The sequence below is a fragment of the Pseudonocardia kujensis genome (genome assembly GCF_021283305.1).
Classification (GTDB): domain Bacteria; phylum Actinomycetota; class Actinomycetes; order Mycobacteriales; family Pseudonocardiaceae; genus Pseudonocardia; species Pseudonocardia kujensis.
Genome location: NZ_JAJSOK010000013.1, coordinates 57,165 through 113,857 on the forward strand (window position 1 = coordinate 57,165; position 56,693 = coordinate 113,857).

Annotated in this window: 50 protein-coding genes (2 of these 50 cut by a window edge); 28 read left to right on the forward strand and 22 right to left on the reverse strand. The window is 75.1% G+C overall.

Going from position 1 to position 56,693, the window contains the following annotated elements; all coding sequences use genetic code 11:
• Positions 1-1,454 carry the 3' portion of a hypothetical protein gene (locus LWC35_RS11970; protein ID WP_232870143.1) on the forward strand. 37 nt of this gene lie to the left of the window's left edge, so the window shows 1,454 of its 1,491 coding nt (coding positions 38-1,491); its start codon lies off the left edge, out of view; the stop codon is at positions 1,452-1,454.
• A 10-nt stretch (positions 1,455-1,464) separates the two neighbouring features.
• On the opposite strand, the gene LWC35_RS11975 is transcribed toward LWC35_RS11970, so the two are convergent.
• On the reverse strand, positions 1,465-3,897 hold the full coding sequence (locus tag LWC35_RS11975; protein ID WP_232870144.1) for an HAD-IC family P-type ATPase: 2,433 nt from the start codon (positions 3,895-3,897) through the stop codon (positions 1,465-1,467).
• A 123-nt stretch (positions 3,898-4,020) separates the two neighbouring features.
• Between LWC35_RS11975 and LWC35_RS11980 the strand changes: the two genes are divergently transcribed.
• Complete coding sequence (locus tag LWC35_RS11980) at positions 4,021-5,367, forward strand: PQQ-dependent sugar dehydrogenase (protein ID WP_232870145.1); 1,347 nt, start codon at positions 4,021-4,023, stop codon at positions 5,365-5,367.
• 95 nt (positions 5,368-5,462) lie between these two features.
• Positions 5,463-6,464, forward strand: coding sequence for a zinc-dependent alcohol dehydrogenase family protein (locus LWC35_RS11985; RefSeq protein ID WP_232870146.1), 1,002 nt, complete (start codon positions 5,463-5,465; stop codon positions 6,462-6,464).
• Between the two features lie 65 nt (positions 6,465-6,529).
• Here LWC35_RS11985 and LWC35_RS11990 read toward each other — a convergent pair whose 3' ends face one another.
• Both LWC35_RS11990 and LWC35_RS11995 read right to left on the reverse strand, forming a co-directional pair.
• Entirely contained in the window at positions 6,530-6,730 is a 201-nt protein-coding gene (locus LWC35_RS11990; RefSeq protein ID WP_232870147.1) for a hypothetical protein, read from the reverse strand.
• Between the two features lie 98 nt (positions 6,731-6,828).
• Positions 6,829-7,572: a GAF and ANTAR domain-containing protein gene (locus tag LWC35_RS11995; protein WP_232870148.1), complete on the reverse strand. Its 744-nt coding sequence runs from the start codon at positions 7,570-7,572 to the stop codon at positions 6,829-6,831.
• A gap of 369 nt (positions 7,573-7,941) precedes the next feature.
• Between LWC35_RS11995 and LWC35_RS12000 the strand changes: the two genes are divergently transcribed.
• From LWC35_RS12000 to LWC35_RS12020, 5 genes are all read left to right on the forward strand, one after another.
• The gene (locus LWC35_RS12000) at positions 7,942-8,637 is read left to right on the forward strand and encodes a response regulator transcription factor (RefSeq protein ID WP_232870149.1); all 696 of its coding nucleotides are present in this window, start codon (positions 7,942-7,944) and stop codon (positions 8,635-8,637) included.
• A gap of 114 nt (positions 8,638-8,751) precedes the next feature.
• Positions 8,752-10,194, forward strand: a complete 1,443-nt coding sequence (locus LWC35_RS12005) for a sensor histidine kinase (RefSeq protein ID WP_232870150.1) — start codon at positions 8,752-8,754, stop codon at positions 10,192-10,194.
• A 96-nt stretch (positions 10,195-10,290) separates the two neighbouring features.
• Positions 10,291-11,568 (forward strand): MFS transporter, encoded by a 1,278-nt coding sequence (locus tag LWC35_RS12010; protein WP_232870151.1) that lies wholly within the window; start codon positions 10,291-10,293, stop codon positions 11,566-11,568.
• 153 nt (positions 11,569-11,721) lie between these two features.
• The gene (locus LWC35_RS12015) at positions 11,722-16,362 is read left to right on the forward strand and encodes a Pls/PosA family non-ribosomal peptide synthetase (RefSeq protein WP_232870152.1); all 4,641 of its coding nucleotides are present in this window, start codon (positions 11,722-11,724) and stop codon (positions 16,360-16,362) included.
• 123 nt (positions 16,363-16,485) lie between these two features.
• Positions 16,486-16,818 carry an STAS domain-containing protein gene (locus tag LWC35_RS12020; RefSeq protein ID WP_232870153.1) on the forward strand — a complete coding sequence of 111 codons (333 nt, stop codon included), beginning with the start codon at positions 16,486-16,488 and terminating at the stop codon, positions 16,816-16,818.
• A gap of 235 nt (positions 16,819-17,053) precedes the next feature.
• On the opposite strand, the gene LWC35_RS12025 is transcribed toward LWC35_RS12020, so the two are convergent.
• The 5 genes from LWC35_RS12025 to LWC35_RS12045 all read right to left on the reverse strand — a co-directional run bounded on the left by LWC35_RS12025 (position 17,054) and on the right by LWC35_RS12045 (position 20,300).
• Positions 17,054-17,893 carry an energy-coupling factor ABC transporter ATP-binding protein gene (locus tag LWC35_RS12025; protein WP_232870154.1) on the reverse strand — a complete coding sequence of 280 codons (840 nt, stop codon included), beginning with the start codon at positions 17,891-17,893 and terminating at the stop codon, positions 17,054-17,056.
• A complete protein-coding gene (gene cbiQ / locus LWC35_RS12030) occupies positions 17,890-18,630 on the reverse strand; it encodes a cobalt ECF transporter T component CbiQ (RefSeq protein WP_232870155.1) in 741 nt (246 codons plus the stop codon). Before cbiQ ends, LWC35_RS12025 begins: the two co-directional genes overlap by 4 nt.
• Entirely contained in the window at positions 18,630-18,947 is a 318-nt protein-coding gene (locus tag LWC35_RS12035; protein ID WP_232870156.1) for an energy-coupling factor ABC transporter substrate-binding protein, read from the reverse strand. Before LWC35_RS12035 ends, cbiQ begins: the two co-directional genes overlap by 1 nt.
• The gene (locus LWC35_RS12040) at positions 18,944-19,642 is read right to left on the reverse strand and encodes an energy-coupling factor ABC transporter permease (RefSeq protein ID WP_232870157.1); all 699 of its coding nucleotides are present in this window, start codon (positions 19,640-19,642) and stop codon (positions 18,944-18,946) included. Before LWC35_RS12040 ends, LWC35_RS12035 begins: the two co-directional genes overlap by 4 nt.
• Positions 19,643-19,808: 166 nt before the next feature.
• Positions 19,809-20,300 carry a MarR family winged helix-turn-helix transcriptional regulator gene (locus LWC35_RS12045; protein ID WP_372463035.1) on the reverse strand — a complete coding sequence of 164 codons (492 nt, stop codon included), beginning with the start codon at positions 20,298-20,300 and terminating at the stop codon, positions 19,809-19,811.
• A 59-nt stretch (positions 20,301-20,359) separates the two neighbouring features.
• Between LWC35_RS12045 and LWC35_RS12050 the strand changes: the two genes are divergently transcribed.
• From LWC35_RS12050 to fahA, 6 genes are all read left to right on the forward strand, one after another.
• Complete coding sequence (locus LWC35_RS12050; RefSeq protein ID WP_308194525.1) at positions 20,360-20,746, forward strand: DUF5313 family protein; 387 nt, start codon at positions 20,360-20,362, stop codon at positions 20,744-20,746.
• A gap of 223 nt (positions 20,747-20,969) precedes the next feature.
• Complete coding sequence (locus tag LWC35_RS12055; RefSeq protein WP_232870159.1) at positions 20,970-21,956, forward strand: MBL fold metallo-hydrolase; 987 nt, start codon at positions 20,970-20,972, stop codon at positions 21,954-21,956.
• Between the two features lie 45 nt (positions 21,957-22,001).
• Complete coding sequence (locus LWC35_RS12060) at positions 22,002-23,675, forward strand: FAD-dependent monooxygenase (RefSeq protein WP_232870160.1); 1,674 nt, start codon at positions 22,002-22,004, stop codon at positions 23,673-23,675.
• Positions 23,650-24,861: a homogentisate 1,2-dioxygenase gene (locus tag LWC35_RS12065; protein WP_232870161.1), complete on the forward strand. Its 1,212-nt coding sequence runs from the start codon at positions 23,650-23,652 to the stop codon at positions 24,859-24,861. The genes LWC35_RS12060 and LWC35_RS12065 overlap by 26 nt, the downstream gene beginning before the upstream one ends.
• Positions 24,858-25,709: a hypothetical protein gene (locus LWC35_RS12070; RefSeq protein WP_232870162.1), complete on the forward strand. Its 852-nt coding sequence runs from the start codon at positions 24,858-24,860 to the stop codon at positions 25,707-25,709. Before LWC35_RS12065 ends, LWC35_RS12070 begins: the two co-directional genes overlap by 4 nt.
• A complete protein-coding gene (gene fahA / locus LWC35_RS12075; protein WP_232870163.1) occupies positions 25,706-26,878 on the forward strand; it encodes a fumarylacetoacetase in 1,173 nt (390 codons plus the stop codon). The genes LWC35_RS12070 and fahA overlap by 4 nt, the downstream gene beginning before the upstream one ends.
• Positions 26,879-27,348: 470 nt before the next feature.
• Here the strand turns inward: fahA and LWC35_RS12080 are convergent, their stop codons facing one another.
• The 3 genes from LWC35_RS12080 to LWC35_RS12085 all read right to left on the reverse strand — a co-directional run bounded on the left by LWC35_RS12080 (position 27,349) and on the right by LWC35_RS12085 (position 29,069).
• Complete coding sequence (locus tag LWC35_RS12080) at positions 27,349-28,248, reverse strand: LLM class flavin-dependent oxidoreductase (protein ID WP_232870164.1); 900 nt, start codon at positions 28,246-28,248, stop codon at positions 27,349-27,351.
• Between the two features lie 111 nt (positions 28,249-28,359).
• A complete protein-coding gene (locus tag LWC35_RS39150; RefSeq protein ID WP_269803996.1) occupies positions 28,360-28,494 on the reverse strand; it encodes a hypothetical protein in 135 nt (44 codons plus the stop codon).
• Positions 28,491-29,069 (reverse strand): hypothetical protein, encoded by a 579-nt coding sequence (locus tag LWC35_RS12085; RefSeq protein WP_232870165.1) that lies wholly within the window; start codon positions 29,067-29,069, stop codon positions 28,491-28,493. Before LWC35_RS12085 ends, LWC35_RS39150 begins: the two co-directional genes overlap by 4 nt.
• A gap of 255 nt (positions 29,070-29,324) precedes the next feature.
• On the opposite strand from LWC35_RS12085, the gene LWC35_RS12090 reads away from it, so the two are divergent.
• The 3 genes from LWC35_RS12090 (at position 29,325) to LWC35_RS12100 (ending at position 33,283) form a co-directional block, all read left to right on the forward strand.
• Positions 29,325-30,593 (forward strand): alkaline phosphatase, encoded by a 1,269-nt coding sequence (locus LWC35_RS12090; protein ID WP_232870166.1) that lies wholly within the window; start codon positions 29,325-29,327, stop codon positions 30,591-30,593.
• 167 nt (positions 30,594-30,760) lie between these two features.
• On the forward strand, positions 30,761-31,705 hold the full coding sequence (locus LWC35_RS12095) for an AurF N-oxygenase family protein (protein ID WP_372463036.1): 945 nt from the start codon (positions 30,761-30,763) through the stop codon (positions 31,703-31,705).
• A gap of 51 nt (positions 31,706-31,756) precedes the next feature.
• Complete coding sequence (locus tag LWC35_RS12100; protein WP_232870167.1) at positions 31,757-33,283, forward strand: FAD-dependent oxidoreductase; 1,527 nt, start codon at positions 31,757-31,759, stop codon at positions 33,281-33,283.
• Here LWC35_RS12100 and LWC35_RS12105 read toward each other — a convergent pair.
• The 3 genes from LWC35_RS12105 to LWC35_RS12115 all read right to left on the reverse strand — a co-directional run bounded on the left by LWC35_RS12105 (position 33,280) and on the right by LWC35_RS12115 (position 35,925).
• The gene (locus tag LWC35_RS12105; RefSeq protein ID WP_232870168.1) at positions 33,280-34,662 is read right to left on the reverse strand and encodes a PLP-dependent cysteine synthase family protein; all 1,383 of its coding nucleotides are present in this window, start codon (positions 34,660-34,662) and stop codon (positions 33,280-33,282) included. The two genes, LWC35_RS12100 and LWC35_RS12105, sit on opposite strands and share 4 nt — an antisense overlap.
• A 22-nt stretch (positions 34,663-34,684) precedes the next feature.
• Positions 34,685-34,882, reverse strand: coding sequence for a hypothetical protein (locus LWC35_RS12110; protein WP_232870169.1), 198 nt, complete (start codon positions 34,880-34,882; stop codon positions 34,685-34,687).
• 134 nt (positions 34,883-35,016) lie between these two features.
• Positions 35,017-35,925, reverse strand: coding sequence for a DMT family transporter (locus LWC35_RS12115; protein WP_232870170.1), 909 nt, complete (start codon positions 35,923-35,925; stop codon positions 35,017-35,019).
• Positions 35,926-36,153: 228 nt separating this feature from the next.
• Between LWC35_RS12115 and LWC35_RS12120 the strand changes: the two genes are divergently transcribed.
• A complete protein-coding gene (locus tag LWC35_RS12120; protein ID WP_232870171.1) occupies positions 36,154-37,710 on the forward strand; it encodes a long-chain-fatty-acid--CoA ligase in 1,557 nt (518 codons plus the stop codon).
• An 88-nt stretch (positions 37,711-37,798) separates the two neighbouring features.
• Here LWC35_RS12120 and LWC35_RS12125 read toward each other — a convergent pair whose 3' ends face one another.
• Both LWC35_RS12125 and LWC35_RS12130 read right to left on the reverse strand, forming a co-directional pair.
• A complete protein-coding gene (locus LWC35_RS12125) occupies positions 37,799-38,206 on the reverse strand; it encodes a nuclear transport factor 2 family protein (RefSeq protein ID WP_232870172.1) in 408 nt (135 codons plus the stop codon).
• A gap of 1 nt (position 38,207) precedes the next feature.
• Positions 38,208-39,299 carry an LLM class flavin-dependent oxidoreductase gene (locus LWC35_RS12130; protein ID WP_232870173.1) on the reverse strand — a complete coding sequence of 364 codons (1,092 nt, stop codon included), beginning with the start codon at positions 39,297-39,299 and terminating at the stop codon, positions 38,208-38,210.
• A 115-nt stretch (positions 39,300-39,414) separates the two neighbouring features.
• Between LWC35_RS12130 and LWC35_RS12135 the strand changes: the two genes are divergently transcribed.
• Complete coding sequence (locus tag LWC35_RS12135; protein WP_232870174.1) at positions 39,415-41,034, forward strand: helix-turn-helix domain-containing protein; 1,620 nt, start codon at positions 39,415-39,417, stop codon at positions 41,032-41,034.
• Between the two features lie 70 nt (positions 41,035-41,104).
• The gene (locus tag LWC35_RS40225) at positions 41,105-41,794 is read left to right on the forward strand and encodes a TetR/AcrR family transcriptional regulator (RefSeq protein WP_232870175.1); all 690 of its coding nucleotides are present in this window, start codon (positions 41,105-41,107) and stop codon (positions 41,792-41,794) included.
• Here LWC35_RS40225 and LWC35_RS12145 read toward each other — a convergent pair.
• Positions 41,761-42,558 (reverse strand): alpha/beta fold hydrolase, encoded by a 798-nt coding sequence (locus LWC35_RS12145; protein WP_232870176.1) that lies wholly within the window; start codon positions 42,556-42,558, stop codon positions 41,761-41,763. The two genes, LWC35_RS40225 and LWC35_RS12145, sit on opposite strands and share 34 nt — an antisense overlap.
• 25 nt (positions 42,559-42,583) lie before the next feature.
• A complete protein-coding gene (locus LWC35_RS12150) occupies positions 42,584-43,603 on the reverse strand; it encodes an LLM class flavin-dependent oxidoreductase (RefSeq protein WP_232870177.1) in 1,020 nt (339 codons plus the stop codon).
• A 201-nt stretch (positions 43,604-43,804) separates the two neighbouring features.
• Here LWC35_RS12150 and LWC35_RS12155 point away from each other — a divergent pair, with 201 nt between their 5' ends.
• On the forward strand, positions 43,805-44,584 hold the full coding sequence (locus LWC35_RS12155; protein ID WP_232870178.1) for an SDR family NAD(P)-dependent oxidoreductase: 780 nt from the start codon (positions 43,805-43,807) through the stop codon (positions 44,582-44,584).
• Between the two features lie 129 nt (positions 44,585-44,713).
• A complete protein-coding gene (locus LWC35_RS12160; RefSeq protein WP_232870179.1) occupies positions 44,714-45,958 on the forward strand; it encodes a DUF4032 domain-containing protein in 1,245 nt (414 codons plus the stop codon).
• 130 nt (positions 45,959-46,088) lie between these two features.
• Here the strand turns inward: LWC35_RS12160 and LWC35_RS12165 are convergent, their stop codons facing one another.
• Positions 46,089-46,262 carry a hypothetical protein gene (locus tag LWC35_RS12165; protein WP_232870180.1) on the reverse strand — a complete coding sequence of 58 codons (174 nt, stop codon included), beginning with the start codon at positions 46,260-46,262 and terminating at the stop codon, positions 46,089-46,091.
• A 256-nt stretch (positions 46,263-46,518) separates the two neighbouring features.
• Here LWC35_RS12165 and LWC35_RS12170 point away from each other — a divergent pair, with 256 nt between their 5' ends.
• Entirely contained in the window at positions 46,519-48,474 is a 1,956-nt protein-coding gene (locus tag LWC35_RS12170) for an APC family permease (protein WP_232870181.1), read from the forward strand.
• Between the two features lie 89 nt (positions 48,475-48,563).
• On the opposite strand, the gene LWC35_RS12175 is transcribed toward LWC35_RS12170, so the two are convergent.
• From LWC35_RS12175 to LWC35_RS12185, 3 genes are all read right to left on the reverse strand, one after another.
• Positions 48,564-49,337 (reverse strand): N-acyl homoserine lactonase family protein, encoded by a 774-nt coding sequence (locus LWC35_RS12175; RefSeq protein WP_232870182.1) that lies wholly within the window; start codon positions 49,335-49,337, stop codon positions 48,564-48,566.
• A complete protein-coding gene (locus tag LWC35_RS12180; protein ID WP_232870183.1) occupies positions 49,334-50,680 on the reverse strand; it encodes an MFS transporter in 1,347 nt (448 codons plus the stop codon). The genes LWC35_RS12175 and LWC35_RS12180 overlap by 4 nt, the downstream gene beginning before the upstream one ends.
• Before the next feature lie 139 nt (positions 50,681-50,819).
• Positions 50,820-51,488 carry a TetR/AcrR family transcriptional regulator gene (locus LWC35_RS12185; RefSeq protein ID WP_232870184.1) on the reverse strand — a complete coding sequence of 223 codons (669 nt, stop codon included), beginning with the start codon at positions 51,486-51,488 and terminating at the stop codon, positions 50,820-50,822.
• Positions 51,489-51,635: 147 nt separating this feature from the next.
• On the opposite strand from LWC35_RS12185, the gene LWC35_RS12190 reads away from it, so the two are divergent.
• From LWC35_RS12190 to LWC35_RS12210, 5 genes are all read left to right on the forward strand, one after another.
• Positions 51,636-52,535: a shikimate dehydrogenase gene (locus tag LWC35_RS12190; RefSeq protein ID WP_232870185.1), complete on the forward strand. Its 900-nt coding sequence runs from the start codon at positions 51,636-51,638 to the stop codon at positions 52,533-52,535.
• The gene (locus LWC35_RS12195; protein WP_232870186.1) at positions 52,525-54,375 is read left to right on the forward strand and encodes a sugar phosphate isomerase/epimerase and 4-hydroxyphenylpyruvate domain-containing protein; all 1,851 of its coding nucleotides are present in this window, start codon (positions 52,525-52,527) and stop codon (positions 54,373-54,375) included. Before LWC35_RS12190 ends, LWC35_RS12195 begins: the two co-directional genes overlap by 11 nt.
• A 24-nt stretch (positions 54,376-54,399) precedes the next feature.
• Positions 54,400-55,083 carry a response regulator gene (locus tag LWC35_RS12200; RefSeq protein ID WP_232870187.1) on the forward strand — a complete coding sequence of 228 codons (684 nt, stop codon included), beginning with the start codon at positions 54,400-54,402 and terminating at the stop codon, positions 55,081-55,083.
• A 42-nt stretch (positions 55,084-55,125) separates the two neighbouring features.
• Positions 55,126-55,794, forward strand: a complete 669-nt coding sequence (locus tag LWC35_RS12205) for a 2OG-Fe(II) oxygenase (protein WP_232870188.1) — start codon at positions 55,126-55,128, stop codon at positions 55,792-55,794.
• A gap of 91 nt (positions 55,795-55,885) precedes the next feature.
• Positions 55,886-56,693, forward strand: partial view of an alpha/beta fold hydrolase gene (locus LWC35_RS12210; RefSeq protein WP_232870189.1) — the 5' portion only. It continues 74 nt past the right edge of the window; 808 of the gene's 882 nt are visible here — the first part of the coding sequence; the start codon lies at positions 55,886-55,888; the stop codon falls past the right edge of the window.

Here is a 56,693-nt window from a genome sequence, read left to right on the forward strand (position 1 = left end):
ACCTTCCCGGCACCTCGGCCGGTGGCGGCGCCGCGACCGCCACGCCGGAGGCGAGACCGGCTCCGGCGACCGCGCCGGAGACGGCACCGGGCACGGCCCCCGCGCCGCTCACCGCCGAGGAGCGGGCGGAGCTGCAGCGCCTGCGGGCCGAGATCGCCGCCCTGCGCACCGCGCCCCCGGCCCCTCCGCCGCACCGCCGCCCGCGCGGCCCGTTCCGCTGGGCCTCGCTGGCCTCGGCGGTCCTGCTGGTGCTGGGCCTGCTGCTGGTCCCCGTGTCGGTGCTGGCGGTCTGGACCCACAACCAGATCTCCGACACCGACCGGTTCGTCGCGACCATGAGCCCGGTCCTGCAGGACCCGGCGGTGCAGACCGCGGTGACGGGCCGGGTGACCCAGGAGATCTTCGCCCAGGTCGACGTCCAGCAGCTGGCGAACGAGGCCGTGGACGCGCTCGCCGCCCAGGGCCTGCCCGCCCCGATCGCCGACCGGCTGCACGGCCTCACCGGTCCGCTCGCCGACGGTACCCGCAGCTTCGTGCAGGGGAAGGTCCAGGAGGTCGTGAGCAGCCCGGCCTTCATCGCCGCCGGCCAGCAGGCGCTGACCGTGACCCATCAACAGCTCGCGGCGGTGCTCGCCGGCCAGTCCTCCGCGATCAGCGTCCAGGGCGCCGACGCCGTCCTCGATCTCTACCCCTTCATCGAGGCCGCCAAGCAGCGGCTCGTGGCCGACGGATTCGCCCTCGCCGCGAAGATCCCGCCCGTCCACCCGACGATCACGCTGTTCCCGGCCAGCATCCTGGTGCGGGCACAAACGCTCTACCACCTGCTCGACGTGGCGGCGACCTGGCTGCCCTGGGTCACCCTCGCCTTCCTGATCGGCGGGGTGCTGCTGGCGCGGAACCGACGGCGGGCGACGCTCGTGGTCGGCCTGGCCGTCATGGGGACGATGCTCGCCCTGGCAGCGGGCCTGCTCATCGTGCGCGGGATCGTGGTCGGCTCCGTCCCCGAGCAGGGCTCCGCCGCGGCGGCCTCGGCCTACGACATCATCGTGCGCTTCGTCCGCGCCGCCCTGCGGACGTTGTTCGTCGTCGGCCTCGTCGTGGCGCTCGCCGCGTGGGTGACCGGCCGGTCGTCCGCGGCGGTGCGGATCCGCGCCGGCCTGGCCCGCGGCGTGGCGTCCCTGCGTCGGGGTGCGATCAACCGCCGGATCGCCGAGGGCCCGGTGGGCCCGTGGGTCCACGACCACCTCACCCTGCTCCGGACGGCGCTGGTCGTCCTGGCCGCGCTCGTGGTCGTGCTGACCGACCGGCCCTCGGGCTGGACGATCCTGGTGGTCGTCCTGGTGCTGCTGGTCCTGCTCGGGATCGTCCAGTTCCTCGACCAGCCGAGGCCCACGGAACCCGAGCCCGAACCCGCGCCGCAGGCAGCGGACCCGGACGACGTGCGGTCCGGCTAGGGCGCCACGGCTAGGCGGGAAGTGCCGCCGGGGCAGGCGCCGCCACCCCGGTGGCGCGGGCCCGGACGACGCGCCCGACGACCTCGATGACCAGGCCCGCGACCAGGCCGAGCCCCACACCGACGCCGACGCGCAGCCACGTGACGTCGAGCAGGAACACGGTGCGGGACAGGAAGGGCACCGCGAGGATCACCACGACGGCCAGGGCCAGGCCGCCCACGAGCGCGACCTTCCAGCGGTTGAGGGGCCGGGCGAACAGGGTCAGCGCCCAGAGCGAGGCCACGAGCACGGTCACCGTCGCCACGGTCTGCCCGGCCGCCAGCCCGCCCGTCGGCTCCAGCCAGCGGATGGTGCGGTCGCCGGAGTACGCGGCCGTCCCGATCACCACGCCGATCGGCACCGCCGACCACAGCACCCGCGGCAGGAAGCCCGGGACGTAGCGGCGCCGGTTGGGGGCGAGTGCCAGGACGAAACCGGGAACGCCGATGGTCACGGCGGAGATCAGCGTGAGCTGGATGGGGGCGAGCGGGTAGGCGGCGGCGGTCACGATGACCACCAGGGCCATGAGCAGGGAGTAGACGTTCTTGACCAGGAACAGGTTCGCGGCGCGCTCGATGTTCGCCATGACCCGCCTGCCCTCGGCGACCACGTCGGGCAGGTGCGCGAACCGGCCGTCGAGCAGGACGAGCTGGGCGACCGCGCGGGTGGCGGCGGCGCCGTTGCCCATCGCGACGCCGATGTCGGCGTCCTTGAGCGCCATGGCGTCGTTGACGCCGTCGCCGGTCATCGCGACCACATGGCCGCGGCGCTGCAGCGCCCCGACGACCGCCCGCTTCTGCTGGGGCGTGACCCGGCCGTACACGGGATGGGCCTCGAGCACCTCGGCGAGGGCGTCGGGGTCCTCGGGCAGGGTCCGGGCGTCGACGGCGTCGGCCGCGGCGGTGATGCCCGGGAGGCCGACGGCGGTGGCGACGGCGCCGACCGTGCGCGGGTTGTCGCCGGAGATCACCCGCAGCGACACGCCCTGCTCGGCGAAGTAGCGCAGGGTGTCCGCGGCGTCGTCGCGGATCCGCTCGGCGAGCACGACGAGCGCACGCGCCTCGAGCCCCGCCGGGAGGACGGGCCCCTCGGCGGCGGACTCGGCGTGCGCGAGGACGAGCACCCGCCGCCCGTCCTCCGCGATCTTCCCGGCGGTCTCCAGCAGGTCGGCGGACCCGGCGTCGGCCGGCTCGGGGAGGACCATCTCGGGCGCCCCGAGGACCCAGGTGCCGTGGTCGCCGGCGCCGACGGCGGACCACTTGCGGTCCGACGAGAACGGGACGGACGCCGTCGAGGTCCAGGAGGTGTGCGAGAAGACGGTGGCGAGCGCCGCCGCGGTGGCGTTGCCGCCCGGCTCGGTGCAGCTCAGCGCGAGCGCCTCGCGCACCTCGGCCTCGTCGAGCGCGTCGGTCCCGCGCGGCAGCACGAGCCGGTCGAACACGATGTCGCCGTGCGTGAGGGTCCCGGTCTTGTCGAGGCAGACGACGTCGACGCGGGCCAGCACCTCGACGGCGGGCAGCTCCTGGACCAGGGTCTGCTTCCGCGCCAGCGTCACCGCCCCGAGCATGAACGCGAGGCTGGTCAGCAGCACGAGGCCCTCGGGCACCATCCCGACGAGGGCGGCGACGGTCCCGGTGACCGCCGCCTGCCAGCTCTCGGCGTCGCTGGTCCGGAACTGGCTCCACACCAGCAGCGGCGCGACGACCAGCATCATCACCGAGATCCAGCGCAGCAGCGTGTTCGTCCCGGTGATCAGCTCGCTCGGGGTGCGCGTGAACTTCTTCGCCTCCGCGGTGAGGCGGGTGGCGTACGCGTCGGCGCCCACGGCGGTGGCCCGGAACCGGCCCTGCCCGGCGACGACGATCGAGCCGGAGCGGACCTGGTCCCCGCGGACCTTGGCGATCGGGTCGGACTCGCCGGTGAGCAGGGACTCGTCGACCTCGAGCCCGGCCGACGCGGTGACCGTGCCGTCGGCGGTGACCTGGTCGCCCGAGCGCAGCTCGACCAGCTCGTCGGCGACGACCGCGGCGACCTCGATCTCGGCCATCTCGCCGTCCCGGACCACCCGCGCGTGCGGGGCGTTCAGCACGGCGAGTCGGTCCAGCGTGCGCTTGGCGCGCACCTCCTGGATCACCCCGATCGCCGTGTTGGCCACGATGACCAGGCCGAACAGGCCGTTCTGCCAGCGGCCGGTGGCGGCGATGACGAGGAAGAGGACGAACAGCAGCCCGTTGAACGGCGTGACGACGTTCGCCCGCACGATCTGCCCGACGCTGCGGCTGGTGCGCGCGTCGACGGCGTTGGTGCGGCCGGCGGCGACCCGCTCGGCGACCTCCGCGGCGGTCAGGCCGCGGTCGCCCCGCGGGGACCCCACGACGGTGCCGCGTCCGAGCACGTCCTCCACGCGTCCCCCCGCCCTCGGCTCCGTGACCCGACGTCGAACCGGACGTGGCCCGCGTTACGCGCATCCGACGCCCGATCCCTCACCATCGGTCCGATTCCGCGTCGTGGGAAGGGCTGTTCGTCCATGCGTGCGTCCCGATGGGTGGTGCTGCTCCTCGCCGCGGTCGTGCTGGTCGGATGTGTGCCGTCCGGTGGGGCCTCCCCGTCGGCCGGGGCCCCGACGGCGGCGGTGCCGGCGGACCTGGTGCCGGTACCGGTGACCGTGCCGGCCGGCCTGGCCGCGGCGCCGCTCGACGTCCCGCGGCAGGCGCTCGTGCCGCCCGGCTGGTCGCTGTCGGTGTTCGCCCGCGTGCCCGCCGCACGCCTCGCCGTGTGGGCGCCGGACGGGACACTGCTCGTCTCGGTGCCCGAGGACGGCACGGTGGTGCGGCTGGTGCCCGACGGGCGGGGCACGGCCACGCAGACGCCCCTGCTGGACGGGCTGGACCAGCCGCACGGGCTGACGTTCGCCGGTCCGACGCTGTACGTGGCGCAGAGCGACCGGGTCGACGCCTACCCCTACACCGACGGCCGCGTCGGCGCGCCACGGCCGGTCGCGACCGGGCTTCCGGACGCGAAGAGCCCCGAGCTGGGCGGCCGCTACGCGCACGCCCTGAAGAGCGTGGCCGTCGGCCCCGACGGCGCGGTCTACGTGTCCGTCGGCTCCACCGGGAACATCTCCGCCGGCGATCTCGCGGCGGACCCGCCGCGGGCGTCGATCCTGCGGGTGCCGCCCGGGGGCGGGCCGCCCGCCCCGTTCGCCGTGGGGGTCCGCAACGGGACGGGGCTGGCCGTCGCGCCGGACGGGTCGGTGTGGACCGCGGTGAACGACCGCGACAACATCCAGTACCCCTTCGACCGCCCGTACGACGGCTCGTCGGGGTCCGCGCGCGGCGCGGTCGTCGAGGCCTACGTGCGGGACCACCCGGCGGAGGCCCTGGCGCGGCTCACCCCGGGCCGCAACCTCGGCTGGCCGTACTGCAACCCGGACCCCGACGTCGAGCCGGGTGCCGCCGGCAGCGCCCAGGTGCTCAGCGACGTGCCGTTCACGCGGGACGTGCAGACCAACCCGGACGGCGCCGCGCTCGACTGCGCCGCGCTGCCCCGGGTCGAGCAGGCACTCGGTGGCCACTCGGCGCCGCTGGGGCTGGCGTTCGTCGACGGCGGCCTGCCCGGGGACTTCGCGCACGGGGCGCTGGTCGGGGTGCACGGCTCGTGGAACGCGGAGCCGCCGCGGGCCCCCGAGGTCTCGTTCTTCCCGTGGCGCGACGGCGGGCTGGGGCCGCAACGGACGCTCGTCGGCGGCTTCCAGGCGGCCGACGGCACACGGTGGGGCCGCCCGGTCGCCGCCGTGGCCGGCCCGGACGGGGCCGTGTACGTGACCGACGACGACGCCGGCGCGGTCTACCGGCTGGCCCCGCCGGACCGCTGATCCCCCCCGGTGATCTCCGGCACGGGACCAGCGGCCCGCGCACGCGGGACCGGCGACCGTTCCGTTGTGGACCTCCGGCACGCCATGCTGGCGGGATGAAGGCGTGGATCGTCCGGAGACCGGGACCGATCACGGGCGGCCCGCTGGCCCAGGTGGACCGGGAGGACCCGGAACCCGGCGCGGGCGAGGTCCGGGTGCGCGTGTCGGCGTGCGGGGTGTGCCGCACGGACCTGCACCTGGCGGAGGGGGACCTCGCCCCGCACCACCCCGGGACGGTGCCGGGACACGAGATCGTCGGCGTGGTCGACGCGCTCGGCACGGGCACGCGGCGGTTCGCGATCGGCGACCGGATCGGCATCGCCTGGCTGCGCGGGACCTGCGGGCGTTGCCGCTTCTGCCGGGGCGGGCGCGAGAACCTCTGTCCCGACGCGCGGTTCACCGGCTGGGACGCCGACGGCGGCTACGCCGAGTTCGCCGTGGTCCCCGAGGCGTACGCGTACGCCCTGCCGCCCGCGCTCGACGACGCGACCGCCGCCCCGCTGTTGTGTGCCGGCATCGTCGGCTACCGGGCCCTGAAACGGGCGGAGCTGCCGCCGGGCGGGCGGCTGGGCATCTACGGGTTCGGCGCGTCGGCGCACGTCGTGGCGCAGGTCGCGATCGCGCAGGGCGCCACCGTGCACGTGCAGACCCGCTCGCCCGAGGCCCGGGAGCTGGCGCTCGCGCTCGGCGCCGCCTCCGCCGGTCCGGCGGACGCGGAGCCGCCGGAGCCGCTCGACGCCGCCGTGACCTTCGCCCCCGTCGGCGGGCTCGTGCCGGTCGCGCTGCGGGCGCTCGACGCCGGCGGCACCCTCGCGATCGCCGGCATCCACCTCACCGACGTGCCGGGGCTGGACTACGAGCGCGAGCTGTTCCGCGAGAAGCAGCTGCGCAGCGTCACCGCCAACACCCGCGCCGACGGCGAGGAGTTCCTGCGGCTCGCGGCGGCGCTCGACGTCCGGCCCGTCGTCGACCCGCGGCCGCTGTCCACGGCGGACCGCGTGCTGGCCGACCTGGCGGCGGACCGGATCACCGGCGCCGCCGTACTGCTGCCCGGGTAGCCGACCCGCCGACGGAGGTCGGTGGCACGGCGGGCGACGCACGACACGCCGAGGGCGGCGCCCGCTCACCGTCCCCCGACGGCCTGGTCCACCACGGTTGCGAGGCGGGCGAGCAGCTCCTCGGACTCGGCCAGCGTGATCAGGCCGAGCTCGGCCGCCTCCCGGACGTCGGCGCACAGCACGGCGGTCAGCACGCTCGCGGGGTCCCCGCCGTCGGCGACCGGCCGCAGGTAGGAATGGCCGGGACCGTCCAGGGGTCGTGCCATCCGCCGCCTCCCTCGACCCGGGCGCCGCAGCGCCGCCGTCCACGATGGGGGCGACGCCGGGGGGCGTACCTCGCCCCGACGGGGTGAGGGGCGGCGGGTCAGAGCTGGTCGCGCCGCTGGGTGAGGGTCTCCGCGATGCGGGCGAGCTTGACGTTGAGCGACTGCGAGGCCGACCGCAGGATCCGGAAGGCCTCCTCGGCGTCGACGCCGCGACGCTCCATGAGGATCCCCTTGGCCTGGCCGATCACGTCCCGGCTGCGCACGGCCTCGGTCAGCTGCGTGACCTTCAGCTCGGCGCGGGTGGAGGCGAGCGAGCCGGCGACCGCGGTGGACGCGTGGGCGGCCAGCACCAGCGCCGTGTCGCGGTCGGCCTGGTCGAGGCCGCCCGGGCGGCGGGAGTAGAAGTCGAGCGACCCGATCCGCGGCGGGTCCTGCGCGGGGAACAGGCCGACGGCCATCGCGCTCCCGACGCCCAGCTCGGCGGCCGCGGGACCCCACTTCGGGAACTCCTCGCCGGCCGCCACGTCCGCGGAGAAGGCGAAGCCGACGCCCGGCACCCGGCTCGCGTCGAGGCAGGGGCCCTCGTCGAACTCGTTCTGCAGCTCGTCGAGGCGCACGCCCACGGGGTCGGTGGTGGCCGGGGTGTCGATGGTGCCGTCGCGCGAGCGCAGCGAGACGCTGACGATGTCGGCGCCGTTCACCACGCGCACCGTCGCCTGGGCGATGCGGTCGAGCACGTCCTGCACGGTGGGCGCGTCGAGCAGCTTCTCGGAGAGCGAGACGAACTCGGCGACGAGCGGGGGCGGGGCCCCCAGGTCGCCGTAGCGGTCGTGCTCCGACATGGTGTCCCTCCTGCCCGCGGAGCCGGTGGCGACGAGCCTACGCACCTCGCCCCGGCCTGCCGGGTGGGGCACCTGGCGCCACCACGGCCCGGTGGATCACACCACGAGGACACGCCCCGGGGGAGCGCGGGCTGCGGGGGGATCGGCGTCCGGGGGCCGGGGCCGCATTCTCTCTGTGGGGGCGGCGCCCGGCCCGGTCAGGTGGACGGGGGGAACCTTCCACCTGCCGTCGTGTGTACCGACCGTCGGGAACGGGGGGCAAGGCCCGGGGGCCCGGAGCCGCGAGATTTTGCCGTCGGCTAACCGACCTCTCAGCTCGCTCGTACGTCGGCCGTCGATCCGCGGCGGCCGGCTCGGGATGATGGCCCGGTGAGCGCGCGCATCCTGCTCGTCGAGGACGACCGGGGCCTGGGGGAGGGCCTGGTCGAGAGCCTCACGCAGCACGGGCACGAGGTGGTGTGGGCGCACACCGGCCGCGCGGCCCTCGACTGCGCCGGGGCGCGGGAACCCGACCTCGTCCTGCTCGACCTCGGGCTGCCCGACATGGACGGCATCCGGGTCTGCCGGGCGCTGCGGGCGCGGTCCGCCGACGCCGTGGTGGTGATCCTGACGGCCCGCGGGGCGGAGATGGACGTCGTCGTCGGGCTCGACGCCGGCGCGGACGACTACCTCACCAAGCCCGTCCGCCGCGAGGAGCTGCTCGCCCGCGTCCGCGCGCACCTGCGCCGGGGCAGGCCGGGGCCGCCGGGCGACCCCGTGCGGCTGGGCGACCTCGAGCTCGACCTGCGGGAACGCCGGGTGGTCGTGGCCGGGCGCGAGCTGGTGATGCGGGCGAAGGAGTTCGACCTGCTGGAGCGGCTGGCCCGCGACCCCGGCGCAGCGCTGAGCCGGCGGACCCTGATGGCCGACGTGTGGGACGACCACTGGGGCGGGTCCACCAAGACCCTCGACGTCCACGTGGCGGCCCTGCGCCGGCGGCTGTCGGGCTTCCCGGCCGGGACCCGGCTGCCGCGGATCCGCACCCTGCGCGGGCACGGCTACCGCCTGGAGCCGCCGACGGCCTAGCCTTCATCCTCCGCGACACCGGCGGGACCGGGCCGGATCCGCCGCGACCTCGCGAGGGTGGGGGTGACCGTGCGAGGGACCGCTCGCGTCCGCACCCGTATCGTCTCGCTCTCCGTGGCGATCGCCGCGATCGCGGTGACCCTCTTCGGCGTGCCGCTCGGCCTCGGCCTCGCCCGCTACGCCGTGGCCGACGAGGGCGTCGTGCTGCAGCGGCTCGCCGACCTGACCGCCGCGGCCGTGCTGACCGACCTGGCCCACGACCGCGTCCCCGCGGTGCTGCCCGGGTCGGGGACGCCCGCGACCACGCTCGGGCTCTACGACGACGGCGGCCTGCTCGCGGCCGGCGACGGCGCCCCGACCGGCGACGAGCACGTCAGGGCCGTGCTCCGGGGCGCGGGCCCGGAGGTCGTGCGGAGCGGCGGCGACATGATCGCGACCGTCCCCGTGCTGGGCGAGCACGAGGTCATCGGCGCGGTCCGGGCCGCCCGCCCGGTGTCGGTGGTCTACGCCGGCCTGGTCCCGTTGTGGCTGGGGATGCTGGTCCTGGCCGCGCTCGTCCTGGTCGCCGCGTGGGCCATCGCCCGACGGCAGGCCCGGCGGCTCGCGCACCCGCTGGAGGACCTGGCCGTGCTGGCCGGCCGGCTCGGCGACGGGGACTTCAGCGTGCGGCCGCGGCGGGCCGGGCTCGCGGAGGTCGACGCGCTCGGCGCCGCCTTCGCCAGCACCGCCGCCCGGCTCGACGAGCTCCTCGCTCGCGAGCGGGCCTTCTCCGCCGAGGCGTCGCACCAGCTCCGCACGCCGCTGGCCGCGCTGCGCCTGCGCCTGGAGAACGCCCGGGCGGACGCACGCCCGGGCGTCGAGCTCGGTCCCGCGCTCGACGCCGCCGTCGCGGAGACCGAGCGGCTGACCCGTACGGTCGAGGAGCTGCTGGCGCTCGCCCGGGCCCGGGACGGTGCCGGGCGGGCCCCGGTCGACCTGCACGCCGTGCTCGACGAGGTGGCCGAGACCTACCGGCCGCGGCTCGTCGCGGAGGGACGGGGGCTCGACCTCGACCTCGACGGGGTGGGCGACGGGGAGCCCGACGGCGGCGCGCCCACGGTCGTCGGGTCGCGGGCCGCGATCGGCCAGGTCCTCGCGGTGCTGCTGGACAACGCGGTGCGGCACGGCGGGGGCGCCGTCCGGGTCGGTCTCCGCGACGTGGGCGACGCGGTGGCGGTCGACGTCGGCGACGAGGGCCCGGGGTTCGCGAACGGGCATCCCGAGCGCGACGGCGGTCCGTCCGGGCCCGACACCCCGGGCGAGGGCCTGGGCATCGGCCTCCCGCTCGCCACCCGGCTGGCCGAGGACCAGGGCGGCCGGCTCGTCGTCTCGCGGGAGAGCCCGCCGGTCATGACGCTCTTCCTGCCGCTCGAGAACCGCGAGGACCGGGAGGACCGGGAGGACCGGGAGGACGGCAGGCCGGGCGGGGCGGCGGGGGCGACCTCTCCGGGGACGGTGCCTCCGGCCCGGCCGGGCACGGGGGCTGACGGGACGCGGGCCGGCCGGGACGCGGGCTGAGATGAAGGCGGGCCGACATGAACGCGGGCCGGTACGGTCGGCCCGCTCGTGAGGCGGTCCGGTGTGGGCCGACGCAGGAAGGGAAGGACGCCGGGCATGGCCGACACCCCCGCCCAGCCGGACGACCGCCGGGAGAGCACGGCCGGCGCGGGAGGTGCGGCCGCGGGGGCCGGTCCGCGGCAGGGCGTGCTCCTCCCGCTGTACGCCGCCGGGTTCGTCACGGCGTTCGGCTCGCACGCCGTCGCGACGGGCGCCGGTGCCGAGACCGGGTCCGGGCAGCTGTCCGTGCTGGCACTCGGCCTGGTCCTGGCCGTGTACGACGGGGCGGAGATCCTGCTCAAGCCGGTGTTCGGCTCGCTCGCCGACCGCGTCGGCCCGCGGCGGGTGCTGCTGGGCGGCCTCGCCGCGTTCGCCGCGGTGTCCCTGGTCTACGTGCTCGTCGCGCTGGGCGGGGGGATGGCGGCGGGGCCGGGCTCGGCGGTGGCGCTGACCCTGGCGCGGCTCGGGCAGGGGGCGGCCGCCTCGGCGTTCTCGCCGGCGGCCGGGGCGATGGTGGGGCGGTTGGGCGCGGGCGGCCGGCAGGGGCGCGTGTTCGGCTCCTACGGAGCGTGGAAGGGCCTCGGCTACACGGCGGGCCCGTTGATCGGCGGCGTGGTCCTCACGTTCGCCGGGTTCACGACGCTGTTCGTCGTCCTCGCCGCGGTCGCCGTCGCCGTGACGGTGTGGGCGGCCCTGAGCGTCCCCGCGGTCCCGCCGCTGCCGCGGCAGCGCCAGACCGTCGTCGACCTCGCGCGCCGGCTCTCCGCACCGGGCTTCCTGCGGCCGACCGCGGCGCTGGCCGGCACCACGGCGGCGCTGGCCACGGCCGTCGGGTTCCTGCCGGCGCTCGGCACGGCGGCCGGGCTGAGCGCGATCGTCACCGGTGCCGTGGTGGGCTGCCTGGCGCTCTCCTCGACGCTGGTCCAGCCGCGGGCCGGCCGGGCCCACGACCGCGGGAGGTTGAGCACGCGGACGGCACTGGCGGCGGGGTTCGCGCTGATGGTCGCCGGTTTCGTCCTGGCCGCGACGGTCCCGGGGATCGTCGCGCTGGTGGCGGCGGCCGTCGTCATCGGCCTCGGGGTCGGGGTCGCGACCCCGGTCGCGTTCGCGTCGCTGGCCGCCTCGTCCCCGCCGGAGCGGCTCGGCCAGACGATGGGCTCGGCGGAGGTCGGGCGGGAGCTCGGCGACGCGGGCGGGCCGCTGCTGGTCGGCGTCGTGGCCGCGGCCGCCTCCGTCGCCGTCGGCCTGGGCGCGCTGGCCGCGGTGCTCGCCGTCGTCGGGACGGCGGCGGTGGCGGGGCGCTCCGCCGCTCGGCCGGCCGACGGGAGCGGCTGAGTCCGGGGGACGGCCCCCACGCGGACGGGGGCCCGCCCCGGCCGGTCCGAGGCCTGTCCCCATGGTCCGGACCGCCCGGTGCCGACACCCTCGGAACATCCGGTGGACCGCGCCGCTGCGGTCCACGCGTCGGGTGGAGCAGCGGGGGACCAGATGTCGATCACGCAGTCGGGCGAGCACGGGCCGTCGGCCCCGGGCCGGCCGGACGTGCCGCTCTCGGAGCTGGTCGTCGTCGACCGCCACGAGGCGCAGGGCTGGCGGGTGCGCCGGCACGAGCGCCTCGACTCGGTGTTCGAGGAACGGTGCGACTGGATCCGCGAGTACGGACGCGCCGGACAGCTCGCCGTCGACGCCCCCGGCGCCGCCCTGACCTACGACGAGCTCGACGCCCGCGCCAACCGGCTCGCCCGCTACCTGCGGCTGCACGGCGCCGGGGCCGGCGACCGCGTCGCCCTGCTGTTCGACGACCGCGTCGAGGCCTACGCCGCGCTGCTCGCCGTGCTGAAGATCGGGGCCACGTGCGTGCCGCTCGACCCGGACGCGCCGGCCGACCGGCTCGCGTTCGTCGTCGCGGACACCGGGGCGCGGATCGTGCTGAGCCGCTCGCACCTGCGCGGTCGGGTGGCCGGCGTGCGCGCGCTGCGCACCGGCGCGGCCGAGGTGCTCGCGGTCGACGACGCGGCGGCGCTGATCGCGGAGATGAGCCCGGCGCGGCTGCAGCCCGCGGAGCGCGGCGGCGCCGCCGACCGGCCCGCGTACGTCGTCCACGTCGCCGACGCCTCGGGCTGGTCCGAGGGCGTCACCCTCGACCACCGCGCCGTCTGCAACGCCGTGCGCATCGCCTCCGAGACCTTCGGCCTCCGCGGGCACCGTCTCCACCAGGGCCGCGCGCTGTTCTCCGGCGGCGGCATCGAGGAGGTGTGGATGGCGTGGGCCGCCGGGGCGACGCTGGTGCCCGCGCCCGACGGGCCCGCGCTGCGCGGCCGGGCGCTGCACGCCGACCTGGAGGCGCGGCGCGTCACGGCGCTCTGCACCACCCCTGCCCTGCTGTCCACGCTCGAGCAGGACCTGCCCCGGCTGCGGTTCCTGCTGGTGTCGGGCGAACCCTGCCCACCGGCTCTCGTGGCGCGCTGGCACCGCCCCGACCGGCGCCTGCTCACCGCCTACGTGCCGCCCGGTGCGAGCGTGACCGCGGCGTGGGCCGAGGCCCACCCGGACAGGCCGGTCACCGTCGGGACGCCGTTGCCCACCTACGCGACCGTCATCCTCGACCCGGAGTTCCCGCTGGCCCTGCCGCACGGGCAGACCGGCGAGATCGGGGTGGCCGGGCTCGGTCTGGCCTGCGGCTACCTGGACTCGGGCGACGCCTTCGTCGACGACTTCCTCGGCATCCCCGGCAACCCCTCCGGCCGGATCTACCGCACCGGCGACCTGGGCCGGGTCGACGCCGGAGGGGAGATCGAGTACCGCGGCCGGATCGCCCTGCAGGTGGTCGTGGGCGGCGAGCGGGTCGACCTCACCGCGATCGAGTCGGTGATGCTCGGGGTGCCCGGCGTGGCGTCGGCGGTCGTGGTCGCGCACGACGGGCCGGGCGGTCCCGAGCTCGTGGGCTACTACACCTGCCGGTCCGACGGGCCGGCCGACGAGCAGGAGATCCGGGCCCGGCTGCAGGAGCGGTCGGCCCCCGGCCCCGTCCCGGCGCGGTTCGAGCGGCTGGACGCCCTCCCGCTGACCGCGGACGGCCTCGTCCACCGGGCGGCCCTGCCCGCCCAGCCCGCGCCGCCGAGCGGCGCCGAGATGTCGGTGCTGCGGGCCGAGAACGCCCGGTTGTACGAGGAGCTGGAGGAGCTCGAGCAGCTGCTGCCGTCCGAGCCGGCCGAGCCGGCCGAGCCGGCCGAGCCGGCCGAGCCGACCGAGCCGGCCGGGCCGACCGGGCCGGCCGTGCCGCCTACGTCGGACGGGGCCCTCACGCTGGACCAGATCCTGCGGACGCCGGCACCCCCGGCGCCCGCCCCCGAGGTCCTGACCGTGGACCAGATCCTGTCCGCGCCGGCCGTCCCGGCTCCGGTGCCCGCCCCGGTGCCCGCCCCGTCCCCGACCCCCACACCGGTACCGTCCACGCCCGCCCCGTCCACGGCCGGGCTGGCCGCGGCGCTGGCGGGCGTGCTGGCCGAGGTGCTCGCCGTCGAGCACGTGCCCGTCGACGCCCACGTCTTCGACGACCTGGGCGCGGACTCGATGGTGATGACCCGCTTCTGCGCCCGGCTGCGCACCCGCGCCGACCTGCCGTCGGTCTCGATCCGGGACGTCTACGCCCACCCGACCGTCGCCGGGCTCGCCACCGCCTTCGCCGGCGCGGCCCCCTCCCCGGCCCCAGCGGGCGCGACCGTGGCGCAGGGGCTCGCGCAGGTCCTCGCCGAGGTGCTGGCGGTGGACCACGTCCCCGTCGACCGCAACGTGTTCGACGACCTGGGCGCGGACTCGATGGTGATGACCCGCTTCTGCGCCCGGCTGCGCGCCCGCGCCGACCTGCCGTCGATCTCCATCCGGGACGTCTACGCCAACCCGACCATCGCCGGAATGGCGGCCGCGGCCGCCCCGGCACCCACGCAGGCGTCACCGCAGGCGCCGGTGGTTCCCGTCCGGCACAGCACGGTCGGGTACGTGCTCACCGGTGCGCTGCAGCTGCTGACCTTCCTGCTCTACGCCACCGGCGTCGGCTACGCGCTGGACCGGGCCTACGTCTGGATCCTGGCCGGCAACGGGCTGCTGGACGTCTACCTGCGCTCGGCCACCGCCGGCGGGACCGCCTTCCTGGCCCTGTGCCTGCTGCCGATCGTGGCGAAGTGGGTGCTGATCGGTCGCTGGAAGGAGGGCGAGCTTCCGGTCTGGAGCCTGCGCTACTTCCGGTTCTGGCTGGTGAAGACGCTGGTCCGGGCCAACCCGCTGGCGCTGTTCGTGGTCGGCTCGCCGTTGTACGCGCTCTACCTGCGCGCGTTGGGGGCGAAGGTCGGGAAGGACGTCGCGATCTTCACCCGGCACCTGCCGATCGCGACCGACCTGCTCACCATCGGCTCCGGCACCGTGATCCGCAAGGACGCCCTCCTGCTGGGCTACCGCGCTCGGGCCGGGACGATCCAGACCGGGCGGGTCACGCTGGGCCGCGACGTCGTCGTCGGCGACAAGAGCGTGCTCGACATCGACACCGCCATCGGCGACGGTGCCCAGCTCGGGCATGCCTCCGCGCTGCACCGCGGCCAGAGCGTCCCGGCAGGGCAGAGCTGGCACGGTTCGCCCGCGGAGCCGACGCACACCGACTTCCGTGCCGTCCCGCCGGCCCGGGTCCGGGCGCTCCGGAAGTTCACGTTCGTCACGAGCCAGTTGGTCAAGCTGTTCGGGATCTACCTGCCCCTCGGGTTCGGCGGCCCGTTCATGCTGCTCACGACGGTGCCGCGGTTCAAGGAGCTGCTGGAGCCCGGCGCCGTGGCTCACACGACCGCGCAGTTCTACCTGAACGCGATGGTCGACTCGGCGCTCCTGGTCGTCGGAGGTCTTCTCCTCGGGCTGCTGGTGGTGGTCACCGTGCCTCGGCTGCTGGCCCCGTTCGTGCGCCCGGACCGCGTGTACCCGCTCTACGGGCTGCGGTACTCGCTGCACCGCACGATCTCGCGCCTCACCAACGTCCGCCTGTTCGTGTACCTCTTCGGCGACAGCTCCTTCATCGTCAACTACCTCTACCTGCTGGGGTACGACCTCGGGCGGGTCGAGCAGACCGGCTCCAACTTCGGCTCGCACTTCGCGCACGAGACGCCGTACCTCACCTCGGTGGGCACCGGCACGGTGATCGCTGACGGCCTGGTCGTCGCCAACGCCGACTTCTCCAACACCTCGTTCCGGACGTCGCGGGTCGCGATCGGCGCGCACAACTTCCTCGGCAACTACATCGCCTACCCGATCGGCGGCCGCACCGGCGACGACTGCCTGCTCGCCACCAAGGTCGCCGTGCCGGTCGACGGCCCGGTGCGCCAGGGCGTCGGGCTGCTCGGCTCGCCCGCCTTCGAGATCCCGCGCACCGTCCAGCGCGACCGGGTCCTCGAGATCGACGTCCGGGAGCGGCGGCGGCGGTTGCGCCGCAAGAACGGCCACAACCTGCGCACGATCGCCCTCGTCCTGCTGGTGCGGTGGGCCCACGTGCTCGGCCTGCTGCTGCTCGGCCTGCTCGCGGTGGACCACTACCAGGACTGGGGCCCGGTCGCCTTCGCGGCGGAGGTCGTCGCCAGCGTGCTGTTCACGGTCGGGTGGTTCGTGTTCTGGGAGCGGCTGTCGACGGGCTTCCGCCGCCAGCGCCCCCGGTCCTGCTCGATCTACGACCCCGTCTTCTGGCGGCACGAGCGCTTCTGGAAGTTCATGGTGCCGTCGCTGGACCGGCTGCTGGCCGGGACGCCCTACAAGAACCTGGTCAGCCGCCTGGTCGGGACCCGCATCGGTCGCCGGGTGTTCGACGACGGGGCCATGGTGGTCGAGCACACCCTGACCGCGATCGGCGACGACTGCACCCTCAACGTCGGCACCATCGTCCAGCCGCACTCGCAGGAGGACGGCGCGTTCAAGTCCGACCACGTCACGATCGGCCGCGGCGTGACCCTCGGGGTCGGCACCTTCATGCTCTACGGCGTGAGCCTGGGCGACGGCGTCGAGATCGCCGCCGACTCGTTCGTCATGAAGGGCGAGGAGATTCCGGCCGGGGCGCGGTGGGGCGGGAACCCCGCACGGGAACTTCCCGCGGGGCGGTAACACGCCGCGCGACCGCCTCGATACGCAGCGTGACGGGTCGGGCGGCGACGCCCCCCGGCCGCCCGGCCCGTCGCCGGCCGGCCCCCGTCCCATCGCTGCAGGAGGCGATCGCCCATCACCGACATGACGAACCCCCAGGGGTGCCGGCTCGAGATCGAGGTGGGGGAGCGGACCGTCGTCCGGCTCTCCGGCGAGCTCGACGCGCCCGACACCCGCAGCGCACGGAAGCTGCTCACCGCCTACATCCGGGCCGGCACCACGATCGTCGTCGACCTGGTGGCGGCGACCTCGGTCGGCCCGAGCGGCCTCGCCGCGCTGGTCGACCTGCACGAGCTGGCCCGCCAGCAGGGGTCCCGCCTGGTCGTCGTGACCGGGGACGGTCCGGCGCAGCAGGCGCTGGAGGGAGCGGGCCTGACCGGCACCATCGACGTCCGGACGGTCCTCGCGGAGGAATGAGGGCACCCGACGTGGTCCCGGCGGTGCGGACCACGGGAACGGGCCCGACCAGCCCGGTCGCCGACGCGGCGACCGGGCCCGGAGCCGGACGGGGGGCGCCCCGGTCGTGCTCCGCCGCGGGGCACCGGCTCGGCCGGACGTTCCCGCGTGCCGACGGTCCCTGGTCGGGACGGTCGCCAGCAGGGCCCAACGGCCCGGCGCCGGGGGACGGACGCCCTGCCCGGGCCGTCGGCCTTCACTGCGGGGCGACCGCGGCGGGCAGGTCCGCGAGCGCGGCGTAGAGCTCGGCCGGTGTGCGCGGGCGCGCGGCGGAGCCGAGGGCCTCGAGGAGCCGGTGCACGCCCGGTGCCCAGGCCGGACCCAGCCGCGCGGACCGCAGCAGGTCCGCGTCGCCGAGCACCTCGTCGACCGCGGCGACCCGCACCCGGCCCGCGGCCACGACCGCGACCTCGTCGGCCCACCGGTGGGCGAGGTCGACGTCGTGGGTGGAGAGGACGACCGTGGTCCCCCCACGGTGCAGCGCGTCGAGGGTGGCGAGGAGCTCCTCGACGCCGGCGGGGTCCAGGCCGGCCGTCGGCTCGTCGAGCACGAGCAGCCGGGGGCGCATCGCGACCGCCCCCGCGATCGCGGTGCGCTTCTTCTGCCCGAACGACAGCAGGTGGGTGGGGCGGTCGGCCAGGTCGGCGATGCCGAGCGCGGTCAGCGCGGCGTCGACGCGGGCGGTGACCTCGGCGGCGGACAGGCCGAGGTTGAGCGGGCCGAAGGACACGTCCTGGGCCACGTCGGCGGCGAAGAGCTGGTCGTCGGGATCCTGCAGGACGAGCTGGACCTGTTCGCGCAGCCGGGTCAGGCCGCGCCGGTCCCGGCGGACGGGCTCGCCGTCGAGCAGCACCCGGCCCCGGCCCGGTTCCAGCAGCCCGAGCAGCAGCCGGAACAACGTCGTCTTGCCGCCGCCGTTGGGGCCGAGCACGGCGAGGCGGCGGCCCTCGTGCAGGGACAGGGTGGCCCCGGTGAGCACCGGGCGGTCCGGGTCGTAGCCGAAGACCAGGTCGTCGGCCCGCAGGATCGGGTTCACCGGGGCACCAGCAGGAACGTGGCCACGACGACGGCGGCCAGCAGCACGCACGTCGCCGCGACGAAGGCGGCGGAGAGCTCCCGCGCGGCCACCTGGACGCGCAGCGAACCGGTGTAGCCCCGGGAGGCCAGCCCCTGCTCCAGCCGCCGGGCCCGGTCGAAGGCGCGCACGAAGACCGCTGCGCCCTGTCCGCTCAGCGCGCGGTAGGACGTCCGCCAGGTGCGGAAGCCGAGCCGGCCGGCCTGGGCCTCGCGGACCGCCCGCAGGGACTCGAGCAGCAGGAACAGGAAGCGGTAGGTCAGCGCCGCGACCTCGGTGACCGCCGGCGGCACGCCGATCCGGTTCAGCCGGGGCAGCAGGTCCGCGAGCGGGGTCGTCGCGGCGAACAGCAGCAGGCACAGCAGGGCGGCGGTCGCGCGACCGGCAAGCTGCGCCGCCTGCGGGAGCCCGGCCGGTTCCCACCGCAGCCACGGGTCGCCACCGAGGGACACCAGCAACGGCAGCATCCCGGTCACGACGAACCCCAGCGGTACCCGGACCGCCCGCCACAGCGCCCGGCCCGGCAGCCCGGCCGGCCCCAGGACCAGCACGAGGGCCACGCCACCGGTGAGCGCCGCCCCCGGCCACGTGGGCAGCACGAGGGTCAGCACCAGCAGGCCGAGCGAGAGGAGTGCCTTCTCCCCGGGGTGCCGCGGCCGCCAGCGGTTCGTGTAGGCCGCCGCGTCGAGCGGCAGCATCAGGGGGTGTCCTCGGGGTGGCGGTCCGCGGGGCCGCGCGCGAGCCGGCGCTTCGTGCGGGCCGCGCCGAAGTAGTAGCCGACCACGCCGGCGCCGATCGCGGCCTGCAGCGCGAACAGCCCGGACTCGATCTCGCCCGACGGCGGCTCGTAGATCGAGGAGAACCAGGGCTCGTAGTCGGGGTGGGACTCGGTGATGGCCTGCTCGGCGAGCCCGTCGGAGCCGCCGAACTCGCCCTGCACGAACAGCACCGGGATCGCGGCGAGCGCCACGACGGCCAGCACCAGCAGCCAGTTGACCAGGGTGGAGCGCTTCACGCGCCGACCTCCTTCGCGGTAGGGGTCGCCGGCGGGGTGGGCAGCACGCCCAGGCGGCGCAGCTCGTCCGGGCTGACCCGGACCAGCAGCCGGACCACCAGCAGGGTGAGCAGGCCCTCGCTCACCGCGAGCGGGATCTGGGTGATCGCGAAGATCGAGCCGAACTTCACGACCGCCCCGCCGACGCCGGACGTGGCGTCGGGGAAGGCGAGGGCGAGCTGCACGCTGGTCACGCAGTAGGTCGCGAGGTCGCCCAGCGCCGCGGCGAGGAACACGGCCGGCCCGAGGCCGCCACCGAGGCGTCGGACCAGCCGGTACGTCCCGTACGCCACCCACGGGCCGACGACCGCCATCGAGAAGACGTTCGCCCCGAGCGTCGTCAGGCCGCCGTGGGCCAGCAGGACGGCCTGGAAGAACAACACGACGGTCCCGAGCAACGCCATCACGGGTGGTCGGAAGAGCACCGCTCCCAGTCCGGTGCCCGTGGGGTGCGAGCACGAGCCGGTCACCGAGGGGATCTTCAGCGCCGAGAGCACGAAGCTGAAGGCGCCGGCCGCGCCGAGCAGCAGCTTCGAGTCCGGGTCGGTCCGGACCTGCTGCACGACGGCCCGGGCCCCGTGCACCACGAACGGGGCCGAGGCCACGGCCCACGCCGCGGCGTGCAGGGGTGGGAGATAACCCTCGGCGATGTGCACGACCCGCTCCTTCCGGACACTTCTGCGGACCATGGGACCGTAAGGTTCCCGTCGGATCAGGTCAACGGTTGAACACTCCTTCAATCGTTGTGGCCCGGGGTCCTCGATCCGGAGGGCAACCCGTTCCGTGTGTGCGAGGGGCGCCGGGCTGAGCGCTCGCCGCACCTCACCCGCCGTCGGGTGCCGTCCGGCTCGCCGCGATGACCTCGGTCAGCACGGCGTGGAGGTGCTCGAGGTCGGTGAGCGGCATCCCCAGCCGCTCGATGATCGCCGGCGGGATGCGCTCGGCCTGCGCCCGCAGCGCCCTTCCCTCCGCCGTGAGGCCGACCGCGAGCATGCGCTCGTTGCCCTCGACCCGCTTCCGCGTCACGTAGCCGGCGGCCTCCAGCCGCTTGAGCAGCGGGGACAGGGTGCCGGGGTCGAGCGCGAGGGCCGTGCTCAGGTCGGTCACGGAGCGGGGCGAGCGCTCCCACAGCGCCAGCATCACCAGGTACTGCGGGTGCGTGAGGCCCATCGGTTCGAGCAGCGGGCGGTACAGCGCGATCACGTTGCGCGCCGCCACGGCCAGCGCGAAGCAGACCTGCCTGTCGAGCTTGAGCAGGTCGGTGTGCGCGAGGGTCGCGAGGTCACCCTCGTCACGTCGTCCGGAGTCGGCCACGCCGCCAGTGTACGATCCTTGGTGCGCAAAGTGTTGGGGTGAGGATGATGACCGGAACCGTGAGGCCGAATCCGCTGCGTTGGCTGCTCTACGCCTACGGGGCCGGCCTGCCCCCGCGGCACAAGGAGTGGGTGCTGCACGACGTGACCGCCCCGACCTGGCGGTGGCGGCACCTCGCGCGCGCGACCGCCCAGCTGGCCCCGATCGCCGTGCTGCTGTACGTCTTCATCCCCGGCGAGCCCTGGGTCCGCGCGATGGCGGTGCTCGGCGGCCTGCTGATCGGCTACTTCTACTCGTTCGCCTACATGTACGAGTCGGCCGAGCACCGGGCCGTCAAGGCCGGCTACCCGCAGGGCGGCGCCGCGGCGGTGCGGGACGAGGCGCACGCCGACGAGCGCCGCGAGCAGGAGGAGCGCTACGCCGCCCGCTGGCGGCAGGACGACTGACGGGCTCCCGGTTCGGCCCCTTCCGCCGGCGACCCTCCCACGCCGGCGCCGGCGGGGGGTCCCGCTGCTCCATCAGTGTTCAAATCCTTGACGAGTTCTGGCGCTCGTCCCGTCGACGCCCTACCGTTCCTCGGGTAGTCAAACCTTTGATCGCTGCTCCGGTGCGTGCCGCCGGGTGACGGTCGGGTTTCCGAGACCTCCCAGCGACGGGAAGGGACTGTCGATGACCCAGCACGCGCCCGAGGCCGGCACGGCCAAGCCGTTCGCCTCCTCCGCCGACACCACCGCCAAGGAGCAGAGGCTCGAGGTCCTCGCCGAGGGCGTCTACGCGCTCACGGCCGAGGGCGACCCGAACATCGGGGCGGTCGAGGGGGAGGACTTCCTGGTCTGTTTCGAGGCCCTCGCCACGCCGGTGGCCGCGCGGAAGTGGCTGGCGAAGCTGCGCGAGCACACCGACAAGCCGGTGCGCTATCTGGTGCTCTCGCACTACCACGCGGTCCGTGTCCTGGGCGCGAGCGCGTTCGACGCCGAGATCGTGGTGGCGCACGAGAACACCCGGGCGCTGATCGCCGAGCGGGGCAAGCAGGACTGGGAGTCGGAGTTCGCGCGGATGCCGCGGCTGGCCGAGGCCGCCGACTCGGTGCCCGGGCTGACCTGGCCGACGCTGACCTTCGCCGAGCGGCTCACCCTCGACCTGGGTGGTGGGCGCGGGGACCTGGTGTTGCAGTACCACGGGCGGGGGCACACCGAGGGCGACCTGACCGCGTGGCTGCCGCGGCAGCGGATCCTGTTCGCCGGCGATCTCGTCGAGGCCGAGGCGGCGCTCTACACCGGTGACGCCTTCCATCGGGACTGGGCGACGACCACCCTGGACCGGGTGCAGGCGCTCGGTGCGGAGCAGCTGGTCGGGGGCCGGGGCGCGGTCACGCGGGGCCGGGCGGCCGTCGACGCGGCGATCGCGCAGACCCGCGGGTTCCTGCAGGTGATGCTCCGCGAGGTCGGTGGGGTGCAGCAGCGGGGTGGGACGCTGAAGGAGGCGTTCGAGGCCACGCACGCCGCGTTGGTGGGCGACTACGGGCACTGGCCGATCTTCGAGCACTGCCTGCCGTTCGACGTCTCGCGGCTGTGGGACGAGCTGTCCGGCGTCGAGCGCCCGGTCGTCTGGACCGCCGAGCGCGACCAGGAGGTCTGGGCCCAGCTGCAGGGGTGAGCGCGGTCGCATCGACCGCAGGACTCGCGACGACGGGAGTACCGCATGACCACCGCACCTCGCCCGCGGAGCAGGGACCGGTCGGCGGGCGCCTGGCCCGCCGCGCCGGTGCTCGTCCTGGGCGCCGGCCCGGTCGGACAGACCACCGCCCTGCTGCTGGCCCGCTGGGGCGTGCCGACGGTCGTGCTCGACCAGCGCCCCGAGCGGGACCGGGTCGGGTCGAAGGCCATCTGTCAGCAGCGTGACGTGCTCGACGTCTGGGAGGCGGTCGGCGCCGGCCGGCGGATCGCCGCGGAGGGCGTCACCTGGACCACCGCGCGCACCTTCCACCGCGACCGGGAGCTGTTCGCGACGGAGCTCGCCGAGCCCGGCCGCCCGGCGTTCCCGCCGTTCGTCAACATCTCCCAGACCCGCACCGAGGAGATCCTCGACGAGTGCATCGCCGCGGAACCCCTGGTGGACCTGCGCTGGGGGCACCGCGTCGTGCACGTCGAGCAGGACGACTCGGGGGTCCGCGTCCGCCTCGACGACGGCCGGGAGCTGCACGGCTCCTACCTCGTCGTCTGTGCCGGGGCCCGGAGCGACGAGCTGCGCCGGCTGCTCGGGGTGCGCTTCGACGGGCGCTCCTTCGACGACCGCTTCCTCATCTGCGACATCCGTGCGGACCTGCCCGGCCGGGCGAGCGAGCGGCGGTTCTACTTCGACCCGGAGTGGAACCCGGGCCGACAGGTGCTGATCCACCCGTGCCCGGACTCGACCTTCCGCATCGACTGGCAGGTCCCGGCCGGCTACGACCTGGACGACGAGGTCGCCTCAGGTGGGTTGGACGCCCGGATCCGGCAGATCGTCGGCGACCGGGACTACGAGCTCGTCTGGAAGTCGGTGTACCGCTTCCACTCCCGCGTGGTCGACCGGATGCGCTGCGGCCGGGTCCTCGTGGCCGGCGACGCGGCGCACCTCGTGTCGCCGTTCGGCGCGCGGGGCCTGAACTCCGGGGTCGGCGACGCCGAGAACGCGGCCTGGAAGATCGCCTACGTCGGGCACGGCTGGGCCCCCGACGAGCTCCTGGAGAGCTACCACGCCGAGCGGCACGCCGCGGCCGTGGAGAACCTCGCGGTCACCACGGCGACCATGGACTTCCTGGTCCCGCCGGACGAGGACCGCGCGCGGCACCGCGCCGAGGTCCTGAGCCGCGCGGCGACCGACGCCGACGCCCGCGCCCGGGTCGACTCGGGCCGGTTGTCCGAGCCGTTCTGGTACGTCGACTCCCCGCTGACGACCGCGGACCCGCGGCGCCCGTTCGGCGGGCGGCCGCCGCGCGGGCAGGTCCCCCCGGCCGGGCCGGGGGTGCTGCTGCCCGACGCCCCGGTCGTCGTCGCCGGGAGCGCTGCCGGCGGCCGGGCCCGCGCGCTGGCCCGGGACGGGTTCCTGCTCCTGACCGGCGCCCGGGTCGACCACGCGGCGGCCACGCGGGCCGCCACGGCGGCGCACGGTCCGGTCCGGGTCCTCGCCCTGCCCGAGATCGACCTCGAGGGCACCCTCACCGCGACGCTCGAGGCGCGGCCCGACGAGGTGTGGGTCGTCCGTCCGGACGCCCACGTCGCCGCCGTCCTGGCCGACCCGACCGCCGCAGAGATCACCGGCGCGCTGCACCGCGCCGCCGCACACCCCGTGACCCGGGAGGAGAGCCACGATGGCGTTCTACAGGCGAGTCGGTGACGTCCCGCCCAAGCGGCACACCCAGCACCGGACCGCGGACGGCGGCCTGCACTACGAGGAGCTGATGGGGGAGGAGGGCTTCTCGTCGGACTCCTCGCTGCTCTACCACCTCGGGGTGCCGTCGGCGATCGTCGACGCCACGCCGTGGGAGCTGCCGGACCAGACGCTCACCGAGAACCGGCCGCTGATCCCGCGACACCTTGCGCTGCACCGGCTGACCGGCGACGACTGGAAGGCCGTGGACCCGGTGACGGGCCGGCGGCTGGTGCTGGGCAACGCGGACGTGCGGATCTCGTACGTGGTGGCGGGGGAGACGTCGCCGCTGTACCGCAACGCGGTGGGCGACGAGTGCGTGTACGTCGAGTCCGGCAGCGCGACGGTCGAGACGGTGTTCGGCGTGCTGCAGGCGGTGCAGGGCGACTACGTGCTGATCCCGCGCGCGACCACGCACCGATGGATCCCGACGGGCTCGGACCCGTTGCGGCTCTACGCGATCGAGGCGAACTCGCACATCGCGCCGCCGAAGCGGTACCTGTCGCGCTTCGGGCAGCTGCTCGAGCACGCGCCGTACTGCGAGCGCGACCTGCACGGGCCGGCCGAGCCGTTCGTGGTCGAGGGCACCGAGGTGGAGGTGCTGGTCAAGCACCGCGGCTCTGCTCGATCATCTGGCAGCGGGATCACCGGCACCCGCTACGTGTGCCCGACGCACCCGTTCGACGTGGTCGGCTGGGACGGCTGCCTGTACCCGTACACGTTCAACATCGCGGACTTCGAGCCGATCACCGGGCGGCTGCACCAGCCGCCGCCCGTCCACCAGGTGTTCGAGGGCACCAACTTCGTGATCTGCAACTTCGTGCCGCGCAAGGTGGACTACCACCCGCTGTCGATCCCGGTGCCGTACTACCACTCCAACGTGGACTCGGACGAGATCATGTTCTACTGCGGCGGGAACTACGAGGCCCGCAAGGGATCCGGCATCGGGCAGGGCTCGATCAGCCTGCACCCCGGCGGGCACTCCCACGGCCCGCAGCCGGGTGCGGTCGAGCGGTCGCTGGGCGTCGAGTTCTTCGACGAGCTGGCGGTCATGGTGGACACGTTCCGGCCGATGGAGCTGGGCGAGGGCGGCATCGCGGCCGAGGACGACGCCTACGCGTGGACCTGGGCGGGCCGCGGGCCGGCGTCATGACCGCTCGGGTCCCCGCGCTCGTCGCGGGTCTGTGCGACGACGCCGCGGTCTTCCCGCCGGGTCTGGCCCCGTTGCCCGACGCGGTGCGGGCCCACCGGGAGCGGCAGGACACCTGGTACGCGGGGCTCGTCGGGCCGCTGGTGCTGGGGGCCGCCGCGCTGCCGCAGCTGGGTGCGCTGCTCGCGCCGGGCGAACGGCTGCCGCTCTCGGTCACCCTGCCGGGCGGGCCGGCGGGCCTGCCCGCGGTGCTGGCGGGGTGCGCGCGGCTCCCCGTGGAGCTGCGCTCGGTCGAGGTCGCGGTACCGGAGGCCATGGCGCCCGCGCAGTTCCTGGACCTGCTCGCCGCGGGCCCGGAGCGGTCCGGCGACCTCGACGTGTACGTCGAGGTGCCCCGTGACCGGCGGCGCGGCGCGGTGCTCGAGGCGCTCCCCGGTCGCTACCGGGCCAAGTTCCGCACCGGAGGCGTCCGGGCCGACCTCCACCCGGACGAGGCCGAGCTGGCCGCCGCGGTCGCCGCGGTCGTCGGGGCGCGAGTGCCCTTCAAGGCCACCGCCGGGCTGCACCACGCCGTGCGCAACACCGACCCGCGGACCGGGTTCGAGCAGCACGGCTTCCTCAACCTCCTGCTCGCCACGGACGCCCTGGTCCGCGGCGGGACCGAGGCGGACGCCCGCGCACTGCTCGCCGAGCGCGACGGGGCCGTCGTCGCCGACCGGGTCCGATCCGTGGGCCCGGAGGTGCGGGCCCTGTTCACGTCGTTCGGCACCTGCAGCATCACCGAGCCACGCGACGAGCTGGTCGATCTCGGCGTGCTGGCCGCGCCCCTCCCGGAAGGAGTGCGTTCGTGAGTGTCGTCGAGGTCCCGGCGGGCTCGCCGTTCGGGCCGGAGAACCTGCCCTACGGGGTCTTCTCCGTCGCCGGCGGCCGCCGCCGGGTCGGGGTGCGGCTGGGTGACAGCGTGATCGACCTCGCGGTGCTGCTCGAGGACGAGGTCTTCGCCGCCCCGTCGCTGAACCCGTTCCTGACGCAGGGGCCGGAGCGGTGGGCGCAGGTCCGCGAGCGGATCACCGCGCTCGTCGCGAGGGACGTGCCCGGTCCTGCCGTCCGTCCGGTCCGGGACGTGACGCTGCACCTGCCGTTCGAGGTCGCCGACTACGTGGACTTCTACGCCTCCGAGCACCACGCGTCGAACCTCGGGCGGTTGTTCCGGCCCGACGCCGAGCCGCTGATGCCGAACTGGAAGCACCTGCCGGTCGGGTACCACGGCCGGGCGGGCACCGTGGTCGTGTCCGGGACCGAGATCGTGCGGCCGTGCGGGCAGCGCAAGGCACCCGACGAGGCCGCGCCCTCGTTCGGCCCGTCGCGGCGGCTGGACATCGAGGCGGAGCTGGGGTTCGTCGTCGGCGTCGGGTCGGAGCTCGGCGGCCGGGTCGGGGTGGACGAGTTCGCGCGGCACGTGTTCGGGGCGGTGCTGGTCAACGACTGGTCGGCCCGCGACATCCAGGCCTGGGAGTACGTGCCGCTGGGCCCGCACCTGGGCAAGAGCTTCGCCACCTCGGTCTCGCCGTGGGTGGTGCCGCTCGCCGCGCTGGAGGCGGCACGGGTGCCGCTGCCGGGACAGGACCCGCAGCCGCTGGAGTACCTGCGCGGCGGCGAGGACTGGGGCCTGGACGTCGAGTTCGTCGTGGAGTGGAACGGCGAGGAGGTGTCCCGGCCCCCGTACCGGGAGATGTACTGGTCGCCGGCGCAGATGCTGGCGCACATGACCGTGAACGGGGCGTCGGCCCGGACCGGGGACCTGTTCGCGTCGGGCACGATCTCGGGGCCGGGGCGCCGTCAGCGCGGCGCGTTCATCGAGCTGACCTGGGGCGGGCGGGAGCCGGTCGTGGTCAAGGGTGAGGAACGGACCTTCCTGCTCGACGGCGACGAGGTCACCCTCTCGGCCACCGCCCCGGGGCCGGACGGTTCCCGTATCGGGTTCGGCGAGGTCACGGGCCGAATCACCCCGGCCCGCTGACGGCGCTCACGCACTGCTGCCGACCCCGACGTGCCTGGCTACCGACCGTCACCGAGCTAACACACGGCACGGTCGGGACGAGGGTCATCACGAGCGGGCGGCGCCCAGAAGGGGGGTCCGGGCGCCGCTCGATCGCCTGCACCGGGAGTGCCGGGGCCGCACCGGCAGTCCCGTGAACCGGCAGTACGGGAGCGGGAACCGCTGGCGCGAGCGAGCGTCCGACCCTGCGCTGCCCCACCGACGACAGGCGAGGGGCTCCGCCGAACGCGCCGCGATCGCGATTCGGTGGCCTGGTGCTCGCCGGCCGACGGGCCACGCGGACAGGTTCTCGACGACCAGGGCGCCCTCGCCCGGTACCCGTCTGGCGACCCCCGACCCCACCCGAGGAACCCCGACCCCCCCGCGACCGACCTGGACGAGCCATCGCCGTTCTGACCGGGGTCGGGACGGAGTCGGGACGGAGCGGAGCGCTACCCGCGCCGCTCCGCCTCGACCAGCTCCCGTGTGCGCGGGGCGACCTCGTGGGCGTAGCGCTCCAGGGTGGCCCGGTCGTCGGACTGGAGGAGGAAGCCGGAGACACCCTCGGCGAGGGCGAGGTCGGCGAGCTCCTGCGCCCACTGCTCGGGCGGCCCGACGAGCAGGCCGCCACCGGTCTGCGCGAACCGGCCCTCGACGTTGAGCAGCCGCCGGACCGCGGCCGGATCGCGTCCGGCCGTCGCGGCGCCCTCGTCGATCAGGGCGGTCATCGCGGTGCGGGAGGCGGGGCCTTCCGGCAGGTAGGAGAGTGTCGGGAGCCAGCCGTCGGCGAGGCGGCCGACGAGCCGGAGCATCCGGGGGCCGTAGGCGCCGATCCAGATGCCGATGTCGTGGGCGGGCGCCGGGCCCCGCTTGGCCCCGGCGACGCGGTGGAACTCGCCGTCGACCCGGACGCCGCCGCGCTCGTCGGCGGCCCAGATGCCGCGCAGGATCGCGATCGCCTCCTCGAGGGCCTGCACGGCCTGGCCCGGAGCGAGCCGGGGGCCGCCCATCGCCTCGATGGCGTCCCAGAAGCTGCCCGCGCCGAGGCCGAGCTCGAGGCGGCCGCCGCTCAGCCGGTCGAGGCTCGCGGCGCTGCGGGCGAGGACGGCGGGCGGGCGGAGCGGGAGGTTGAGCACGTCGCCGGTGAGCCGGATGCGCTCGGTCCGGGCGGCGACGACGGACATCAGCGTCCAGGTGTCGAGGAACTGCGGCAGGTACGGATGGTCCTGGAAGGCGACCAGGTCCAGGCCGGCGCGGTCGGCCGCCACCGCCAGGTCCACGGCCTGGCCGGGCGGGTCCGCGACCGGCGTCACGAAGCAGCCGAAGAGCAGGTCGTGTCGGTAGTCGGGCACACGTCGAGGGTGGAGGCGGACGTCCCGGCGGGCAAGGGGCCGCGGCAGGGCGAGGAGAGGCGGGGCGTGCGGGCGCGACGCAGCCCCGCCGCCCCCGCCGCAGCGGCGCCGTCAGCCGCGGACGCCCTGCCGCACCCAGGCGACGGCGTCGGACACGCGCACCCCGCGCGGCCGCCAGCCGAGCCGGCTGCAGAGGTCCTGGAAGGCCTCGGGGGTCAGGGCGTGCCGGACCTGCAGGCTCCTCACCTGGTCGACGAGCTGTGCCGGGGCGCCGTGGGTGTTGAGGTACTCGACGAGCTGGGGCAGCGTGTGCACGGATCCTCCTTCGGGGGAGCGTCTCGGGCGCCGGGTCCGGCGCCGGGGAGAACACTGCGGTCCGGGCCGAGGAGCGGGCTGTGCGCGACGTGTCCGAGCACTGTGAGGACCCCGCCGGGCCGGGCGCCGGTCCGGTACGCCCGCAGGACCGCGGCGAGCCCGCGGAACACCAGCGCGGCGCCGACCACGACCACGAGGGCGCGCAGGTCGGCGGGGCCGGTCTGCAGCTCGCCGAGCCGGTGCGCGGAGAAGCCGTCGTAGACCGCCCAGCCGACGGCGCCCGCCACGGCGGCGCCGGCCGTGGACGTCGCGGTCGCGACGAGGCCCGCGGCGAGGGCGGCGAGCACCAGCCCGCCGACGCCGACGCCAACGCCGACGTCGGCCGGGTCGCAGGCCCAGGCGACCACCTGCGCCCCCACGGCGGCCGGCACGCCGAGGAGCAGCCCGCCGGCGCACCCGGGCGGGCCGGAGGGAGGAGCGGCACGGTGCCTGCGACTCTGCAGCATGCCGCGAGCCTGCTGCGGCGCGCGGCCACGGGGCCGGTTCCTGACACGATGTTGACGCGCGGCGCGCGAATCCGAACGCGGTCGTGGCGCGCAGTCCTCGACCGGAGCCCCGGACGCCCCGCCGAGGACGGCGAGGACGGCGAGGAAGACGAGGACCCCGACAGCCGCAGTCGATCTCGGGTGATCGGGACGATTCTCCTGAGGTGCGGCCGGGGTTCACCGGGCGGTCAGGTCACCGCGCAATCGTCGTCGTCCGTGATCACTCGATCGAGGCGCCTCCCCACCACGGCCGCACTGGCGGTGACGGGCACCGTGCTGGCCGTCGCCGCGGCGGCGGGCTGCTCCACCCAGGCCCAGGCCGGAGCGGCGGAGCCGGGCGCGAAGAACGTCATCTTCGTCAACGGCGACGGCATGTCCGCCGCCCACCGGGAGGCCGGGCGGCTCGCCCAGGTCGGCCTCGACGGGCAGCTCGGGATGGACGAGATGCCCGTCGGCGGGACGCTGACCACCGACTCGCGCGACCCGAAGTCCCTGGTCACCGACTCGGCGGCGGCGGCGACCGCGTGGGCGACGGGGCAGAAGACCTCCAACGGGGCCATCTCCGTCGATCTCGACAAGAGGCCGCTGCCGACCCTCGGGCAGCAGGCCAAGCAGGCGGGCAAGGCCACCGGCCTCGTCACCACCGCGCAGGTCACGGACGCGAGCCCGGCCGCGTTCTTCGCGCAGACCGCCGACCGCAAGAACCAGGACGACATCGCGCGTCAGTACCTCGAGCAGAGCAAGCCGGACGTGATCCTGGGCGGCGGCGAGGACTGGTGGCTGCCGAAGGGCACGCCGGGTGCCTTCCCCGACACCCCCGCCGAGGACCCCGAGGAGGCGAGCCGGGGCACCAGGGGCGACCTCGTCGCCGAGGCGAAGCAGCAGGGCTACGCCTACGCCTCGACGCCCGCCCAGCTCGCCGCGGCCGACGGCCCGAAGCTGCTGGGGCTCTTCGCGAACGAGGAGATGTTCCAGCAGGGGCCGGAGGGCCAGGGCGACGTCTACGCCCCGGTCGTCGACCTGGCGACCATGACCCGCAAGGCGCTCGACACCCTGACCGGCACCGGCGGCGACAAGGGCTTCTTCCTGTTCGTCGAGGAGGAGGCGGTCGACGAGTTCGCCCACGACAACAACGGACCGAGGGTCCTGCAGGCGATGCAGCAGCTGGAGTCGGCCGTCGACGTCGCCCGGGCCTACGTCGCCGACCACCCCGACACGATGCTCGTGGTCACCGGCGACCACGACTGCGGCGGGCTGACGGTCGAGGCGCCCGCGACCGGGCCGGCCCCGGCCGGCACCCCGGCTCCCGACGGACCGTTCCCGGTCCCCGGCAGCACGCAGCAGTTCGTCATGAAGTGGTCGACCGAGGAGCACACGGACGTGCCGGTGCCGGTGAGCGCCGAGGGCCCCGGCTCCGAGGCCTTCGACGGCCGCCACGCGAACACCGACGTCCACGAGATCCTGGCCCGCTCCCTCGGGGTCTGACCCCGCTCCGGTCCGATGCCGCGCCGGCGTCGTCGGGAGGCCTCGAGCGCTCTGGACGGCGCCGGCGTCACGCCGACGGGGGACGGCCTCCGGTTGCGAGGATGTGTTACCGCCGGTAACGTTACCGCCGGTAACGCCAGTAGTCGTCGATCCGCGAAGGAGCGACCATGGACGACACCATTGCCCTTGACCGCCCGCTGACCAGCGCCGACCGGGGCGCCGACACGGCCGTCGAGGGCGACCTCGGCGACGTCACGCGGCGCCTGCTGCGCTCGTCGGAGATGCTGTCCTTCGACCCCGTGCAGGAGGTCGACTGGGAGACGCCGCTGGACACGGCCTTCCACGGCGCGAGCCCGGAGTGGAGCACCCTCTACGGCACGGCCTACTGGGACGAGCTGACCCCGGAGCAGCAGCGCGAGCTGACCCGCCAGGAGTCGGCGTCCGTCGCGAGCACCGGCATCTGGTTCGAGATGATCCTGCAGCAGATGGTGCTGCGGGACTTCTACGCCAAGGACCCGACCGACCCGGCCTTCCAGTGGGCGCTCACCGAGATCGCGGACGAGTGCCGCCACTCGATCATGTTCGCCCGCGGGGTGGCCAAGCTGGGCGCGCGGCCGTACCGGCCGAAGCGGTCGGTCGTCGAGCTCGGCCGCGCGTTCGCGGCGCTCGCCGGCGGCGAGGCGGCCTACGCGGCGATCCTGGTCGCGGAGGAGGTCCTCGACGTCATGCAGCGGGACTGGATGCGCGACGAGCGGGTGGTCCCCTTCGTCCGCACGATCAACAACATCCACGTGGTCGAGGAGTCCCGGCACATGAAGTTCGCCCGGGACGAGGTCCGTGAGCGGATGCGGGGCGCGGGCGCCCTGCGCCGCCAGGCCGACGCCGTCGTGATCGCCGGGGCGGCGTACCACATCGTGACCAGCATGGTCAGCGACGACGTCTACGAGGCGGCCGGGCTGGACCGCAGGCGGGCCGTGCGCGAGGCCCGGGCCAACGAGCACCACAAGGCGCTGCTGCGCTCGAGCTGCGCCGGGCTGATGGAGTTCCTCGGCTCGGCCGGGCTGCTCACGCCGGCCGCGCGGGCGATCTACCGCCGCGCGAACCTGCTCTGAGCGGACCGGGACGACAGGACAGCCGACAGGACACGGACGACAGGCCCCGCGATGCCGTACGCGATCACCCAGACCTGCTGCACCGACGCGTCGTGCGTCGCGGCGTGCCCGGTCAACTGCATCCACCCGACACCGGACGAGCCGGACTTCGGCACCACGGACATGCTCTACATCGACCCGCGGTCGTGCATCGACTGCGGCGCGTGTGCCGACGCGTGCCCGGTCGAGGCCATCCACCCGGTCGACCTGCTGAGCGGCCCGCTCGAGGGGTACGCGGAGGTCAACGCCGAGTTCTACGCGGACCGGCCGACGTCGGCGGTCGACGAGGCGGAGCGGACCCCGGTGTTCCACCGCTGGGGCCCGCCGTCCTTCGACCACGCCGTCCCGGCCGGCTTCCCGGCGCTCGACGTGGCGGTGGTCGGCACCGGGCCGGCGGGGATGTACGCGGTGCAGGACCTGCTCCTGCACACGAACGCCCGGGTCACGCTGTTCGACCGGCTCGCCGTCGCGGGCGGGCTGGTGCGGTTCGGCGTGGCGCCCGACCACCCGTCGACCAAACGGATCGGCGAGTCGTTCGCCCGCCACCACCGCCACCACCGGCTGCGGATGCGGCTCGGGGTGGAGGTGGGCCGGGACGTCACGCCGGCGCAGCTCGCCGCCGAGCACGACGCGGTGATCTACGCCGTCGGTGCCGCGGAGTCACGCTCGCTCGGCGTCCCGGGGGAGGACCTGCCCGGCAGCCTGCCGGCCACCACGGTCGTCGGTTGGTACAACGGCCATCCCGAGATCGCGCCCGGCGCGGTCGACCTGTCGTCGGGGCGGGTGGTCGTCGTCGGCACCGGGAACGTCGCGCTCGACGTCGCCCGGATCCTCACGGCCGACCCGGCCGACCTGGAGGACACCACGATCGCGGGTGCGGCCCTGGACCTGCTGCGCGGGTCCGGTGTGCGCGAGGTCGTCCTGCTGGCCCGGCGCGGCCCGGACACCGCCGCGTACACGCGGCCCGAACTGGTGGCGCTGCTCCACCGGGAGGGCGTGGAGGTCGTGGTCGACGACGCCGACCCGCGCACCGGGAAGGCGATCGACGAGGCGGCGCCGGGCGAGCACGCCGCGCTGCTGCAGACGGCGCGCCGCGAGGTCGTCGACTGGTCGGTGCCGGGGCCCGACGGCCGGCGCCGGCTGGTCCTGCGGTTCCACACGTCGCCCACCGCGATCACCGGCTCCGGCCGGGTCGAGGCGGTGCGGGTGACCGGCCCCCACGGCGAGGTGGAGATCCCGGCCGGGATGGTCGTCCGGGCCGTCGGGCACCGCGGGCGGCCGCTGGCCGGCCTGCCGTTCGACGACGCCACGGGTACGGTCCCGAACCACGAGGGCCGCGTCGAGGGCATGCCCGGCAGCTACGTCGTCGGCTGGATCAAGCGCGGCTCCACCGGGGGGATCGGCGCCAACCGCACCGACGCCGCCGAGACCGTCAGGGCCCTGGTCGACGACGCCGTGGAGGGCAGGCTGCCGAACCGGCGGAGGCGCCGTATCCCGTTGCCGCTGCTCGGTTCGCGGCGGCGCCATCGGGTGTCCTAGGCCACTCCGGCCCGGGCGGCGAGGCCGGTGCGGGTCAGCAGCCCGGCGAGCCGGCCGTCGCGCAGCAGCACGGCGTACGCGGCACCGGCGGCGTCGAGGCGGACGAGGGCCTCGTTCGCGGTCTCGCCGGTGCCCACGGTGACCGGCGGCGGGCCCGCGAGCCCGCCCACCGGCGTCGCCGGGTCCCTGCGGGCGGCCTCGGCGGCGAGCACCGCCGGGTCGAGGACCCCGAGGACCTCGGAGGCGGCGGTGGCGAAGTCGGGGCTGCGGCCGGGCAGGACGACGGGGATCACGGGCTGGTCGTGTGCCGGGCCCGCGGCCAGTGCGGCGGCCTCGCCGAGCGGCGTGCGGGTGGTGACGGTGTGCACCGGCGCGGCGGCGTCGGCGAGCAGCCCGGGGCGGTCGTCGTCGAGGAACCCGAAGCGGCGCAGCCAGTCCACGGAGTGGTACTTGGACAGGTAGGCGCGCCCGGAGTCGGGGAGGACGGCGACCACGGTGTGCTCGGGCCCGAGCCCCCGCGCGACCCGCAGCGCCGCCGCCACGACCAGCCCGGACGAGGCGCCGACCAGCAGCCCCTCCTCGCGGGCGAGCCGGCGGGTGGTCAGCACCGACTCGCGGTCGGGGACCGCCTCGATCCGGTCGACGACGTCCTGGTGGTAGGACAGCGGCCAGGTGTCGTCGACGGTGTCGGTGTGCCGGTAGTGCCCGGAGGCCTCGACGAAGAACGGGCTGCCGTCGCCCCCGTGGTAGACCGAGGTCGCCGGGTCCGCGCCGACGACCTCGACCCGGCCCACCTCCTTGAGGTACCGCCCGGTGCCCGAGATCGTGCCGCCGGTGCCGATCCCGGCGACGAGGTGCGTCACCCGGCCCTCGGTCGCGGCCCAGATCTCGGGGCCCGTCGTCGCGTGGTGGACCGCCGGGTTCGCGGGGTTGTCGTACTGGTCGGCGAACCAGCCCCCGGGGGTCTCCGCCGCGATCCGCTGCGCCAGCCGGTTGACGTGCTCGGGGTGTTCGCGGGGCAGGCTCGCGGAGGTCGTCACGACCTCGGCGCCGTAGGCGCGCAGGATGTCCAGCTTCTCCACGGCCACCGTGTCGGGCAGGACGACGACGATGCGGTGCCCGCGGACCGCCGCGGCCTGCGCGAGCCCGATCCCGGTGTTGCCCGAGGAGGCCTCGACGATGGTGCCGCCGGGGGCGAGCACGCCGTCGCGCTCGGCGGCGAGCACCATCGCGGCGGCGGCCCGGTCCTTCACCGAGCCGCCGGGGTTGAGGTACTCGGGCTTGACGAGCACCGTGGCCGCGAGACCGGCGGTGAGCCGGTGCAGCCGGACGAGCGGGGTGCCCCCGACCAGGTCGATCAGTGAGTCGTGGATGACCATGGCCCCGGACGATGCCACACGCTCAGACGTGCGCACAGGCGATCAGGTCGCCGGGGGCGCCGAGGGCGCGCAGGTCGGCGAGGACCCGCTCGCGGTCGCGGTCGGCCGGGAGGATGCCGCCGAAGGGGGCGGCGGGGCGGAACTGCTCGAGCCGGAACGGGTTCCAGCGGCGGCGCGGGCGGTCGGTGCGGCGGGCGGTGCGGGTGAAGGTGATGCTCATGGCCGTGCTCCCTGTCGGTGTCCACGGGGCTCGTTCCCCGCTGGACACACCGTCCCGCCGCGGCGCCCGGGGCACCGTCGGGCCGACGCCCGATCCGCCGGGGGAGCGGGGTGTCGGGCGATCGGGGGACGGGCTCAGCGCGGCGCGGCCCGGCTGTCGTCGCTGCTGTCGTCGCTCTCGCTGCTGTCGCCGCTGTCGTCGCTGTCGCTGAGCAGGGGCGAGCGGACCAGCACGAACGTGCCGAGGATCAGGGCGGCGCCGCCGGCGGCCGCCATGGCGTACCAGGCGCCCCCGCGGACGTGCTCGTCGTAGACGACCACGCCCCAGGCCGTCGCGAGCAGCGGGTTCGCCAACGTGAAGCCCGGCTGCGAGGCCACCAGGCTCCCGGCCTGCAACGCGGTCTGGAGCAGGAAGAACGACAGCGGCCCCACGACGACCACCGTCCAGGTCTGCCACGCGGTGAGGACCCCGGACACGCCCTCCCGCTGCGCGATCGCCCCGACCGCCGCCACCAGCACCGCGACGTAGCCGAACGCCGTGCCGGTCCCGACGCCGAGCCATCCCGCGCGCGCCGCACCCGTCGTCGCGCGGCCGGCCGCCACGGTCACCCCGACGATCAGGGCGACGACGGCGGACCCCACCGCCCACATCCAGCCGGGCACCCCGACGGGGTCGCCGCCCTGCGGGGCCAGCGCGACCACGACCATCGCCAACCCGGCGGCGAGCACGGCGATCGCCGTCCACTCCTGGCGGCCCGGTCGCGCGCCGAAGGCCCATGCGGCCAGCAGCACGGTGAACGGGAGCTCCGCCACCAGCAGCGGCTGCACGACCGCGACCCCGGCCAGCGTCAGCGCGACGGCCTGGACGAGGAACCCCACGATCACACAGGCGATCCCGCCCAGCCAGGACGGCCTCCGGACCAGGTCGAACAGCAGACCGATCGAGAACTCCCGCTCGGCGGGCTCCTCGCGGGCCGCCTTGCGCTGCAACACCGAGGCGGCCGCGTTCAGCGCCGCCGCCACCACTGCCAGGACAGCACCCACGCGCCCGGATAACCGTTCCCCCGGAACTCGAACCGCCGGCGGCGATGAGTTCCCGCGCACGGTGCTCGGGGCGATCGGCCTGTACGTGCGGCCGACCGGCCCGCTGACCGCTCCGGTCACGCCGGACGCTCCGCCCCGGTCCGCCGCCGGGCCGGGCCTTGAAGGAGCCCACAAGCCGCCGCGCCGCGGGCGGGTGACAGCCCCCGCCCGCCCGACGACCCTGACGCCATGACGACGCGCCCCGGCGAGCTGCTGATCACCGACTTCCTCCGTCGGGCGCGCCGGCACCATCCCCACCGCGAGATCGTGGCGTACGCGCACGGCGACGAGGTCCTGCGCTACGACTACGCCGCCTACGCCGACCGGGTCCACCGGCTGGCGGGGGCGCTGCGCCGGCTCGGCGTGCGGCCGGGGGACCGGGTGGCGAGCCTGGCCTGGAACCACCACCGCCATCTCGAGCTCTACGCAGCGGTCCCGCAGGTCGGGGCGGTGCTGCACACGCTCAACCTGCGGCTGTCCGCCGAGGAGATCGCCTACATCGCCGGGCACGCCGACGACCGGCTCATCGTGGCCGACGCCGAGCTGGCCCACCTGCTCGACGGCGTGCAGCCCGAGCTGGGCGTGCTCGACACCGGCGACGCCTACGAGGCACTGCTGGTCGAGGGCCCGGCCTACGACGGCGAGCCCGGCGTGCGCGAGGACGACCTCGCCGTCCTCTGCTACACCTCCGGCACGACCGGCCGGCCGAAGGGCGTCGGGTACAGCCACCGCGGTCTGTACCTGCACACCTTCGCCGCCTGCCTCGCCGACGGACACGCGATCTCCGCCGCGGACACCGTGCTGCACGTCGTGCCGATGTTCCACGCCAACGCCTGGGGCGTCCCGTTCGCGGCCACGATGACCGGCGCGACGCAGGTGCTCCCCGGGCCGCACCCGACGCCGGCGGAGATCGCGCGGATCATCGAGCGGGAGAAGGTCACCTACGTCGGGATGGTGCCGACGGTGGCCGTCGACATCCTCCGGCACGTCCGCGAGCACGGCGGCGACCTGCGCAGCCTGCGCGCGCTGGTGCTCGGCGGCTCCACCCCGAGCCTCGCCCTGATCCGCGACCTCGAGGAGGAGCTGGGCATCCCCGTCTACCAGGGCTGGGGGATGACCGAGCTGTCCCCGATGGCCAGCTTCACCCGCCCGCCGCGGCCGATCGCCGACCGCGAGGAGCACCGCCGGCGCACGCAGAGCCAGGGCCGGCTGCTGCCGGGCCTGCAGTGGCGGATCGTCGACGACGCCGGCGGCGAGCTCCCGTGGGACGGCGAGTCGGCGGGGGAGCTGCAGGTCAAGGGGCCGTGGGTGGCCACCGGGTACTACCTCGGCGAGGCCCCCGAACGGTTCGACGACGGCTGGCTGATGACCGGGGACGTCGCCGTGATCGACCCGGACGGCTGGATGCGGATCGTCGACCGCGCCAAGGACCTGATCAAGAGCGGGGGCGAGTGGATCAGCTCGCTGGCCCTGGAGCAGGCGCTGCTGGCCGACCCGGAGGTGGCGGAGGCCGCCGTGGTCGCCGTGCCGCACCCGCGCTGGCAGGAGCGGCCGCTGGCGCTGGTGGTGCTGCACGCCGGATCGACGGCGACGGGGGAGGAGCTGAAGGCGCGGCTCGGCGAGCGCGTACCGCGCTGGTGGCTGCCCGAGCGCGTCGAGGTCACCACCGAGCTGCCGCGCACCAGCGTGGGGAAGCTCGACAAGCGGTCGCTGCGCGAGCACTGGTCGGCCGGCGTCCACGCTTGACCGGCGCAGCCTGACCGGCGCACACCGGCCCGGACACGGACGAGGGGCCGCGGGGAGAACCCGCGGCCCCTCGTCGTCGTCGCCCCGGTCAGGGCGCCACGAACACCGCCGTGGTGTGCTCGGTGTCGAGGAACTCCTTCACCGAGCTGATCTTGCCGTCCCGCACGGTGAACACGAAGTGGTACAGGTTGTTGTAGACCCGCCCGTTCTTCAGCTCCGCGTACGACTCGGTCTCCACCGCGACCCGCTCGCCCTCGGCGGTGAACGCCAGCGGGGTCAGCGTGATCGCGCCGGTCGTCGTGCCCTCCGCGATGCCGCCGAGCATCTCGCCGAAGCCCGCCTTGTCCTTGGTGCCGGAGATCCCCGGGATGTTGCCGGCGACCCACCACGTGGCGTCGTCGGTCAGCGAGCCCAGGATCCCCTGCACGTCACCGGAGGAGAAGACCTCCATGAACTCGGTGACGACCTTCTTGTTCTCCTCCTCGAGCGCGCCCACGTCAGACCGCCGCCGGAGCCTCGACGCCGAGCTTCTTGAGCTCGGGCACGACCTTCTCGCCGAACAGCTTCAGGCTCGCCCGGACCTTGTCGAAGGGCAGGCCCGCGAACGACGGCGCGATGCTCGGGTGGTGCGGGCCGAGCACCTCGAGGCGGTGCTTGTACTTCTCGATGCACTGCTCCGGCGTGCCGAACACCTGGGTGTCCGCGTAGCCGGCGGCCGCCGCCTCCATGCCGGCCTCGCGGATCATGTCCGCGCCGACCTGGTAGGCCTCGTAGCCCTTGGTCTCGCGCCAGTGCTTGCCCGCGAAGTCGTAGTGCTTGACCACGGACAGGAAGTAGCGCGACAGGTACTCGCGGGCGGTCTTCTCCGCCTCCTCCGGGTCCTCGTGGCAGTAGATGAAGTCCTGCGTGTGCACCGGCAGCGGCTCGGTGCCGTGCTCCTCGCGGTAGATGTCGCGGTACCGGTTGATCGACTCGGCGTGGACCTCCGCCGGGTACTGCATGAAGGTCATCATCCGGGCGCCGACCTTGGCCACCGCGGGCACCGAGTCCGGCGACATCGCGACGCCGTAGATCCGGCCGGTCCAGTCGTACTCCGGGTTCGGGCCGGGCCGCACGACCGCCCGCGGCTGCGGGTAGAAGGGCCCGTCGTTCTCGACGTACCCGTTCTGCAGGCCCGCGACGATGACCGGGGCGGCCTCGTCGAAGCGCTGGCGGGACTCGTTCATGTCCACGCCGAACTGCTCGTACTCCATCTTCGCCAGGCCGCGGCCCATCCCGAGCAGCACCCGCCCGCCGGACAGGTGGTCGAGCATGATCGCCTTCTCGACGACCCGCAGCGGGTCGTTCCACGGCAGGATCACCGCGCCGGTCCCCAGCTTGATCCGCGAGGTCTTCCCGGCCAGGTAGGTCATCAGCTGGAGGTTGTCCGGGCACATCGAGTAGTCGTCGAAGTGGTGCTCGGCGGCCCAGACGGAGTCGAAGCCGTACTCCTCGGCCAGGACGCCGAGCTCGGCCTCCTGGCGGAACATCTCGCCGTCGGACAGGTTCTCGTGCCAGTTCTGGAACACCAGCAGCACACCGACATCCATGTGGGCGTCCTTCCGTGTCTCGTCCCGCGTCCACTCTTGCCTAACGACTGTTAGGGAGGCAGATTGTGACGGTAGTCGCAGGGCCCTGCCGAACCAACGACGTCGAGGGAGAGCCATGGCGAGTCCTACAACGGTCCGCCCGGAGCCGCCGCAACAGGACGTGACGGCGGCGTTGACGCTGGTCGTGCGCGCGGCGCGCGCCGAACTCGGTGCCGCGCGTTGCGTGGTGTACGCGCGCCGCGCCGACGGCGTCCTCGCCCGCCTCGCCGCCGACGGCGACCCGCAGCGCTGCCTGCACACCAGCGCCGCGGTGCCGCTGCTCGTCGAGGGGGAGGTCGCCGGGGTGCTCGAGGTCGAGCGCCCCGCCGTCGACGGCCGTCCGCCGGACGACACCGCCGCCGAGCGCGACGCCACCGCGGCGGCCCCGTACGCCGGCCTCGCCGAGACGATCCTCGGCCGGGAGCGGCAGGCGGACGTCGGTGCCCGGCAGCGCCGCGAGCTCGCGGAGCTGGGCCGGACCCGGGAGCTGCAGCGGCGGCTGTCCGCGGCCGTGGCCAGCGGGGCCGAGGGGGACGCGCTGGTCTCGCTGCTGGCGTCGATGCTCGGCACCGGCGTCGCCCTGCTCGACGCCGCGCTGCACCCGGTGGCCTGGAGCGCGCCCGAGGGGCCCGCGGTGCTGCACGAGTCCTCGTTCCTGCCCGGTACCGCCCGGGTCCGCACGGCGCTCGCCGACCTCGGACCGGAACGCACCACGGCGGTGCTGCCGCCCGATCCCGACGCCGGCCTGATGCGCCGTCACCTCGTGGCCGCGCTGGTCGGTGAGGGGGAAGTGTCCGGCTACCTCGACGTCGTCGAGACGGGGCGGCGGCTCGGCCCCGCCGACGCCGCGGTCGCCGAGTACGCCGCGGCCGTGCTGGCCCTGCAGTCGCTGTCGGAGACCCGGCGCGCGCAGGCGGTCGTGCAGGCCCGCGACGACGTCCTCGGCGAGCTGCTGCGCGGTTCCCGCACCCCCGACGACCTGCGGCGGATGGCGGCGCACGTCGGCCTGGAGGTGGAGCGGCCGCACCTGCTCGTGCGGCTGCCGGTGGCCGACGGGCGCAGCGCCCGGGACGGCCGGGCCCCGGCCTCCGCGGTGGTGGCGGACGCGATCGGGGTGCCGGTGCTCGCGATCGCCGAGCCCGACGCCGTCGTCCTGCTCGCCGGGCTGCCCGCCGGCAGCGCCCCGGAGGCCCGGGTGAAGGCGCAGCTGGGCGCGGTGCTCGACCGGCTCGGGCCGTTGACCGGCTGCCGCCGGGCCGTCGTCTCGGCGGTCTGCCGGCGGGTCGAGGACTACCCGGCGGCGCACGCCGAGTGCCGGGACGCCGAGGCGATCGTGGCCGGCTTCGGGGGTCGGCCCGGCGTCCTCGACGCCGCGGACTTCCGCACGCTGCGGCTGGTGGTGAACGGCGAGCGCACCTCGGTGGCCGTGCAGTTCGCCGAGACGCTGCTCGGCCCGCTGCGCCGTAACGACGCCGAGACCGGCGGCGACCTGACGGACACGCTCCGGCACTACCTCGCCTGCGGCGCACAGGTGCGTGCCACGGCGAAGGTGCTGGGCGTGCACGAGAACACCATCCGCTACCGCCTGGGCCGCATCGAGCACGTCGGCGGCCTCGACCTGCGGCGGTTCGACGCCCTGCTGGCGGCCCAGCTCGCCCTGCAGATCGACGACCTGGCCCGCGGCGGCAGCGCATGAACCGCCGGCCCGGGGTTCGATCCCGCGTGGTTCGATCTCCGGGGCGGTGCCGACCGGAGGGGGATCCACGGTGACGCAGGCACAGGCGGCCCGGGCCCGGGGGACACGGGCCCGGCCGCGCGGGCCGCGGTCGGCCGCGCGCCGCGCGGAGCTCGTGGCGGTGGCGAGCCGGTTGTTCCGCGAGCGCGGCTACCACGGCGTGGGCATGCGGGCGATCGCCGAGGCGGCCGACATCCAGGCCGCCTCGCTCTACCACCACTTCGCCAGCAAGGAGGAGCTGCTCCTCGAGTCGATCTACGTGGTCGACCGCGACCTGGTGGTCGACCAGCTGCCGATCCTGGAGGGCGGGGGGACGTACCGGGAGCGCCTGGAGCGGCTGGTCCGCGGGCACGTCGGGCACATCGGCGCCAACCGGGACGCGTGGTGGGTGGCGGGGCGCGAGCTGCGCGCACTGTCCCCGGGGAAGCTCGACGAGGTGCAGGTCTACCGGCGCCGCTACCAGCACGCCCTCGGGGACTTCCTGGCCGCGGGCACCGCGGCGGGCGCGTTCGCGTGCGAGGACCCGCGGCTGTCCGCGCTCGCCGTGCTGGACATGATCAACGGACCGAACGAGTGGTGGGAACCGGGTGGCCGGCTCGCCATCGACGAGCTGGCCACCCGGTACGCCGCGCTGGCGATGCGGCTGGTGGGCGGCGACCCGGCGGAGGGGACCGCCGCGGTGCAGGGTCAGGCCAGGAAGCGCAGGAGCTCGGTGCGGTAGGTGTCGGGGTCCTCCAGGAAGGGCGCGTGCCCGACCCCGGCGAACTCGACGAGCCGGCCGTCGCGGCAGAGCTCGATGCCCGCCTTCGCGCCCGAGAACGACACGAAGGCGTCGTCCGTGCCGTGCAGGGACAGCACGGGCACCGCCAGCCCGGCGAGGAGCTCGCGCTGGTCGAGGTCGATCAGCCCCCGCATCGTGTCGGCGGCCCGCGCGCCGGTCTGCATGAACTGCAGCCAGATGGCCTGCAGCACGTCGTCGGGCACCGGCTTGGCGCACACCGCCGAGGCGATGCCGCGGAAGGTCGACGGCCGGTCCGCGGCCAACCCGGCCAGCACGGCCTCGGTGTCGGCGGCGTTGCCGCCGTGCGGCCACCCGTCGGTCGCGGTGTAGCGCGGGCTCGCCCCGCCGGTGAGGACCACGCCGGAGATCGCGTCGCCCAGCTCCGCCGCCGCGGCGCCCACGACCGCCCCGCCCAGCGACCAGCCGTTGAGCACCGGTCGGTCCAGGTCCAGGTGCCGGACCAGGGCGACGACGTCCGAGGCGATGGCCTCGACCGAGACGTCGTCGAAGTCCTTGTCCGAGCGCCCGCACGCGCGGTGCTCGATCAGCGCGACCTCGTGCCCCGCGCCGAGGAGGGCGGTGAGCGTGGTGTCCCAGCACTCGCTCGTCGCGCCCCAGCCGTGCACCAGCACGACCGGGCGCCCGCCCGAGCCGCGGTGGTGCTCGTAGTAGACCTGCTTGCCGTCGCGCTCCAGGTACGCCATGTCGTCTCCTTCTCGGGGGTCGGGGTCAGGCGGCGAGCCGCTCGCGGACCTGCGGCATCACCTTCGTGGCCAGGTACTCGACGCGCTCGGAGCCGCTCTCGACGGGCTCGCCCGGCAGCTGCGCCCAGAAGTGCACGTCGCGGATCTGCGGGCGGTCCCGCAGCAGCGCGGTCAGCTCGGTGACGGCGGTGTCGGCGTCCCAGAGGAGGTAGGCGCCGGCGTCGACGATCTGTTGCGGGTCGGTGAAGCGCGGGGTGGCGTCGGGCGGGCCGAACGCGCCCCAGGCGATGTACTCGTTGAGCTGGTAGAGCGCGTGCTCGCCGATCCGTGCCCAGGTCCGCTCCGGGTCCTCCGCGATCACGGCCCACTGGCCGGCGTAGATCCTGGCGTCCTCGACGGGCCTGCCGAGCGCGGCGACCGCGTCGAGATAGGCCTGCTGGTGGGCGTTCTGGGTGGAGAGGAAGCCGTCGGCGATCCGTGCGGCCCGGGCGATCGCGGGCTCGGCCATCGCCCCGACGAGCAGCTGCGGCGCCGTCTCCGGCCGCGGGGTCACGGCCAGCCCCTCGGGCAGCGCGTACCGCTTGCCGGAGAAGCCGCTCGCGTCGCCGGCCCAGGCCCGCCGGATGATCTCGACGCCCTCCTCGAGCAGGCTGGGCCGGTTGCGCACCGTCTGCCCGAACGCCGCGAACTCGCGCTCCCAGTAGCCCTGCCCGACGCCGAGGTCGAACCGGCCGCCGGTGAGCAGCGAGAGGGTGGCGGCGTCCTCGGCCAGCCGCACGGGGTTGTGCAGCGGCGAGACGATCAGGTTGGTGCCGATCCGGAGGGTCGCGGTGCGCTCGCCGATCGCCGACGCCAGCACGAAGGGGGAGGGGCTGTACCCGTCGTCGCAGAAGTGGTGCTCGGTCAGCCAGACCGAGCCGAGGCCCTTCTGCTCGGCCCAGGCGATCTGGTCCAGGACCTCGCGGTAGAACGAGCCGAAGGGCCGCTCCGGGTCCGGGTTGCGGAAGTCGTACCAGAGCCCGAAGACCGGTCCCGTGCCGTCCACCTGTGCCTCCTCCGTCGGGTGCCGCAGGAGCGTCCCGGGGCGGGGCGGGGGTGTCATCCCCCTCGTGCGCGCGGCGTTGTCGACGTCCCCAACCGGGCCGCGCGGTCCTGTGGACTCTCCCAACACCTCGGCGGCGCCGCCCTGTCGGCGGTGCGCGGCGGTTCCTACCGTCGGCCGGGCCGTCGTCGAGAGGAGCACGTCGTGTCCGATCTCCCCCCGCTGCAGGAGGCCACGCTGCGCGACAAGGTCGCCGTCGTCACCGGCGCCGCGCAGGGCATCGGCCGGGCCACCGCGCTCCGGCTGGCCGCCGAGGGTGCGCTGGTGACGTGCGCGGACATCAAGGACACCGCCGAGACCGTCGCGCTCGCGGAGAAGGAGGGCGGGCAGGCCGTCGGCGTGCGGCTCGACGTCCGCCGCGCCGCCGACTGGGAGGCCGGGATCGCCGGGGTGCTCGAGCGGCACGGCCGGGTCGACCTGCTGGCCAACATCGCCGGCATCGTGAACATGCAGAGCGAGGACACGGTCGTCGGGCTGACCGAGGAGGCGTGGGAGAACGTCCTCGCGACCGACCTCAAGGGTGTCTGGCTCGGGATGCGGGCGGTCCTCCCGTCGATGATCGAGGCCGGCGGCGGCCGGATCGTGAACATCAGCTCGCTCGCCGCGCTGCGCGGACTGCCGAACCTGGCCTCGTACTCGGCCGCGAAGGGCGGCGTGATCGGGCTGACGCAGCAGGCGGCCTTCGAGTACGGCCCGCGGAACGTGCTGGTCAACGCGATCGCCCCCGGCACGATCGACACCCCGATCCTCGGTGACATCACGCCGGAGATGAAGGCGGCCAACGCCCGCGCCCACATCATCGACCGGCTCGGCCTGCCCGAGGAGATCGCCTCGATGGTGGCGTACCTGTTCCGCGAGGGCCGGTTCGTGACCGGGCAGGTCTACCCGGTCGACGGCGGGTGGTCGGCCAAGGGCAACTACTGATCCGTCGCGCCGTCGGGGCCGAGCAGGTCGGGCGGGCGGCCGCCTCGCGGACGGCGACGCCGGGGCAACGGCGGTCACTATCCTCGGGACCGTGTCGGCGTCGACCGGAACGCTCCGCCGGGGCCGGGGATGACGGCCTCGCCCGAGCTCACGCTGCGTGCCCTGTCCCCGGGCCTGCTCGCGTTGCCCTGGGAACAGCCGCTCGGGGAGTGGAGCCCGGCCGAGGTCCCGTTGCGCGACATCGCCGTCGGCCCGAGCCGCCACCTCGTCCGGTTCGTGGGGTGCGACGGCCTGCTGTGGGCCCTCAAGGAGCTGCCGCACCGCGTCGCGCGCAAGGAGTACGCGGTGCTGCGCACGCTCGAGGACCTGGCCCTGCCGGCCGTCCGGCCCGCGGGCGTGGTGTTCCAGGCCGAGGACACCGCGATCCTGGTGACCCGCTACCTAGAGGGCTCGTGGCAGTACCGGCGGCTGTTGATGCGGCTGCCGCCGAACCGGCCGACGCACCGGGCCCGGCTGTTCGACGCGATGGCCGGCCTGCTCGTCGAGCTGCACCGGCACGGGATCTTCTGGGGCGACTGCTCGCTGGCCAACACCCTGTTCTCCCGCGACGGTCAGATCCTGCAGGCCTGGCTGGTCGACGCCGAGACCAGCGAGGTCCATCCGTCCCTGTCGGACGGGCAGCGGCAGATCGACCTCGACATCCTGGTCGAGAACGTCGCGGCCGGGATGGTCGACCTCGCCGAGCGGCTGGACCGGCCGCCGGAGATCCACGACCAGCTGATCGACGAGGCGCTCGCGATCCCGGGCCGCTACCGGGCGCTGTGGGACGTCCTGCACACCGAGCCGGTGTACTCGTTCGGCGACCGGTACCGCGTGGAGGGCACGATCCGCGAGCTCAACGAGCTGGGGTTCGCGGTCGAGGAGGTCACGCTGCGCCCCACCGGCGACGGGCCCGGCACGCTGCGGCTGCAGGTCGCGGTGGGGGACCGGCGGTTCCACGCCGACCAGCTGCGCGCGCTCACCGGGCTCGACGCCGGCGAGGGCCAGGCCAGGATCCTGCTCGGCGACCTGCACGCGTACCAGGCGGCCCGATCGCGGCGCCGTGGCCGCGAGGTCGGCGAGGCGGAGGCGGCGCGGAGCTGGCGGGACGAGGTGTTCGAGCCCGGGACCGCGCGGGCGCACGCCGCGCTCGGCGGGGTCGGGTCGCCCGTGCAGGCCTACTGCGACCTGCTCGAGGTGCGCTGGATCCTCAGCGAGCGGGCGGGTGCCGACGTCGGCGACGGACGTGCCCTCGCGGCCCTCGCCGGTCGGGCCCCGACCGATTCGGCCGCCCGCGCGGCGGTCGCCGAACCGCCGGAGCCGGGGGAGGGGTAGGGCGTCCGGCGGGCCAGGCCGGGCGGAGCCGGATAGCGGCTCGGGGATCGGGATTCGGGCGACGCCGGAGGGCCGTCGTGGGCACCTCCGGCGTCGCCGGCGCGCGGTTCCCCGGAGGAACCGACGGGTCCTACCGGATGGTGAGCCGGCTGTCCGGGTCGACGACCTGCTGCTCGGCGCTCGGCTCCCCGGCGGCCGGCTCCTCGGCCGGGGCGGCCGGGTTCGGCACGCTCATGACCGGGCCCAGTACGTCGGGCGCGCCGGTCGCCGCACCGACCAGTGCCGCGCGGGTCGTCGTGCGCATGAGGAGCTCCACTCGTCCGTCCGGGGACCTCGTCGTCCCGCCTCCTCGTGCTGGCGGCGGTGCCGACGAGCGTCATCGGGCACAACGGCCGCGCGCCGGGGGAGGCGCGAGGCTCCACACGAAGGGGTGACGACCGCGACCTGCTGCGCGACGACCCCGCGCGACGGGGGCCCCTCCGCGCCACCCACCGCCCTCGCGAACGGGACGAAACACGGACCGTCTGGCCCGGTGGTCGGATCAGCGGGATGCTGCCGCGGTGGGCGTGATCGAGAGCAGCCGGCACCGGGTCGGGGGGTGGCTGCTGCAGGGCGAGAGCCGGCACGCGCGGCAGGGGCCGCACACCCACCCGCCGGAGCCGGAGAAGCGGCATCGGTGGTGGAAGGTCATGTGCCTCACCGGGGTCGACTACTTCAGCACCCTCGGCTACCAACCGGGCATCGCGGCACTGGCGGCCGGCGTGCTGAGCCCGCTGGCGACCGTCGTGCTGGTGACGGTCACCCTGCTCGGCGCGCTGCCCGTCTACCGCCGCGTGGCGCGGGAGAGCCCGCGCGGCGAGGGCTCGATCGCGATGCTCGAGCGGCTGCTGCCCTTCTGGCGCGGCAAGGTGTTCGTGCTGGTCCTGCTGGGCTTCGCCGCCACGGACTTCCTCATCACGATGACGCTCTCGGCCGCCGACGCGACCGCGCACGTCGTCGAGAACCCGCTGGTCCCGTCCCTCCTCGACGGGCACGACGTCGGCATCACGCTGTTCCTGCTCGCCCTTCTGGGCGGGGTCTTCCTCGCCGGGTTCGGCGAGGCCATCCGGATCGCCGTCGTCCTGGTGGCGGTCTACCTGGGGCTCAACGCCGTGGTGGTCGTCGACGGACTGCGGCGCATCGCGACCGCGCCGCAGGTCGTCACCGACTGGACCCGGCTGCTGGAGATGCAGTACCCGAACCCGTTCCTGGCCCTCGCGGTGGCGCTGGTCGTGTTCCCCAAGCTCGCGCTGGGCCTGTCCGGCTTCGAGACCGGGGTCTCGGTGATGCCGTTGATCAGGGGCCGGCCCGACGACACCGAGCGCCGCCCGGCCGGCCGGATCGCCGGGGCGCGGAAGCTGCTCACCACCGCGGCGCTGATCATGAGCGCGTTCCTGGTGACGTCGAGCGTGGTGGTGACGCTCCTCGTCCCCGCTCCCGCGCTCGCGCCCGGCGGCTCCGCCAACGGCCGCGCCCTCGCGTACCTCGCGCACGCGGACCTCGGGCCCGTGTTCGGCACGGTCTACGACCTGTCGACGATCGTGATCCTCTGGTTCGCCGGCGCCTCGGCGATGGCGGGCCTGCTGAACCTGGTGCCGCGCTACCTGCCGCGCTACGGCATGGCCCCGCACTGGGCGCGGGCGGTGCGGCCGCTCGTCCTCGTGATCACTGCGATCGCGTTCCTGGTGACCGTGCTGTTCGACGCGAACGTCGACGCCCAGGGCGGCGCCTACGCCACCGGCGTCCTGGTCCTCATGACCTCGGCGGCGATCGCGGTCACGCTCTCGGCGCGGCGGAAGAGCAGCCGGGCGGTCTTCGCCGGCTTCACCGTCGTGTCACTGGTCTTCGTCTACACGACCGCGCTGAACATCGCGGAGCGGCCGGAGGGCGTGAAGATCGCGGCCTGCTTCATCGTCGGGATCCTCGTGGTGTCGTTCGCGTCCCGGGTGGTCCGCGCCTTCGAGCTGCGGGTCACCGAGGTCCGGCTCGACGACGTCGCCCGCGGCTTCCTGGACTCGTGCGCCCCGGGCCCGGTCCGGCTCGTCGCCCACGAGCCGCGGCCCGGGGAGTCCTCCAGCCCGGCCCGCGACGAGGAGTACCGGGCGAAGCTGGCGGAGGAGCGCGAGGACCACAACATCCCGGACCCCGAGAAGGTGCTGCTGGTCGAGGTCCGGATCACCGACCCGTCGGAGTTCGAGACCTCGCTGAGCGTGGTCGGCGAGCAGCGCGGCCCCTACCGCGTGCTGTGCACCGAGGCGCCCTCCGCGCCGAACGCGATCGCGGCACTCCTGCTGCACGTCCGCGACGTCACGGGCCGCGCCCCGCACGTCTACTTCGACTGGACCGAGGGCAACCCCGTGCTGCACCTGCTCCGCTACCTGTTCACGGGTCAGGGCGAGGTGGCCCCGGTGACCCGCGAGATCCTCCGGGAGGCCGAACCCGACCTGCGCCGGCGGCCCGCGGTGCACGTGGGGTGAGCCGGGCGCCGCGGGCGTCGAGGACGGCCTGCGCCCGCGCGGGTTCGGTGATCAGCCCGACGGGGTGCGAGAGGCACCACCGGACGACCTCAGGCGACCCGCACCGCCGACACCCCCGGGACCTGCGGGAACCGGGCGAAGACCTCGGGGTCGTGGCCGGGGACCACCAGGTCGGCGGCGTCGGCGAGCTCCCGGGCGCGGTCGAAGCCGGCGTACATCGCGGGCGTCGAGTGCAGGATCGGGAAGAGCCGGTCCTGCTCGAGGTTCTCGTAGAAGTGGGCGGCGTCGGAGGCGAGCACCACCCACCCGCGGGCCGATCGGACGCGGGTCAGCTGCATCCCCGCGGTGTGCCCGCCCACGAGGTGGACCGACAGCCCGGGCGCGAGCTCCCGGTCGCCCTCCACCAGGTCGAGGCGGTCGGGAGAGCCGAGGACCTCGCTGAGGTCGTCGTCGGAGACGAGCCAGCGCTCACGGGCGATGCGCTTCGCGACCGGGCCGGACCAGTAGTCGGCCTCGGCGCGCTGCACCACGCGCCGCGCGCGGGGGAACCGCGCGACCGTGCCGGTGTGGTCGTAGTGCAGGTGGGAGAGCACGACCCGCTCGACGTCGGCGGGGTCGACCCCGAGCGCGGCGACGCCGTCGGCGGGGGAGCAGTGGAACTCGAGCCCGTCGAGCGGGGTCCCGCGGTCGGGGTCGAGCCCGGCGTCGACGACGACGGCCCGCTCCGGCGAGACGGCCAGCCAGACGTAGTAGGCGGTGGGGTGCGGCTCGTCCCAGCGCTCGTCGTAGCCGAGGAAGTGCTGGCCGCGCCGTCCGGCACGCGTGGCGTACCGGACGGCGAAGACCTGGAACTCCTCGCTCACGGAGCCACCGGAGCCGTGGCGGGCCGCTCATCGGGGACCGGGCGCTCACCCAGCCGCTCGGTCGGCGTGCGGTGGTAGTCGCGCCCGGTGGCGACGGCGAGGACGTTGAGCAGGCAGACGGCCGCGACGAACCAGGCCACCGGGACCCAGTCCGCGCCCTCCGGGCCGGCGAGTGCGGCGGCGATGGACGGCGCGAAGCCGGCGACCGCGAAGCCCACCTGGGTGCCGATCGCGGTGCCGGACAGGCGGACCCGCGCCGGGAACATCTCGCCGTAGAAGGCCGGCCAGACACCGCCCGTCGCGCTGTGGATCACGCCGAACATCAGGATGCCGACGAGGAAGATCAGCACGTAGTTGCCGGTGGAGATCGAGCCGAGGTAGGCGAACATGAGCACGCCGCAGCCGAGCGAGCCGCCGATGAACACCGGCTTGCGCCCGATCCGGTCGGCCAGCCGGCCGAACAGCGGCAGCGCGACGAGCGCGACGGCGTTGGCCAGCACACCGACCCAGAGCATGGCGGAGCGGGAGAGCCCCTCGACGTTCACGGCGAAGGACAGGGCGTAGACGGTGAAGATCGTGCTCACCGTGGCGATCGTCGCGGCGAGGACCACCCGCAGCACCGAGGTCCAGTGGTCGCGGAAGAGCACGGCCAGCGGTGCCTTCGCGACCTCGTGCCGGGTTCGCTCCTGCTCGAAGACCGGGGTCTCCTCCAGCGTTCGGCGGATCAGCAGGCCCGCGACCACGACGATCGCGCTGAGCCAGAACGGCACCCGCCAGCCCCAGGTCAGCAGGGACTCCTCGGGCAGCACCGCGATCGGCAGGAAGATCGCCGTGGCCAGGATCTGGCCGAACTGCGTGCCGCTGAGGGTGAAGCTCGTGTAGTAGGCGCGCTTGTCCGCGGGCGCGTGCTCGAGGCTCATCGAGTTGGCGCCGGCCTGCTCACCGCCGGCCGACAGGCCCTGCAGCAGGCGCAGCGCGACGAGCAGGACCGGTGCCGCGACGCCGATCGCGCCGTAGGAGGGCAGACAGCCGACCAGGAAGGTCGCCGCGCCCATCAGCAGGACCGTCGCCACCAGCACGCGCTTGCGGCCGAACTTGTCCCCGATGTGGCCCAGCACGAACGCGCCGACGGGACGGGCGACGTAGCCGACACCGAAGGTCGCCAGCGCCAGCAGCGTGCCGGTCGCCGGGCTCTGCGCCGGGAAGAAGATCTTGTTGAACACCAGCGCCGCGGCGGTGCCGTAGATGAAGAAGTCGTAGTACTCGAGCGCGCTGCCGATCCAGGCGGCGAGCGCCGCCTTGCGCGGCTGGGCCGCCGGGGCGGCGGGGGTCGGTGAGGACACGAGGGGCTCCCTGGAGTGTTGCTCCGATGCACGACACAGCGGGACCGGGTCGGGACGGGCTTATGTACCGCCTGGTTACGTACCGGATAGTGAGTTAGCCCGCGGGAGCTGTCAACCCCTGTCGGCCGATCCGTTCGCGTCAGGCTCTGCCGACGTGCGCCGTGAGGTACTCCAGGACCAGGTCGCCCAGCATGCGCCGGTAGTGGTCGCGCCGGTCGGGGTCGAGCAGGTCGCGGTCGAAGATGGCCTGGAAGGTGTGCCGGTTCGCCGTGCGGAAGATGCAGAACGCGCTGATCACCATGTGGACGTCGAGCGCGTCGACGTCCTCGCGGAACAGCCCGGCCCGGCGTCCGCGCGCGAGGATGCCGCCGAGCACGTCGACCGCGGGCGCGGCGAGCCCCGGCAGGATCGGCGAGGTCCGCAGGTGCTCGGCGTGGTGGATGTTCTCGATGCTGACCAGCCGGATGAAGGCGGGGTGCGACTCGTGGTGGTCGAACGTCAGCTCCGCCAGCGCGCGCATGGCCCGGGCGGGGTCGAGGTGGTCGACGTCGAGTTGCTGCTCCAGGCCGCGGATGCCCTGGTAGGCCCGCTCCAGGACGGCCACGTACAGGCCCTCCTTGCTGCCGAAGTAGTAGTAGATCATCCGCTTGGTCGTGCGCGTCCGGGCCGCGATCTCGTCGACCCGGGCGCCCGCGTAGCCGCGGTCGGCGAACTCCGCCGTGGCGATGTCGAGGATCTCGGCGCGGGTGCGCTCGGCGTCGCGCTGGCGCTCCGGCGCGCCGATCGGCCCGGTCGGCTGGGCGCTCACGGGGTCGTCCCGGCGGCGCGGCCCACGGGGCGGCTCAGGAGTCGGCTCACGGGGGCGACGATATCCGGCTCACGCTTCCCTTCCGTCCTTCCAACGGGTACAAGTAACTAACCGGTACATTCAACGACGGCGAGGGAGCCCGTGAGCATGTCCCAGGACCGCCTCCTGACCGGCCTGATCGGGGCGGGCATCGGCCCGTCGCTCTCGCCGGCGCTGCACGAGCGCGAGGCCCGCGAGCTCGGTCTGGACTGCACGTACACCCGCTTCGACCTCGACGAGCTGGACCTGCCGGCCGAGGCCGTCGGCGACCTGCTGGTCCTGGCGCGGGCCGAGGGGCGGGCCGGCGTGAACGTCACCCACCCCTGCAAGCAGCTCGTGATCCCGCACCTCGACGCCCTGTCGCCCGACGCGGCCGCGATCGGAGCGGTCAACACCGTGGTGTTCGACGGGCAGCGCGCCGTCGGGCACAACACCGACTGGTCCGGCTTCCGCGACGGCCTCGTCACCGGCCTGCCGGGCGTGCCGCTCGACGACGTCGTCCTGCTCGGCGCGGGCGGGGCCGGCGCGGCCGCGGCGCACGCCCTGCTGAGCCTGGGCGTCGGGTCGCTCGCCGTGCTCGACGTCGACCCGGCCCGGGCCACGCGCCTCGCCGACGTCCTCGCCGCGCGGTTCGGCGAGGGCCGGGCCCGCGGCGGTGCCGTCGCCGAGCTCGGTCAGCGGCTGGCCGCGGCCGACGGCCTGGTCCACGCCACCCCCGTCGGGATGGCCGAGCACCCGGGCCTCCCGCTGCCGGCGGCGATGCTGCGCCCCGAGCTCTGGGTCGCCGAGATCGTCTACCGGCCGCTGGAGACCCCGCTGCTGCGCGCGGCCCGGGCGCGCGGCTGCCGCACCCTCGACGGCGGGCGGATGGCCGTGCACCAGGCCGCGGAGGCGCTGCGGCTGTTCAGCGGCCACGCGCCCGACCCGGCCCGGATGCTGCGCCATCTCGCCGAGCTGGTCGGCGCGGAGACGGCCGGGGCCGAGGGAGGTGCCGGCCGTGTCGCGTGAAGCCCGCACGGCGCCCCGGACCGCCATCGCCACCGTGTGTCTCTCCGGTGCGCTCGAGGACAAGCTCCCGGCCGCGGCGGCTGCCGGGTTCGACGGCGTCGAGATCTTCGAGCCCGATCTGGTCGCCTCGCCGATGCCACCCGGCGAGGTGCGGCTGCGCTGCGCCGACCTGGGCCTGTCGATCGACCTCTACCAGCCCTTCCGCGACCTGGACTCCGTCGACCCGGAGCGCTTCGCGGCCAGCCTGCGGCGCGCCGAGCACAAGTTCGGCGTGATGGAGGCGCTCGGCACCGACACCGTCCTGGTCTGCTCCTCGGTCGCGCCCGACGCCGTCGCCGACGTCGACCTGCTCGCCGAGCAGCTGCACGCGCTGGCCGAGCGCGCCGCCGCCCGCGGCCTGCGGATCGCCTACGAGGCGCTGGCCTGGGGCCGGCACGTGAACACCTACGACCGGTCGTGGGAGGCCGTGCGGCGGGCCGACCATCCCGCGCTCGGCCTGTGCCTGGACAGCTTCCACATCCTCTCCCGCGGGTCGGACCCGGCCGCGATCGCCGACATCCCCGGCGCGAAGCTGTTCATCCTGCAGCTCGCCGACGCCCCGCACCTGGCGATGGACGTGCTGCAGTGGAGCCGCCACCACCGGCTCTTCCCCGGCCAGGGCGCGTTCGACCTGCCCGCCTTCCTGGAGCCCGTGCTGCGCGCGGGCTACGCCGGGCCGCTGTCGCTCGAGGTGTTCAACGACGTCTTCCGGCAGGCCGACCCGGCCCGCGCGGCCGTCGACGCCCACCGGTCCCTGCTGGCGCTCGCGGAGGCCACCGCGGCGCGCGGCGACGCCGCCGCACCGGTCGGCGATCCCGTGGCGGAACCCGCGCCCGAGCTGCGCGGGCACGCCTTCGTCGAGCTCTCCGCCGACGGGTCGCTCGCCCCGGTGCTGGCCGCGCTCGGCTTCGCCCGCACCGGGCTGCACCGCACCAAGCCCGTGGAGCGCTGGGAGCAGGGCGGGGCCCGGATCCTGGTCAACCGCTCCGGCGGCCCGGTCGCGGTCGCGGCGCTGGCCGTCGAGTCGGCCGACCCGCCCGCCGCGGCCCGCCGGGCGACCCGGCTCAGTGCGCCCCGGCTCCCGCGCGAGCGGGGGCCCGCCGAGGCCGATCTCGCCGCCGTCACCGCGCCCGACGACACGGCGGTGTTCTTCTGCCGCACCGGGGCGGAGACCGACTGGACCGGGGACTTCGTGCCCACCGGGGAGACGGCGGCGGGGATCGGCGTGACCGGCATCGACCACGTCGGCCTGGCCCAGCCGTTCGACCACTTCGACGAGGCCGCGCTGTTCTACCGGACGGTGCTGGGCCTCGAGCCGGCCGCGACCGGGGAGTTCGCCGCGCCGTTCGGCCTGGTCCGCAGCCGCGCCGTCGCCGACGCGCAGCGCCGGGTCCGGCTCGCGCTCACCGTGTCGCTGCTGCGCCGCGGGGAGTGGGCGCCCGGGGTGTCCGAGCCGCAGTACGTCGCCCTGGCCGTCGACGACGTCCTCGCCGCCGCACGGGCCGCCCGCGCGGCCGGGGCCCCGCTGCTGGCCATCCCGGACAACTACTACGCCGACCTCGACGCGCGGCTCGCCCTGTCGAAGGAACGGCTGGCCGCCTACCGCGATCTCGGCGTCCTGCACGAGGAGACCGCCGAGGGCGTCTACCTGCAGGTCTGCACCGAGGTACTGGGCGGGCGGGTGTTCCTCGCGCTGGTGCAGCGCGTCGGCGACCACGACGGCTACGGCTGGACCGATGCGCCCGTCCGGATGGCCGCGCACCGCCGTCGCAGGCTCGCCCGGGAGCGCGTGCGCGCCTGAACCCGGCTGTGAGTGAATGGGCGGGTGCAGACCAGGGTCCTCGTCGTCGACGACGATCCGGCCATCGCCCGGGCGCTGCGGATCAACCTGACCGCGCAGGGCTACCGCGTGACCCTCGCCGGCGACGGGGCGGCGGCCCTGCGGGCGGCGGCGGACCGGCACCCCGACGTCGTCGTCCTCGACCTGGGCCTGCCCGATCTCGACGGGGCGGACGTCATCGCCGGCATCCGCGGCTGGAGCCCCGTCCCGATCATCGTGCTGTCCGCGCGGACCGACTCGGGGGAGAAGGTGGCCGCGCTCGACGCCGGGGCGGACGACTACGTCACCAAGCCCTTCGGCATGGACGAGCTGCTGGCCCGGCTGCGCGCGGCCGTGCGCCGGGCGGCAGCCGCCACGCCCACCGGCGAACCGGTGCTGCAGCTCGGCGAGCTGACCGTGGACCTGCAGGCCAAGCGCGTCCGCCGGGGCGACGCGGAGGTGCACCTGACCCCGACCGAGTGGGGCATCCTCGAGATGCTCGCCGGGCATCGCGGCACGCTCGTGGGGCAGCGGGAGCTGCTGCGGCAGGTGTGGGGGCCGCAGTACGAGGAACGCACCAACTACCTGCGGGTGTACCTGGCCCAGCTGCGGCGCAAGCTCGAACCCGATCCCGCGCACCCGCGGTACCTGATCACCGAGGCCGGGATGGGCTACCGGCTCGACGTCTGATTCCCGCCGGACGCGGGCGGCCACCGCTGGTGGGGTGAAGGCATGGATCTCGCGGAGGAGCTCGAGGGCACCGGGGTCGCGCACGTCCCGGGCGTGCTGTCCCCGGAGGAGTGCGCCGAGGTGGCGGCCCTGTTCGACGACGACGCGCGCTTCCGCAGCACCGTCGTCATGGCCCGGCACGCGTTCGGGGAGGGGACCTACCGCTACTTCGCCGACCCGCTGCCGGAGGTCGTGCAGCGGCTGCGCGAGGAGTGGTACCCGCCGCTGGCGGAGGTCGCGAACGCCTGGGCCGAACGCCTCGGTGAGCGGACGTACCCGCCCACGCTCGCCGAGCTGCGGGCGGAGTGTGCGGAGCGCGGCCAGCGCCGGCCGACCCCGCTGCTGCTGCGCTACGGGCCGGGCGGGCACAACCGCCTGCACCAGGACGTCTACGGCGACCTCACCTTCCCGCTGCAGCTGCTGGTGATGCTCAGCCGGCCCGACGTCGACTTCACCGGCGGCGAGAGCGTGTTCGTCGAGCAGGTGCCGCGGCAGCAGTCCCGGCCGGTCGTCGTGCGGCCGGGCCAGGGCGACGCCGTGGTGTTCCCGGTGCACCACCGGCCCGCCCGCGGTGCGCGCGGGGACCACCGCCGGCAGCTCCGGCACGGGGTCAGCGCAGTGCACACGGGGGAGCGGTTCGTGCTGGGGATCATCTTCCACGACGCCCCGTAGCGGCCCCCGAACATGACCGAGGGGGAGTGACGACGATCGTCACGCCCGACAGGACCGGCCCGCGGCGGCGCCGCGTGCGACGATCCGACCCGTGGACCCGACCGCGACCGAGGACGCCCCCCGCTGGTTCCGGACCGCGCTGGCCGAGCCGCCGGTGCACCGCGACACGGAGGTGGAGGGCGCGCGCGTGCACTACCGCGCCTGGGGCGAGGAGGGCCGGCCGGGCCTGGTCCTCGTGCACGGCGGCGCCGCACACTCCGGCTGGTGGGACCACGTCGCGCCGTTCTTCTCGGCCCACGCCCGGGTCGTCGCGCTCGACCTGACCGGACACGGCGACAGCGACCACCGCGGGGAGTACGACCTCGACCTGTGGGCGCGCGAGGTCATGGCCGTGGCATCGGCCGGGGGTGTCGCCGGCCCGCCGACGGTGATCGGGCACAGCATGGGCGGCTGGGTGACCGCGACCGTCGGCGCGCGGTTCGGCACCGACGTCGACGGCATCGTGATCATCGACTCGCCGCTCGACGAGCAGCCCCCCGAGGAGGAGCGGCTGCGGCGGAAGAACCGGACGGCGAAGGTCTACCCGGACCGCGGGACGATCCTCGGCCGCTTCACCACGATGCCGGCGCAGGAGGTCCTGCTGCCGTACGTGCGCCGGCACATCGCCGAGGAGTCGGTCAAGGCCGTCGACGGCGGCTGGAGCTGGAAGTTCGACCCGAGCCTGTTCGCCGAACGCGTGCTGCTGCGGGACATGCTGCCGGAGCTCAAGTGCCGCGCCGGCTTCCTCCGCTCGGAGTTCGGTCTGGTCCCGGACACGATGGCCGCCCAGATCGACGCCCTGCTCGGCCACCGCGTCCCGATCGTCGACCTCCCCGCCACCGGCCACCACCCGATGCTCG

What these genes read in the sequence shown, in the direction of transcription:
- LWC35_RS11990 (WP_232870147.1), bottom strand. Translation starts at nt 6,730, where the DNA reads ATGGCACGACCCCTGGACGGTCCCGGCCATTCCTACCTGCGGCCGGTC.
- LWC35_RS12110 (WP_232870169.1), bottom strand. Translation starts at nt 34,882, where the DNA reads ATGAGCATCACCTTCACCCGCACCGCCCGCCGCACCGACCGCCCGCGC.
- LWC35_RS12120 (WP_232870171.1), top strand. Translation starts at nt 36,154, where the DNA reads ATGACGACGCGCCCCGGCGAGCTGCTGATCACCGACTTCCTCCGTCGG.
- LWC35_RS12010 (WP_232870151.1), top strand. Translation starts at nt 10,291, where the DNA reads ATGGCCGACACCCCCGCCCAGCCGGACGACCGCCGGGAGAGCACGGCC.
- cbiQ (WP_232870155.1), bottom strand. Translation starts at nt 18,630, where the DNA reads ATGCTGCCGCTCGACGCGGCGGCCTACACGAACCGCTGGCGGCCGCGG.
- LWC35_RS12085 (WP_232870165.1), bottom strand. Translation starts at nt 29,069, where the DNA reads ATGCTGCAGAGTCGCAGGCACCGTGCCGCTCCTCCCTCCGGCCCGCCC.
- LWC35_RS12160 (WP_232870179.1), top strand. Translation starts at nt 44,714, where the DNA reads ATGACGGCCTCGCCCGAGCTCACGCTGCGTGCCCTGTCCCCGGGCCTG.
- LWC35_RS12145 (WP_232870176.1), bottom strand. Translation starts at nt 42,558, where the DNA reads ATGGCGTACCTGGAGCGCGACGGCAAGCAGGTCTACTACGAGCACCAC.
- LWC35_RS11985 (WP_232870146.1), top strand. Translation starts at nt 5,463, where the DNA reads ATGAAGGCGTGGATCGTCCGGAGACCGGGACCGATCACGGGCGGCCCG.
- LWC35_RS12055 (WP_232870159.1), top strand. Translation starts at nt 20,970, where the DNA reads ATGACCCAGCACGCGCCCGAGGCCGGCACGGCCAAGCCGTTCGCCTCC.
- LWC35_RS11995 (WP_232870148.1), bottom strand. Translation starts at nt 7,572, where the DNA reads ATGTCGGAGCACGACCGCTACGGCGACCTGGGGGCCCCGCCCCCGCTC.
- LWC35_RS12095 (WP_372463036.1), top strand. Translation starts at nt 30,761, where the DNA reads ATGGACGACACCATTGCCCTTGACCGCCCGCTGACCAGCGCCGACCGG.
- LWC35_RS12070 (WP_232870162.1), top strand. Translation starts at nt 24,858, where the DNA reads ATGACCGCTCGGGTCCCCGCGCTCGTCGCGGGTCTGTGCGACGACGCC.
- LWC35_RS12060 (WP_232870160.1), top strand. Translation starts at nt 22,002, where the DNA reads ATGACCACCGCACCTCGCCCGCGGAGCAGGGACCGGTCGGCGGGCGCC.
- LWC35_RS12190 (WP_232870185.1), top strand. Translation starts at nt 51,636, where the DNA reads ATGTCCCAGGACCGCCTCCTGACCGGCCTGATCGGGGCGGGCATCGGC.
- LWC35_RS12015 (WP_232870152.1), top strand. Translation starts at nt 11,722, where the DNA reads ATGTCGATCACGCAGTCGGGCGAGCACGGGCCGTCGGCCCCGGGCCGG.
- LWC35_RS11980 (WP_232870145.1), top strand. Translation starts at nt 4,021, where the DNA reads ATGCGTGCGTCCCGATGGGTGGTGCTGCTCCTCGCCGCGGTCGTGCTG.
- LWC35_RS12105 (WP_232870168.1), bottom strand. Translation starts at nt 34,662, where the DNA reads ATGGTCATCCACGACTCACTGATCGACCTGGTCGGGGGCACCCCGCTC.
- LWC35_RS12205 (WP_232870188.1), top strand. Translation starts at nt 55,126, where the DNA reads ATGGATCTCGCGGAGGAGCTCGAGGGCACCGGGGTCGCGCACGTCCCG.
- LWC35_RS12065 (WP_232870161.1), top strand. Translation starts at nt 23,650, where the DNA reads ATGGCGTTCTACAGGCGAGTCGGTGACGTCCCGCCCAAGCGGCACACC.
- LWC35_RS12100 (WP_232870167.1), top strand. Translation starts at nt 31,757, where the DNA reads ATGCCGTACGCGATCACCCAGACCTGCTGCACCGACGCGTCGTGCGTC.
- LWC35_RS12020 (WP_232870153.1), top strand. Translation starts at nt 16,486, where the DNA reads ATGACGAACCCCCAGGGGTGCCGGCTCGAGATCGAGGTGGGGGAGCGG.
- LWC35_RS12165 (WP_232870180.1), bottom strand. Translation starts at nt 46,262, where the DNA reads ATGCGCACGACGACCCGCGCGGCACTGGTCGGTGCGGCGACCGGCGCG.
- LWC35_RS12130 (WP_232870173.1), bottom strand. Translation starts at nt 39,299, where the DNA reads ATGGATGTCGGTGTGCTGCTGGTGTTCCAGAACTGGCACGAGAACCTG.
- LWC35_RS12135 (WP_232870174.1), top strand. Translation starts at nt 39,415, where the DNA reads ATGGCGAGTCCTACAACGGTCCGCCCGGAGCCGCCGCAACAGGACGTG.